42 protein-coding genes and 4 pseudogenes (2 of these 46 running past the window's edge) are annotated in these 57671 nt (G+C 63.6%); 33 read left to right on the forward strand and 13 right to left on the reverse strand.

The window, feature by feature from the left end:
• From IPF36_RS33625 to IPF36_RS33650, 6 genes are all read right to left on the reverse strand, one after another.
• Positions 1 to 55, reverse strand: partial view of an MFS transporter gene (locus IPF36_RS33625; protein ID WP_135705193.1) — the 5' portion only. 1307 nt of this gene lie to the left of the window's left edge; the window shows 55 of its 1362 coding nt (coding positions 1–55); its start codon is at positions 53 to 55; its stop codon lies off the left edge, out of view.
• Between the two features lie 134 nt (positions 56 to 189).
• Complete coding sequence (locus IPF36_RS33630; protein WP_195432263.1) at positions 190 to 1005, reverse strand: enoyl-CoA hydratase/isomerase family protein; 816 nt, start codon at positions 1003 to 1005, stop codon at positions 190 to 192.
• 4 nt (positions 1006 to 1009) lie between these two features.
• Positions 1010 to 2563: an AMP-binding protein gene (locus tag IPF36_RS33635; protein WP_195432265.1), complete on the reverse strand. Its 1554-nt coding sequence runs from the start codon at positions 2561 to 2563 to the stop codon at positions 1010 to 1012.
• Positions 2556 to 3128 carry a (2Fe-2S)-binding protein gene (locus IPF36_RS33640; protein ID WP_195432267.1) on the reverse strand — a complete coding sequence of 191 codons (573 nt, stop codon included), beginning with the start codon at positions 3126 to 3128 and terminating at the stop codon, positions 2556 to 2558. The genes IPF36_RS33635 and IPF36_RS33640 overlap by 8 nt, the downstream gene beginning before the upstream one ends.
• Entirely contained in the window at positions 3125 to 3940 is an 816-nt protein-coding gene (locus IPF36_RS33645; RefSeq protein WP_133098283.1) for a xanthine dehydrogenase family protein subunit M, read from the reverse strand. The genes IPF36_RS33640 and IPF36_RS33645 overlap by 4 nt, the downstream gene beginning before the upstream one ends.
• The gene (locus tag IPF36_RS33650) at positions 3937 to 6945 is read right to left on the reverse strand and encodes a molybdopterin cofactor-binding domain-containing protein (protein WP_255520000.1); all 3009 of its coding nucleotides are present in this window, start codon (positions 6943 to 6945) and stop codon (positions 3937 to 3939) included. Before IPF36_RS33650 ends, IPF36_RS33645 begins: the two co-directional genes overlap by 4 nt.
• 287 nt (positions 6946 to 7232) lie before the next feature.
• On the opposite strand from IPF36_RS33650, the gene IPF36_RS33655 reads away from it, so the two are divergent.
• The gene (locus tag IPF36_RS33655) at positions 7233 to 8135 is read left to right on the forward strand and encodes a LysR family transcriptional regulator (RefSeq protein ID WP_133098285.1); all 903 of its coding nucleotides are present in this window, start codon (positions 7233 to 7235) and stop codon (positions 8133 to 8135) included.
• Between the two features lie 138 nt (positions 8136 to 8273).
• Positions 8274 to 8756, forward strand: a complete 483-nt coding sequence (locus IPF36_RS33660; protein ID WP_195432270.1) for a hypothetical protein — start codon at positions 8274 to 8276, stop codon at positions 8754 to 8756.
• A gap of 5 nt (positions 8757 to 8761) precedes the next feature.
• Here IPF36_RS33660 and IPF36_RS34970 read toward each other — a convergent pair.
• A pseudogene (locus IPF36_RS34970) lies at positions 8762 to 8854 on the reverse strand (site-specific integrase); the annotation flags it as partial.
• Positions 8855 to 9388: 534 nt separating this feature from the next.
• Here IPF36_RS34970 and IPF36_RS33665 point away from each other — a divergent pair.
• The 17 genes and pseudogenes from IPF36_RS33665 (at position 9389) to IPF36_RS33735 (ending at position 33551) form a co-directional block, all read left to right on the forward strand.
• On the forward strand, positions 9389 to 10114 hold the full coding sequence (locus IPF36_RS33665) for a hypothetical protein (RefSeq protein WP_195432271.1): 726 nt from the start codon (positions 9389 to 9391) through the stop codon (positions 10112 to 10114).
• Positions 10115 to 10240: 126 nt separating this feature from the next.
• Positions 10241 to 11209, forward strand: a complete 969-nt coding sequence (locus tag IPF36_RS33670) for an IS5 family transposase (RefSeq protein ID WP_195432272.1) — start codon at positions 10241 to 10243, stop codon at positions 11207 to 11209.
• A 139-nt stretch (positions 11210 to 11348) separates the two neighbouring features.
• On the forward strand, positions 11349 to 11495 hold the full coding sequence (locus tag IPF36_RS33675) for a hypothetical protein (protein ID WP_195432273.1): 147 nt from the start codon (positions 11349 to 11351) through the stop codon (positions 11493 to 11495).
• A gap of 310 nt (positions 11496 to 11805) precedes the next feature.
• Positions 11806 to 12429 (forward strand): hypothetical protein, encoded by a 624-nt coding sequence (locus IPF36_RS33680; RefSeq protein ID WP_195432274.1) that lies wholly within the window; start codon positions 11806 to 11808, stop codon positions 12427 to 12429.
• A gap of 1030 nt (positions 12430 to 13459) precedes the next feature.
• On the forward strand, positions 13460 to 14335 hold the full coding sequence (locus tag IPF36_RS33685; RefSeq protein ID WP_195432275.1) for a hypothetical protein: 876 nt from the start codon (positions 13460 to 13462) through the stop codon (positions 14333 to 14335).
• 9 nt (positions 14336 to 14344) lie between these two features.
• Complete coding sequence (locus tag IPF36_RS34975) at positions 14345 to 15712, forward strand: hypothetical protein (protein WP_255519993.1); 1368 nt, start codon at positions 14345 to 14347, stop codon at positions 15710 to 15712.
• A 2024-nt stretch (positions 15713 to 17736) separates the two neighbouring features.
• A complete protein-coding gene (locus IPF36_RS34980) occupies positions 17737 to 21711 on the forward strand; it encodes a tandem-95 repeat protein (RefSeq protein ID WP_255520001.1) in 3975 nt (1324 codons plus the stop codon).
• A gap of 35 nt (positions 21712 to 21746) precedes the next feature.
• Entirely contained in the window at positions 21747 to 24032 is a 2286-nt protein-coding gene (locus IPF36_RS33695) for a peptidase domain-containing ABC transporter (RefSeq protein WP_135706269.1), read from the forward strand.
• Positions 24025 to 25359 carry an HlyD family type I secretion periplasmic adaptor subunit gene (locus IPF36_RS33700; protein ID WP_135705205.1) on the forward strand — a complete coding sequence of 445 codons (1335 nt, stop codon included), beginning with the start codon at positions 24025 to 24027 and terminating at the stop codon, positions 25357 to 25359. The genes IPF36_RS33695 and IPF36_RS33700 overlap by 8 nt, the downstream gene beginning before the upstream one ends.
• The gene (locus IPF36_RS33705) at positions 25359 to 26780 is read left to right on the forward strand and encodes a TolC family outer membrane protein (RefSeq protein ID WP_135705206.1); all 1422 of its coding nucleotides are present in this window, start codon (positions 25359 to 25361) and stop codon (positions 26778 to 26780) included. Before IPF36_RS33700 ends, IPF36_RS33705 begins: the two co-directional genes overlap by 1 nt.
• Positions 26777 to 27232 carry a toxin-activating lysine-acyltransferase gene (locus IPF36_RS33710; protein ID WP_135705207.1) on the forward strand — a complete coding sequence of 152 codons (456 nt, stop codon included), beginning with the start codon at positions 26777 to 26779 and terminating at the stop codon, positions 27230 to 27232. The genes IPF36_RS33705 and IPF36_RS33710 overlap by 4 nt, the downstream gene beginning before the upstream one ends.
• Positions 27233 to 27541: 309 nt before the next feature.
• Complete coding sequence (locus IPF36_RS33715; protein WP_195432277.1) at positions 27542 to 27958, forward strand: hypothetical protein; 417 nt, start codon at positions 27542 to 27544, stop codon at positions 27956 to 27958.
• A 126-nt stretch (positions 27959 to 28084) separates the two neighbouring features.
• Positions 28085 to 30631 (forward strand): annotated as a pseudogene (locus tag IPF36_RS35210) (Tn3 family transposase); the annotation flags it as partial.
• Positions 30632 to 30698: 67 nt separating this feature from the next.
• On the forward strand, positions 30699 to 31181 hold the full coding sequence (locus IPF36_RS33725; protein WP_195432279.1) for a LysR substrate-binding domain-containing protein: 483 nt from the start codon (positions 30699 to 30701) through the stop codon (positions 31179 to 31181).
• 86 nt (positions 31182 to 31267) lie between these two features.
• Positions 31268 to 31345 (forward strand): annotated as a pseudogene (locus IPF36_RS35215) (adenylate cyclase); the annotation flags it as partial.
• 167 nt (positions 31346 to 31512) lie between these two features.
• On the forward strand, positions 31513 to 32319 hold the full coding sequence (gene dkgB / locus IPF36_RS33730; RefSeq protein ID WP_135705209.1) for a 2,5-didehydrogluconate reductase DkgB: 807 nt from the start codon (positions 31513 to 31515) through the stop codon (positions 32317 to 32319).
• A gap of 116 nt (positions 32320 to 32435) precedes the next feature.
• Positions 32436 to 33551, forward strand: a complete 1116-nt coding sequence (locus IPF36_RS33735; protein ID WP_195432281.1) for an alkene reductase — start codon at positions 32436 to 32438, stop codon at positions 33549 to 33551.
• A gap of 69 nt (positions 33552 to 33620) precedes the next feature.
• Here IPF36_RS33735 and IPF36_RS33740 read toward each other — a convergent pair whose 3' ends face one another.
• Both IPF36_RS33740 and IPF36_RS33745 read right to left on the reverse strand, forming a co-directional pair.
• Positions 33621 to 35117, reverse strand: coding sequence for a CoA-acylating methylmalonate-semialdehyde dehydrogenase (locus IPF36_RS33740; protein WP_195432283.1), 1497 nt, complete (start codon positions 35115 to 35117; stop codon positions 33621 to 33623).
• 54 nt (positions 35118 to 35171) lie between these two features.
• On the reverse strand, positions 35172 to 36455 hold the full coding sequence (locus tag IPF36_RS33745; protein ID WP_135706270.1) for an aspartate aminotransferase family protein: 1284 nt from the start codon (positions 36453 to 36455) through the stop codon (positions 35172 to 35174).
• Between the two features lie 164 nt (positions 36456 to 36619).
• On the opposite strand from IPF36_RS33745, the gene IPF36_RS33750 reads away from it, so the two are divergent.
• Positions 36620 to 37534: a LysR family transcriptional regulator gene (locus tag IPF36_RS33750; RefSeq protein ID WP_135705212.1), complete on the forward strand. Its 915-nt coding sequence runs from the start codon at positions 36620 to 36622 to the stop codon at positions 37532 to 37534.
• Between the two features lie 248 nt (positions 37535 to 37782).
• Here IPF36_RS33750 and IPF36_RS33755 read toward each other — a convergent pair whose 3' ends face one another.
• Both IPF36_RS33755 and IPF36_RS33760 read right to left on the reverse strand, forming a co-directional pair.
• Positions 37783 to 39579: a sigma-54-dependent Fis family transcriptional regulator gene (locus IPF36_RS33755; protein ID WP_240745995.1), complete on the reverse strand. Its 1797-nt coding sequence runs from the start codon at positions 39577 to 39579 to the stop codon at positions 37783 to 37785.
• Positions 39580 to 40021: 442 nt separating this feature from the next.
• Positions 40022 to 40552 carry a lecithin retinol acyltransferase family protein gene (locus IPF36_RS33760; protein ID WP_255519998.1) on the reverse strand — a complete coding sequence of 177 codons (531 nt, stop codon included), beginning with the start codon at positions 40550 to 40552 and terminating at the stop codon, positions 40022 to 40024.
• 451 nt (positions 40553 to 41003) lie between these two features.
• Between IPF36_RS33760 and IPF36_RS33765 the strand changes: the two genes are divergently transcribed.
• From IPF36_RS33765 to IPF36_RS33775, 3 genes are read left to right on the forward strand one after another with little or no spacing between them, the layout of a single operon-like run.
• A complete protein-coding gene (locus IPF36_RS33765; protein ID WP_135705215.1) occupies positions 41004 to 43148 on the forward strand; it encodes a hydantoinase/oxoprolinase family protein in 2145 nt (714 codons plus the stop codon).
• A gap of 11 nt (positions 43149 to 43159) precedes the next feature.
• Entirely contained in the window at positions 43160 to 45484 is a 2325-nt protein-coding gene (locus tag IPF36_RS33770) for a hydantoinase B/oxoprolinase family protein (RefSeq protein ID WP_133097307.1), read from the forward strand.
• A 24-nt stretch (positions 45485 to 45508) separates the two neighbouring features.
• On the forward strand, positions 45509 to 46018 hold the full coding sequence (locus IPF36_RS33775) for an acetone carboxylase subunit gamma (RefSeq protein WP_133097306.1): 510 nt from the start codon (positions 45509 to 45511) through the stop codon (positions 46016 to 46018).
• 765 nt (positions 46019 to 46783) lie between these two features.
• Here the strand turns inward: IPF36_RS33775 and IPF36_RS33780 are convergent.
• Positions 46784 to 48010 (reverse strand): tyrosine-type recombinase/integrase, encoded by a 1227-nt coding sequence (locus IPF36_RS33780; protein WP_195432287.1) that lies wholly within the window; start codon positions 48008 to 48010, stop codon positions 46784 to 46786.
• Positions 48011 to 48081: 71 nt separating this feature from the next.
• Here IPF36_RS33780 and IPF36_RS33785 point away from each other — a divergent pair, with 71 nt between their 5' ends.
• The 9 genes and pseudogenes from IPF36_RS33785 to IPF36_RS33820 all read left to right on the forward strand — a co-directional run bounded on the left by IPF36_RS33785 (position 48082) and on the right by IPF36_RS33820 (position 56116).
• Positions 48082 to 48435 carry a hypothetical protein gene (locus IPF36_RS33785; RefSeq protein WP_195432322.1) on the forward strand — a complete coding sequence of 118 codons (354 nt, stop codon included), beginning with the start codon at positions 48082 to 48084 and terminating at the stop codon, positions 48433 to 48435.
• Positions 48401 to 48545: pseudogene (locus tag IPF36_RS35005) on the forward strand (DNA-binding protein H-NS); the annotation flags it as partial. The gene IPF36_RS33785 and the pseudogene IPF36_RS35005, both read left to right, overlap by 35 nt.
• A 286-nt stretch (positions 48546 to 48831) precedes the next feature.
• Positions 48832 to 49500 (forward strand): CDP-alcohol phosphatidyltransferase family protein, encoded by a 669-nt coding sequence (locus tag IPF36_RS33790; RefSeq protein ID WP_133097304.1) that lies wholly within the window; start codon positions 48832 to 48834, stop codon positions 49498 to 49500.
• A 7-nt stretch (positions 49501 to 49507) separates the two neighbouring features.
• A complete protein-coding gene (locus IPF36_RS33795) occupies positions 49508 to 50335 on the forward strand; it encodes a 2OG-Fe(II) oxygenase (RefSeq protein WP_195432289.1) in 828 nt (275 codons plus the stop codon).
• The gene (locus IPF36_RS33800; RefSeq protein ID WP_195432291.1) at positions 50332 to 51336 is read left to right on the forward strand and encodes a flippase-like domain-containing protein; all 1005 of its coding nucleotides are present in this window, start codon (positions 50332 to 50334) and stop codon (positions 51334 to 51336) included. The genes IPF36_RS33795 and IPF36_RS33800 overlap by 4 nt, the downstream gene beginning before the upstream one ends.
• A 28-nt stretch (positions 51337 to 51364) precedes the next feature.
• On the forward strand, positions 51365 to 52147 hold the full coding sequence (locus tag IPF36_RS33805; RefSeq protein WP_135705220.1) for an NTP transferase domain-containing protein: 783 nt from the start codon (positions 51365 to 51367) through the stop codon (positions 52145 to 52147).
• Complete coding sequence (gene aepX / locus IPF36_RS33810) at positions 52144 to 53859, forward strand: phosphoenolpyruvate mutase (protein ID WP_195432300.1); 1716 nt, start codon at positions 52144 to 52146, stop codon at positions 53857 to 53859. The genes IPF36_RS33805 and aepX overlap by 4 nt, the downstream gene beginning before the upstream one ends.
• Positions 53856 to 55052, forward strand: a complete 1197-nt coding sequence (aepY, locus tag IPF36_RS33815) for a phosphonopyruvate decarboxylase (RefSeq protein WP_195432304.1) — start codon at positions 53856 to 53858, stop codon at positions 55050 to 55052. Before aepX ends, aepY begins: the two co-directional genes overlap by 4 nt.
• Positions 55052 to 56116 carry a 2-aminoethylphosphonate aminotransferase gene (locus tag IPF36_RS33820; RefSeq protein ID WP_195432306.1) on the forward strand — a complete coding sequence of 355 codons (1065 nt, stop codon included), beginning with the start codon at positions 55052 to 55054 and terminating at the stop codon, positions 56114 to 56116. Before aepY ends, IPF36_RS33820 begins: the two co-directional genes overlap by 1 nt.
• A 162-nt stretch (positions 56117 to 56278) precedes the next feature.
• Here the strand turns inward: IPF36_RS33820 and IPF36_RS33825 are convergent, their stop codons facing one another.
• On the reverse strand, positions 56279 to 56719 hold the full coding sequence (locus IPF36_RS33825) for a GNAT family N-acetyltransferase (protein WP_133097299.1): 441 nt from the start codon (positions 56717 to 56719) through the stop codon (positions 56279 to 56281).
• Between the two features lie 390 nt (positions 56720 to 57109).
• On the opposite strand from IPF36_RS33825, the gene IPF36_RS33830 reads away from it, so the two are divergent.
• On the forward strand, positions 57110 to 57671 hold the beginning of the coding sequence (locus IPF36_RS33830) for a xanthine dehydrogenase family protein molybdopterin-binding subunit (protein WP_195432308.1). Its footprint extends 1763 nt past the window's final position; 562 of the gene's 2325 nt are visible here — the first part of the coding sequence; its start codon is at positions 57110 to 57112; its stop codon lies beyond the right edge, outside the window.

Here is a 57671-nt window from a genome sequence, read left to right on the forward strand (position 1 = left end):
GTGCCGCGCTCTGCGCGCCGCTGGTCGGCACCTTGTCATTTGCCAGCACTTCCATCGTTGTCTCCATATACTTTTAAATGAACGGCTCCCCGCGATGCCCACCGGGGGCATCGTCGATGCGTCCGTATGCGTCCGTATGCGTCCGTCTCTCGGGCTCGGCAGGCGGGTCAGCCCCGCCCACGTCCGCGCTCAGCTGCCGCGGAAATCGGGATTGCGCTTCGCATGGAACGCTTCCACGCCCTCGCGGAAGTCGTCCGAGCTGCGCAGGCGGCTGTAGCAGTGCCCTTCGAGTTCGATGGCGATCGACAGCGGTGCGTCCTCGGTGTCGTTGAGCAGCTTCTTGGCGGTGCGCTGGGCCAGCGGGGAGAAGGCGCGCAGCTCGTCGACCAGCGCATCGGTGGCGGCTGCCAGCTCGGCGTCAGCGACGCAGTCCACGGCGATGCCCCACTCGTAGGCCTGTCGCCCCGGGATGCGGCGCGAGCGCATGACGATGTCCTTGGTGCGGCCCACGCCCACCATCTTCTGCAGCCGCGCCGAGCCGCCGGATCCCGGAATCTGGCCAAGCTTCTGCTCGGGCAGCGCGTATTCCGTGGTGGCGGTGGCGATGCGGAAGTCGCACGCCAGCGACAGTTCGAAGCCCACGCCGAAGCAGTAGCCCTGGTTGGCCGCGATCACCGGCTTGCTGCAGCGCGCCGGCGCCGCCACGTTCCACGCGAGCTTCGACACATGCTCCGGCGACGCTTCCAGGAAGCCGCGGATGTCGCCGCCGCTGGAGAAATGCTTGCCCTGCGCGCGCAGCACGATGACGCGCACGCGATCATCGGCGTCCAGCGCCTCGAACACAGCACGCAACTGGTCGCGGGCTGCCATCGAGATCACGTTGTAGGGCGGGCGGTGCAGGATGATGTCCGCACGCTCGCGGGCCGGGTCGATCTCCACGGAAAAGCCGTCGGGGTCCTGCAGGCGCTGCTGGTCGGGATGGGTCAGTGCGAAGGCCTGGGTCATGTCGTTACTCCTTGATGGGGTCGCTGTGGGGAAGAGAGGAAAGCGCGCTGTATTCGCCCGCGGACAGCTTGCGGCGCAGGATCTTGCCGACCGGCGATTTCGGGATGTCGGCGACAAACACGTAGTCGCGCGGGCGTTTGAAGTTGACGAGGTCGGAGCCGCGGCAGTAGTCGTCGAGCGCGCCCGCGTCAACGCAGCCGCGCGGCTTGACGAAGGCCACCACCTTCTGGCCCCAGCGGGCGTCGGGCACGCCGGCAACCGCCACCTCGTCGACGGCGGGGTGCAGGGACAGCACCGATTCGATGTCGGCGGGCGAGATGTTCTCGCCGCCGCTGATGATCATGTCGTCGACCCGTCCGGTGACGAACAGGTCGCCGTCAGCGTCGAGGTAGCCGATGTCGCCGGTGAAGTACCAGCCGTCGCGCAGGGATTTGGCATTGGCGTCGTCGCGGTTCCAGTAGCCCTCGAAGGCCTCGTCGCCGCGCAGGTCGGCGATGATCTGGCCTTCCTCGCCGGGCGCGGCCAGTTCGTCGGGCGAGGCCGCGTCAAGCCGCGCCACGCGCAGCCGCGTGTTGAGGCCGGCGCGGCCCGCACTGCCGGGTTTGCGCGCCGCTTGCTGGTCGACGCTGAAGGTGTAGACCTCGGACGAGCCGTAGTGGTTGACGAACAGCTCCGGGCGGAACGCCTGCTCCAGCCGGGTCAGCAGGCCATCGTTCATGGCGGCGCCGGCGAAGCCGAGCTTGGTGACGGTGCGCACATCGTTGCTGTCGAAACCCGGCTCGGCGAGCAGGTCGTGGTAGAGCGTGGGCACGAGATAGAGGCAGCTGACGCGATGGGCGGTGATGGCCTGCAGCGCCTGCGACGCGCTCCAGCGCCGCACGCAGACGAATAGGCCGTCCACCAGCGCCATGGCCAGCAGGGACCGCACGCCCATGGTGTGGTACAGCGGCATCACTCCCAGCGTCCGCTCGCCGCGCCGGTACAGGTTCTGCGCAACATGCGCCAGCGCGGCTGCACGTTCCTGCCGGTGGCGGCGTGGAACACCTTTCGGCTTGCCGGTGGTGCCGGAGGTGTACAGCATGAGCGAGACGTCGCCGGCCTCGGCCTGCGTGCTGTCCCGGCGGGGCGTGGCACGTAGCAGAGTGTCGAACGACAGCGAGCCGCCCGGCGCGCCGTCCAGCGCGATGCAGGGGACTTCCTGCGCGGCGGCGCTGTCCAGCACCGCGTCGGCGCTGACCGGCTCGAACACCAGCGCCTTCACGCCGGCGTCGCGCACGCAGTAATCCAGCTCGTCCGGCTTGGCGCGCCAGTTCAGCGGGACGATGACCAGGCCGGCGAACTGGCAGGCCCAGTGCAGTGTCGCCATCTCCCAGCGGTTCTGCAGGATGGCGAGCACGCGGTCGCCCGGCCGCAGGCCCAGGTCGAGCAAGCCGGCGGCCACGCCGCGGATGCGCGCGAGCCATTGCTCGTAGGTCAGCACCAGGTCGCCGTCGACGATGGCGGGGGCGTGGGGACTGCGCTCCACGCTTTGCAGGAAGGTGCGGCCGAGATCAAGCATCGCAGTGCTCCCTGGCAACCGGTGCCGCAATCCGGCGCGAGCGCGCGCGGCTGGCGGCCACGTCGAGGACGGCGGCGACGATCGGCGTGTAGCCCGTGCAGCGGCACAGGTGGCCGGACAGCATGTCGCGCACCTGCGCCTCGGTCGGCTCGGGTACCCGCTCCAGGTAGTCCGCGCACGACATCAGGATGCCCGCCGTGCAGAAGCCGCACTGCAGCGCATGGTGGCGGCGGAAGGCTTCCTGCAGGTCGCCCAGGCCTTTGCGCGGAGCGAGTCCTTCGACGGTGTCGATGGCGCGGCCATCGGCCTGCACCGCCAGCATCAGGCAGGAACGCGCGGCCACGCCGTCCACCCGCACCGTGCACGCGCCGCAGACGCCGTGCTCGCAGCCGACGTGGGTGCCGGTGGCGCCGAGTTCATGGCGCAGGAAGTCGGACAGCAGCTCGCGTGGCGCGCACGAGGCGCTGCGTTCGATGCCGTTCAGGGTCAGGGTGACGCGCTGGCGCTCATTGCGCCGCATCACCGGGGGCGCACCCGAAGGTGCGCCATTAGCGGTCTTGCTCATCTTGCCTCCTCGATTGCGCGCATGCCCAGTTGCCGCACCAGGTGGCGGCGGTACTGCGCGCTGACATGGGCGTCGTCCTGCGCGCCCAGCTTCCAGCTGAAATCGTTGATTGCCTCGGCCAGTGCCTCGCCTTGCAGGCGCGGCCAGGTCTCCAGCACCGGCCGGTCGGCCACCCCGCCCACGGCCAGCGCAATGGCGTCGTCCGTGACGATGGCGGCGCAGGCCACCAGCGCGAAGTCGCCATGCCGGGCCGAGAACTCCGTAAAGCCATAGCGCGCGCCGGGCCGCCGCAGCGGGAAGTGCACCGCTTCCACCAGCTCGTCGGGCTCGCGCGCCGTCATCAGCATGCCGCGGAAGAACTCGGCGGCCGGCAGCACGCGCCGGCGGCGCAGCGAGCGCAGCACCACCTCGCCGCCGAGCGCGGTGAGCACCAGCGGCAGCTCGGCGCTCGGGTCGGCGTGGGCGATGGAGCCGCACACGGTGCCGCGGTTGCGGATCTGGAAATGCGAGATATGCGGGAAGGCGAGCGCGAGCAGCGGTACCTCGTCGGCCAATGACGGGCGCCATTCCACGCTGCCCTGCGTGGCGGCAGCGCCCACCACCAGATGGCCGCCTTCCACGCGCACGGTATCCAGGTCAGGGGTGCGCGAGATGTCGACCAGCAATTGCGGCTGCGCGAGGCGCATGTTCAGCACGGCCATCAGCGACTGGCCGCCGGCCAGCACGCGGGCACCCTCGCCGGCACGGGCCAGCGCTTCCAGCGCGTGCTGCGCGGATTCGGCACGCAGGTAATCAAAGGCTGGAGGTTTCATCGACGGACTCCAAAGAGCGCCAGCAGGCGCGCGATCCAGCCCGGCTTGCGCGCGGGCTTGCCCCCGGCCTGGCGGCCGAGCGATTCAAACAGCTGGCGCAATACCACCTTGGCCGCGCCTTCGAGCATGCGGCCGCCGACCGCGGCGACCTTGCCGGACACCTCGGCCTCGTAGTCATACGTGAGACGGGTGCCGGCACCGTGCGGGGCCAGTTCGACCAGGCCCGCGCCGCGCGCACTGCCGAGCGACGACAGGCCCGCGCCCGCGAGCCGCAGCCGGTGCGGCGGCTCCAGGTTTGACAGCGCGATCTCGGCTTCGTAGCGGGCCTTGATCATGCCCACGCCCACGGTCACGTCGGCGCGGTACCGGTTGTCGCCGATGGGCACGAGCGCGTGGCAGCCCGGCACGACCTTGGCCAGCGCCTGCGGGTCGAGCAGGACGGCGAAGACGGCCTCGGGCGTGGCGTCCAGGTCGACCGTGCCGCGCGCGCTCAGGGCCTTGCCGCCCTTGCCGCCGCTCTTGTTGTTCGCCGAGGCCTCTCTTGCCGCCTCGGCCAGTTCCGGACGCGATGGCGGCGGGTCGTCGAAGCCGATCATCGCCATCACCCTGGCGGGCGTGAGCGGCAGGCGGATGTCGCTCACGCCCAGCGCATCGGCCACCGCGTTGGCGATGCATGGCGGCGTGCTCATGTTGTTGCCCTCGCCGAGGCCCTTGGCGCCGAGCGGCGTGAACGGGCTCGGCGTCTCCAGGTGGACGATGAGCGGGTCGGGCACCTCGCACGTAGTCGGCATCAGGTAGTCCGCCAGCGTGCCGGACTGGAAGCTGCCGTCGGGGCCGTAGCGGAATTCCTCCATCAGCGCCGCGCCCAGCCCCTGCGCAAAGGCGCCGCGGATCTGGCCGTCGGCCAGCGCCGGGTTGAGCAGCTTGCCGGCGTCGTGCGCAGTCACGTAGCGGTCGATGCGCACGCGGCCGGTAGCGCGGTCGATCTCCACGCCGCACAGGTCGAAGGCAAAGCCGTAGCAGGCGGATGTGTTGACGCGGTCCTGCTCGTCCGGGGAGTCGAGGTTGGGGGGCGACCAGAACACGGTTTCGCGCAGGCCAGGCTCCTCGCCGGCCGGCAGCAGCTGCGGCGACCAATGCGGCGCGTTACTGGCCGCGCGCGCAAAGGGCAGGGCGGTATCGGGCGCGCCCCGGCGTACGATGCGGCCATCCGCGAAGACCAGTTCGGCCGGGTCGCAGTGCAGGTGCGAGGCCACAATGCGCGCCAGCTTGTCGCGCACGCGCGAGGCCGCCAGGTGCACGGTGCCGGCGACGGCGCCGGCGAAGCGGCTGGAGTAGTTGCCCGCGGCCACGGACCACGCGTCCTTGTGCGTGTCGAATTCGACGTTGACCACGACGTCAGCCGGATCGATGCCGAGCACGTCGGCCACGACCTGCGCCGACACGGTCATGTGGCCCTGTCCCGCCGGCGTCGACGCGATGGTCACCACCACGCCGCCGAGCAGGTCCACGCTGACCGTTGCGCTGGCGATGGCGCCGTTCTTCGGGCCCGCCTTGCGGCGTGCCGCGGCCGGCGTGGCGGTGGTGATGTAGCCCATGTTCGATACCGAGGGCTCGACGATGGCCGCGAAGCCGATGCCGTACAGCCTGCCCTCGGCGCGCGCGGCGTCGCGGCGGCGCTTGAGTTCACCGTAGTCGCCCGCTTCCAGCGCGCGCGACAGCGCCAGCTGGTAGTTGCCGGAATCGAGCAGCGCGCCCGCTGCCGCGCGATAGGGAAAGGCATCGGCGGGCACGAAGTTGCGGCGGTAGACGTCGAGCGGATCCAGGCCCAGCTCCACCGCGATCCGCTGCACCAGCCGCTCCAGCGCGAAGTACACCTGCGGCCCGCCGAAACCGCGCACGAGGCCGGTCGGCGTTTTGTTGGTCAGCACCACGCGGTTGCGCACCAGCAGGTTCGGGATCGAGTAGGCACCGGTCAGCAGGCCATGCATGCGGTAGAAGGTGGCGGGCTCCGGCGCACGCAGGTAACCGCCGCAATCCTCGAGCTGGTCGTACGAGAGCGCGACGATGCGGCCGTCCGCCTCGACCGCGGCTTCCAGGGTGGAAAGCCGCGCGGTAGCTGACGTGGCGGCGCTCAGGTGCTCGAGCCGGTCTTCCACCCACTTCACCGGCGCGCCCGCCTTGCGCGAGGCGAGGCACATCAGCACCACGTAGGGGAACACCGCCTGCTTGACGCCGAAGCTGCCGCCCGAGTCACGCGGCGCGACATGGCGCAGGCGGTTGGCCGGGACCTGCAGCGCCATCGCCATCACGGCGTGCAGCGAGAACGGCCCCATGAAGTTGGAAGTGACCTGGTAGCCCTCGTTGCCCGGCAAGTGCTCGGCAATCACCACGCCGCACTCGATCGGCGTGCAGGTGTTGCGCGGGTAATGGGCGGTCAGCGCCACGCGGTGCGGCGCGGCGGCAAAGGCGGCCTCGGGGTCGCCATAGCGGAAATGGCGGTCGCTGGCCACGTTGCTGCAGAGGCCGGGATGCAGCACGCTCGTGTCGTCGGCGACGGCGGCCTCGATCGACACCACCGGCGGCAACACGCGGTACTCCACCCGCATGAGGTCGAGCGCGTCTTCCGCCAGGGCACGGCTCTCGGCCACCACCACGGCCACCGGCTCGCCCACATAGCGCACGCGCTCCATGGCCAGTGCCCACTGCTCCATCGGCGCCTTCACGCCCACCACGAAGGGCTTCGACCAGGCAGGCAGGTCGGCCCCCGTCAGCACGGCACGCACGCCCGGCGCCTGCAACGCGGCGGCGCAGTCGATGGCGCCGAGTTCGGCATGCGCGTGCGGCGAGCGCAGGATGGCGGCGTGCAGGGTGCCGGGCCTGACGCCGAGGTCGTCGGCGTACCGGCCTCGCCCGGTCAGGATGGCGGCATCCTCGACACGCGGCATCGGGCGGCCGACATGCGGCGCTGGCCGGGGCTGCTGTGTCTCCACCGTGCCGGTCATTTCGCCAGCATCGAATCTTTTCATTTGCGACTCCGTTCCGTGCGACGGAACCGCGCCGGAAGGCGATGGGGCCGTGCAACGTCAAACGGAGATTAGTGACATCTCGATATAAGATCTAATATTGATTTCTGATTCGAGCCATCATTTGTGATGATTGATCAGGGTCTTCCCGGAGACAAGCGGGATGCGCAACAAGCTGGCCAATGCCGGAGTCTTCTGTATCGCATGCCGCCCTGGCTTCATCACTAAAATTGATGCCGGAATGACAGTCCCATTGATACCAACCCATGGACCTTAAGCAAATCCAGTACTTCATCGCGCTGTTCGAAGATGGCTCCGTCACGCGCGCGGCCAAGCGCCTGAATATCGTGCAGCCGGCGCTCAGCATGCAGATCGCGCGGCTGGAAGAGGAGTTCGGGCAGAAGCTGTTCGACCGCATCCCGCACGGCATGGTGCCGACTGCTGCGGGTCGCATGATGTACCGCCTGTTCCTGCCCATCGTGCGCGACATCGCCGGCGCGCGGCAGCAGATGATGCAGCGAGAGGAGCAGATGGCCGGCCGCATCACGCTTGGCATGGTGGCGTCCGAGACGGAGAGCGTGCTGGTGGGATCGCTGGCGCGCTTCAATGCGCGCTATCCAAACGTAGAGGTTTCCGTGGCGGACGGCTTCAGTGCCGCGCTGATCGATCTCGTTTCCGCCGGCCAGCTTGACGCGGCCGTGGTGCATCGCCAGCGCGGCCGGCCGGCGCTGCATGTGCAGCCGCTGCACGACGAGGAAATGGTGCTGGTGACCAGCGTCGAACACGGCCCCGAACTGCCTGAATCGGTAGAGATGGCGAAGCTGCCGGGACTGGAACTGGTGCTGCCGACCAAGCGGCATGGCCTGCGCGTGGTGCTGGACACGGCGACGCAGGCGCAGGACGTCACCCTTGCGCCGAAGTTCGAGATCGACATCCTCGGCACCATCGTCCAGTTCGTGCAGGAGACGCGCTTTGCCACCGTGCTGCCGCGCATCGTGGTGCTGCGCGCCGTGGAAGAGGGACGGCTGCGGATGCATACCATCATTGCGCCGCGCATCGTGCGGCATCTGGTTTGCGTGAGCCATCCGCAACGGCCGCTGAGCACGGCGGCCGAGGCGTTGATCGCGATCGTCGCGGAGGAAATCAGGCGGGTTTCCGGGATGGCGTAACGGGGTGGCATAACGGGGTGGCGTAACGGTGGGGTGATCGCCTGGGCACTGACGCAGCGGCCGGTGCGGCTGTCGCAACCGTTATCGGTCGTCGGCGTGGGGCCGGGATCGGGCCTGATGGTCGGATCCGCGGATATCATGCAGCGCTACGGCCTTGAAGCCGCCGGCTACCAGCTGAAGCTGGGCAAGCCCGATCCAGCTGGGGATTCCGGTCGTGACGGAGCTGGAACGGCAGATCGTCGTCGACCGGAAGCCGCCGGCGGCTGTCGCGCGCGACTGGATGAAGGCAAATCCGGAAATCGTGCGCGCATGGTTTGCCCCGTAAACGTGCGGCTTGTGCCTGGGGATGGACGGAGCGCTAGCGCGACGCTCCGCCGGCTATCTCTTTCTTCACCACATTTACCTGAGTTGGTCGAGCGGCATGGCCGCCCCGACGGCCTGGGGCGCGAATGCGCGAGAGACCTGGCAAATCAGGGCAGCGCCCAGCGTCAGACCGCCGCCGTCACGATGATTTCCACCAGCAATTCGGGACGTGCGAGGGGTCTGACCAAGATGAGGCTAAATTGCTATCATAAGCCTTGTGGTTATGAAAAACCCAATTCTTATTCCCAGGTGGAATAAGTCGGTCAGGCTGCGAAGGCCTGCCCAAACTGCCGGGCCCGCTTGACGTCGTCGCTATTCAAGTAGATCGAGGTGGTTGAAATCGATTCCTTCCGAAGCGCCCGTTTGGAAGCCGGTGGTCGATTTCACGCTTGGGCACCAGGCCCGTGGACCACGAAAGCGTCAACGATCCCGATAGCTCGGTCTGTTCAGCCGTGGTCGCAGGCAAGCCCACGGCCGGATAGTCGTGCCCAGACTTGCAGCTCGCGTTTCCGTGGATGCCACCCCTGGCGCAAGAAAAGTGAATAAACGTTAAATGTTGTGAATTCACCAAATCTCTATTGCGGCCGCAATGAGGGTCCGTTACGGTGCCGAATCGCCAAGCGGGCCGAGCGCGAATCTGAATCGTGCAAAGTCGCGCTTATATCTGGTGTTTGAATTCCTGAATATAAATTAGGAAACGTCCGATGGTTTTTTGGCGATGGCATGGATACGCTCCATCCCGACCCGGCACGCAAGGGCTTCCCAGTGGATTGTCCCGCGCCCATAGCGACACAACGATGCCGCTCAGCAAAAACAAGAATAGGGAATTAAGCAGCATGGGAGTTTTCAGCAGTGCATTCCAAGTTCATTGGCGTCGCGCTGCAATGTGTATGGCAGCCCTTGGCTTCGCGGTGACGGCCATCAGCACAAGCGTGGCGGCTCAGGATGCCGGCAAGGAGCCGTTTCAGCGTCTCAATGAAGCCGAGATCAAAGCCAAATACCAGCACTGCCCGGACGGCTACTACACCGGGCCGCGGCCTGGCAAGGGCGTCTACACCAAGGATCACTTCCTGTGGGTCGTAACGCCGGAGTTTGCTGAACGCTACTGCATACCCCAGGAGTTTGTCAGCAAGGACCTCAAGGGCGCGGAAGCCGTCGCCTTCACGGTCTCGGAGAATCGCGACGAGGAGCGCTGTAGCTACAACGGTGTTGAGGAACGGTGCGGCTTCCCGAAGTCCTTGCGCTTTGAACTCTATTTCAAGTCCGGTACACCACTGCCAATGGCGATCGATACATCCATTGCAATGGTACCATCGTTGCCCTCCGCATACATGATAGCGAGATCGTCAAAACGACTCTCGGAAGCGCTGCGTAAGGATGCACCAAAACCCAAACGCGAAATACCGGTAAAGGCTTTTGAGCTATCTCAGATCGGCATCTCTGGGATCAAGGACGGCAAGATCGTCTGGCCGATCACGACCCTGCATGAGCAGACCTACTTCGTCCGCGTCTTCGAAGGCATCGACTACCTGGCCGTCGAAGGCAGTTACCGGCATGTTCACCAATCCAAGGAGGGAAGCCCAGGATGTGCGGAAGTTTGTGATTTCCTTCGATAAGCTCGGAGACCGATCCCGGACCAATAACGGACGTCAGCTAAGGAAAGACTGATTTAATCAGCGCGGCAGTCATCTGTGAGTGGCGTGCAAGCGTTGTCATGTGCATGCCCACGATATGAGTCGGAGATGAAGCGACAGATCAGTTTTGCGGAAGCGGAAAGCCACGGCAAGAAGCGGGTGACGCGACGCGAGCGCTTCCTGACGGAGATGGAGAGTTTGGTGCCGTGGACGCGCCTGATTGCGGCGGTCGAGCCGTACTACCCCAAGGGCAAACGTGGACGGCCGCCGATCGGTCTGGAGCGGATGCTGCGCATCTACTTTTTGCAGCAGTGGTACGGATTGTCGGACGAGGCGCTGGAAGACGCGCTGTACGACAGCATGGCGATGCGGGCCTTTGCCGGGATCGACTTGGCAGTCGAAGCGGTTCCGGACGCGACCACGCTGCTGAAGTTTCGCCGCCTGCTCGTCGAGCATGAACTGACGCGAAAACTGTTCGACGAGATCGGCATTATGTTGTGCGAGCGGGGGCTGATGATGAAGGAAGGCACGATTGTGGATGCCACTATCATCGAGGCGCCGCCGTCGACCAAGAACAAGGAGAAGAGCCGCGACCCGGAGATGCACCAGACCAAGAAGGGTAATGAATGGCATTTTGGTATGAAGGCACATGTCGGCGTGGATGCGGCTTCGGGGCTGGTGCACAGCGTGGTGGGCACGGCGGCCAACGAGTCGGATGTGTCGCAGGCGCATGCCTTGCTGCATGGCCACGAGGAGCACGCGTTTGGCGACGCGGGCTACACGGGCGTGGAGAAGCGCAAGGAGATGCAAGGCAAGTCCGTGAAGTGGCAGGTGGCCGCCAAGCGCGGCAAGATCAAGGCGATGCGTGACGGTGCGTTCAAGGAGCTCCTGATCGCCGTGGAGCGGGCCAAGGCCCAGATTCGGGCGCGGGTCGAGCATCCGTTCCACGTCATCAAGAATCTCTTCGGTCATCGCAAGGTTCGCTATAAGGGCCTGGTCAAGAACACGGCGCAGTTGTTCAGCCTGTTTGGTCTGGCGAATCTGGTGCTCGCCAGGAAGCTGTTGTTGGCCTCATAGGGGAGCAATCCGTCCAGAGCGCGGAAAAGCGCGCCAGGAAAGGTGCGAAACGAGAGAAAAAATGGCTTGAATCGGCCCATCTCTCCCGCGTTGCGAAAATCGAAATCCTTGGCTTGTGAAACATCAAGCGCAAACCTCATTGATCAGCGATTCCCTAAGCGAATTTGCATACCTTGTCGAACTGCCAGAATCGTTCTCGGACAAGATCCGCGCCATCGACAAAGCGCGCGGCCTGAATTACAGGGCGATGGCGGAGGAGTTCCTGCGCCGGCAATCGCAAAAATAAGCAACAAGAAGACCGATTGCCCCGGAAGCGGAACCACGACGGCGACCAACTACGACACGATTCTCAAGTACATGCCCTTTGCCAAGGGCGTCTATGGCACCGGGCCGGGAACCGCCCCGCTGTCCGTCGGTGCTGGGGCACTGCCTGACGCCGAACACGACCACCAATAACATGGCGTGCAATTCGGTGCTTGGAATGCTGACGGGGATGGCTCATGGCATGACCTTCCAACTCCCGAACGCCACCGGGCTTATGCCGGGGGGGCTTCTGAAAGTTGTCGTCACTAAAAGAAACAGAGAGGCGATTAAGCATGTGGAGTAAAGCATCAACGAAGCGAAAGACGCCTGGACGCACGCTGTATGCCGTCCTTGCCTTGTTGCTCCTGGTAGGCGTCACGGTAGCTGTCGGCAGTCGGTCCGCCTTGTGGGCGGGGCCCTTCGATCTTCCCAAGGGAAATGATCCCATTATTGGTGACCTTGGAGGTGAAACCGTCTCAGTTCCGCTTAATTACACGCACCTTATCACTGAGTACGACGGGGACCCGAGTGTCTTTGACCCGGAGCGTCGCAAGTGGAAACCGCCGGTTCGCACCTTCACCTCAAAGATCAATTCGTTGCCGCTGATGGTGCACTTGCCAGATTTTGCGCCGAGGACTGCGGAAAACGAATCGAGCTACTTCAAAACCCCTGCCATAGACGATCCGCATGAATGGTTGCCGGTCGGTGTTACAGCAAGTAGCCAATTTTTCATTTCGGATGATGCCCTCAAAGAGGGGAGCCCATTCAATAGAGAAAAAATTATTGAAAGCCATTCTGGACCCACAAATCCAAAATTTGGAGGGCCAGCGTTCGTTCGCTACGACAAAGAGGATACGCTGCGCTATGGCCTAGCGACTCCGCCAGGGAGCTCCCATGCCAAGCGCGCTCCACCGTGAATTGAGTACGTACCTCAGGCGAGCTGGCGCTCTGGATATTCCCCCGAGCTGGCCAGCCAACCCGCGTCCAGCCAACCGCGACGGATCGGCTAACGAAGTTGACCGGGTGTCGGGCAGAACCATGGGCCTCCCAACGAATCTCCACGTAAATCGTCGCGCCCACGTTTCCGGTGAGTGGCGGGATAACAGCCACCCGCGCCATGGAAAAGTGAATAAACGTTAAATGTTGTGAACTCGCCGAAGTTCTATTGCAGGCGGAAGGCGATCTCGCTATGGTGCAGAATCGGCGAAAGTGGCCGAGTGCGAGTCCATACCGCGAATAACCATCCTTATTTCTGATATCAAAATTTCTGAATACAGATTCGGAATCGTCTGATGTCTATTTGACGATGGTATCGGTATGCTCCAGTGCGCGCATGGTGTGGAGTCGCAATGGAGCACCAATGGCCGTGGGCAACACAACGATGTTGCTTTGCGTGAAAACGAGAATATGGAGTTATGCAGTATGCGAATTTTCAGCCGGTCCATCGATATCCGGGCGAAGCCCCCGAACGCCACTGGGCATGCAGGGGTGCATGGGACCATGGAGAAGCTTGGGACTTGGCAAAGTTTTCGCCCCGGCTGCGCCGTATCCCCGGCCTTTCCTTGGGGTAACCTGCTAGGCCTTGGTCATGCGTGAGGATCAACACCGTCAGGGAGTCCGCGTAAGACGGTAGCGTTTATTGCAAGTGCGTCCATGATTGTTGGGTGCGCAAACACGCAACCGAAGCCCGCAACGGCAACTTGCGAGGGGAAGTCATTCGGGCCGGAAGTTGGTGTAACAAACAAGCAATCTGACACCTCACTTCGAGAGGTTGCTTGTCGACCTGGATTTTCCATGAGCTTGGGAGATCCTCAATATATGGCCGTTTCGAAATACGCCTCGCAAACACAAGTTAGCGAGCAACAGATTCGAAACGCTGTCGTGTGGTGTCCCTGTGCGGCATAGCAGTTGCCGTCGGCATGAAAAAAAACAATGAGGCGATGCAGCATGTGGAGTCATTCATCAACGAAGCGAGCGAGGTTCAGGCGCCCGCTGTTTGCCGCTCTTGCTGTACTGTTCGTAGTGGCTGCGACGGTAGTAGTTGGCACCCGAACGGCCTCGTGGGCCGGCCCCTTTGATCTCCCCAAGGGGGATGATCCCATTATTGGCGACCTCGGGGGTGTGCCGGTTTCTGTTCCTGTCAACTACACCCACCTCGTGACCGAATACGACGGCGATCCTAGCTTGTTCGACCCGGAACGCCGCAAGTGGAAGCCGCCAGTCCGCACCTTCGCCTCAAAGATCAACTCGTTACCGCTGATGGTGCATTTGCCGGATTTTGCGCCGAGGACTGCCGAGAATGAGGCTAGCTACTACCGAGCGCAGAAATCAATTGAAGGGCCGGAGGAGTGGCTCCCGATCGGGGTCAGAGCAAGCAGCGCCATGTATCTGACCAACCAGCAATTACTCGATGGCGATCTATTTAACCAAAAATCAAAGATCGATGGTTTGAGTAAATTCCGTAATCGACTTTACGAGCGGCAATCAGAAACATTATATGGACTGGTCGAGTATCGATCCCAGAAATTGGTTTATTACCCTGGTGGATCAGTCATGGAGAGGGAGCGTCTATTCTTCTTTACAAAGGACGGGAATAATATCACCTTCATTGAGTGCAGTGCAAACATCGAGCCCTTTGAGGAAAGCCCGCGTAATGTATGCACTCATCAATTTTCTCTTTACCCCTCACTAAAGGCCGAGGCATCTCTGCAATACGATGCTCGCACGCTTAGCCAATGGATGAAGTACGAGCAAGGGGTTCGAAAACTAATTCTTAGCTTCCAGGCACGATCTGCCGAGACGAGCGATAAATTGGGAAAATAAGAGATATTCATGCCAACACCAATATCCGCGCAGACCCTCACTCAGATTCGCTCCCAATTCGAAGCTGGAAAGCTTACGCCAGATCAAGTTTATCGCCAACTTGAAAGCTATGGCTATAAATATGCGGGATGGGCCGGCGGCGTTGCAAATGTAAATACAATTGCAGGAGCATCGGCGCTGACCTATATGAGTAACACCGCAAAAGAGTTAGGCAAACCGCTAGACGAAGCCCAAGTTAACCAAATTAAATTCGGTATGGCTCGGGGCTATCTTGATACGCTATACGAGCAGACAAAGGGGGGAACTCAACCTGTTAGTAGGGATATCAATAGTAATGAGGTTTGGGGTTTTCACAGCAAAGTTTTCGAGAAGAATGGTCTCCCTCCCGAAGCCTGGACGCTTGATGCCCCATTCCGAGTAATGGAAAAGATGGGCGGCCCGGCCAAAGTGGAGCAGTTCTGGAATATGCTGCGCGACACGGGCGGTGCCTACGGGGACGCATTAGCAGCGAACCTCTACACGCTCGGGGTCATGTATGGGGCATCAGCGTCGCCTGATCCCTCCATCCGCGCCATGGCCAAGGACTGGCTGGATAAGGCCCCCGGCGTGACATCGGGAAAAGAGCTTCAGAATCTTCTCGACGCTGTCACCCAGTTGGATAAGGTAGGCTTCCTTGATTCGATTGGGGTGGATGCAGTCAATACACTCCAGCAAATCCGCAATGAAGTCGAGGACCAGTTCAAGCAGGTCTTCGACAAGCTGTTCTCGGATGCTACCGGCACAGCCGGTGTCGGCAATGCGCTTGCGGCACTCGGCGGAGACCGTATTCCGCTAGTCGACAATGGCGGCGTTACTTCTGACGGCGCGACACCGACCGAGGAGGCAATTCTTGCCCAGAGACAGGCCTTCGCTGAACGAACAGCGAACTGGCAAAGCGCCATCGAGCGTCTCTACGGCAAGGACGTTTCCCTTTACACCCTGGATGACGGCACGCGGGTTCTGGTCGATGGACAGCAGAAGGTGCTCGCCACGGTATCCATCGATGGCAGCGATGTTCGCCTGACTGGACTCCATGGTGAGGTAGTCTCGGTTCAGGCGGATGGCCGTCTTAACGTAGCCGCCCCAACGGCAGATGGCTTGTCACCCGGTGAAATCTCCGCGACACCGGAGACGCCACCCACTGTTACCCGGCACCGGAGTCACCAGTCACCGCCACTGCGGTGCTCGGCAGCGTGCAAAGCATGCTGTCGCTGGTTCAGGCCATCGAGTCCGGCGACACGGCGGCCATTGCGGCAGCCAGCGCCGCCATGCTGGCAAATCTGGACGGGCTGCGCAGCGATGTGCATTTGCTGCCAGATGGCATTGGGGCCGGACTGAACGTACTCGCCGCCGGTCTGAACCTGTTCAACGCCATCCAGGATGGCGACGGCCTGGGTATTGCGGCATCCGGTCTGAACCTGGGTAGCCAGGCAGCGATGCTCTACGCCAACATCCTCAAGGATCAAGGGCTTACCCTGTTCCAGGAAGGGGCTGCTGGGGCGGCCAACCTCTTGGACGTCGCCGGGACAATGGGCCAGGTGGCAGGCGGTCTGGCCCTGGCTGCGAGCATCGTGTCGCTGGTGATGGCAATCGAGGGTGGCAACGGTTATCAGATTGCCAGCGCCACGCTCAGCACTGCTGCGGCAGCGAGCGCCATGGCGGGATACATGGGGTACGCAGCATACTCGTCCTACGCTCCACCGCTGGCTTTCGCCGCAATGGCGGTAGCGATGATTGGCGCGGCTTTTACCGACGACGATATCCCGACGCTCGAGGGCGAGGCGACGGCCGTGTGGAACCCGGATGGCAGCATCCATGTGCTGACCACCGTCGATACCGAGCAAGGCGGGGATACGCCGACCAAGATGCTGCAAAGCCTGGTGGATGCCCTGCAGCAGTCGCTTGCCACACAGGTCGACGCCAATGGCAACCCGCTCTACGCCATCATTCCGCAGCGCCTGCCGACGATTGGCTACGCCTACGATCCGGATAGCTACCTGGGCAATATCGCCAGCGATGGCGGTGGCGCACCCGGCCACCTGTACCTGAAATGGATTGACGAAAGCGGTCAGGCGCAGACGCGCTACTTCGATGGCGCCGGTAGCCGTGGTCAGGAAGGCCAGGCAACGCTGATGCAGGAGTTCCTGGCCCATGCGTTCGAAGCCGTGGTGCCGGCCTGGGAGGCCGAGACGGTGCTCGCCGCCATGAACGAACACGGGGCGCTGACGCCGCCGGGCACGGGCGGCATTGACGAGAACCGGGCGCGTGTCGCGCAACAGTTGCACAATCAGGATTGGCAGAGTCCCGACGCCGCGGCGGGCATGCCCGAGCAGGACGCCGACGGCATCCGCCAGCATTTCACGGCGCTGACGGTCGATCTGAAGCCGGAACTGCCCGCGAGCGTAAGCGCTAGCCGGATCGGCAAGAACGTCGATCTGGATGGCTACATCGAGCAAACCGACTGGATCAACGCCAACCAGGGCATTCTCTCCATCGATGCGAATGGCGACGGGGTTATCGGCCAGAATGAGATTCTGACCAATGACCCCGATGCGGCGGCCGCCCATGCCCGCAACAGCCTGCAGTGGCTGGACATCAACCACGACGGCAGGCTGGACGCCTCCGACCCGGCCTTTGCCGCGCTCGGTATCTGGCTGGACGTGAACCGCAATGGCCAGACGGACAAGGGCGAGTTCGCCTCGTTCCTTGACCGCGGGATCGCCAGCCTGGATTTCACCAGCACGCCACCGGTGCTGCGCGCCGCAGACGGCAGTGTCATGACGGTCACCGAGCAGCACCTGACGGCAGACGTGCGCGGCGACGCCTATCAGGCGGCGTTCGCGGACACGGATGGCGACGGCGACCTGGACGCTTTTGCCGGCATGCTGCACGCGAAGGAAGGCGGCGAGACGGTCCTGAATGCCGTCGTCACGCACGACTACACTGGCGAAGCCGGCCATACCCACGGTGGCGAGGCAGCCGCGGACGCCAGCGGCCAAATGCGCGTCGAGGCAGGCGACACCACGATCCGCAGCGCCAGCGACAAGCAGCATGAGCAGACCCTGGCCGAGGCGGTCATTGCCGCCGACGACATTCGCGTGACCGATGGCGAGGGGCTCACGTCAGGCGAGACCAAGGCCACGAACGTCGACGCCGCCGATGGCCGCCTGACCTCCAAGGGCGATGCCAACAACGGCAAGCCACCGCAACGCACCGAGTCCGTCCGGCCGAACGATGGCCGCGTCACCAGCGCGGCGCCGACGAACCCGACGGATGCCTATGCCGCGATTCGGGACGAGTGGATCAAGAGCGCGGACAGCCCGTTCGCTGGCGCCGGCGCACTGGTCGGCGTGGGCATCGGCATGGTGGCCGGCGTCACGGGAGCCGAGGCTGCGGGCGGCGCTGAGCCGGGCGCTCCGCTGGCCGTCGATGCGAGCGGCAACAACACTGTCAGCCGCGTGCCCGGCACGACCGATGCAACGGATGCATCGCCGGCCCCGGCCACGCCGCCCCTGTTCGTGGCGCCGCCGGTGGATTCACTGCCACCGAGCCGCCGCCCCGCCAGTTCCGGCCCGGCTGAAGTCCTGACGGTGGAAGTGGCGCCGAGCCGGATCGAGACGGTGGCGCACGACGACACTCAGGACGGGGCCAAGTCCGGTACGGCGAGCACCAGTCCGCTGCCGGAGCGGATCATAGCCGGCCCCAACGGCGAGGACGTGCGTCTGGCCCCGCCCGACGTGTTGGATGAGCGCGTGGGCGGGGTCGAGGACACCCGCTATGCCTTCGACGCCTTGGTACTGCTGGCGAACGACACCACCCGGAATGCCACCACCCAGCCGCTGCGCCTGGTCGAGGTATTCGGCGCCGAGCATGGCAAGGTCGCCATCGTGATCCAGGCAGACGGCAGCCAGCGCGTGGTGTTCACGCCCGACTCCGACTACTGGGGACCGACGCTGTTCCGTTACGTGGTCGAGGACCAGTACGGCCTGCAATCGCTGGGCCGCGTCTATCTGGACGTTGCCCCGGTCAATGATGTGCCGGTCACGGCGGGCGAGAACGTGGCGATGGACGAGGACGTAGGCATTCTGCTCTCGTCCGCACAACTGCTGGCCAATGATTTCGATGTGGATACGCCGACGGTCGGCGATGTGCTGAGCATCCTGCGCGTCTCGCATGCCCAGCATGGGCTGGTCAGGCTCGATGCCGATGGCAATGTGCGCTTCCTGCCAGACCGCGACTACTTCGGCCCGGCCAGCTTCGTCTATTGGGTCTCCGACGGCAATGGCGGCCTGACGCCGGCCACTGTCAACCTGGAGATTCGCCCGGTCAATGACGCCCCGGTGGTCGCCGGCGAGACCATTGCCACCGACGAGGACACAGTCCTGCTGATCGAGCAGGCAACGCTGCTGGCAAACGAGACCGACGTGGACAACCCGCACTCGGACCTGACGGTCTTCTCAGTGCGCAATGGCCAGCACGGCACGGTCGAGCTGATGCCGGACGGGCAAATACGCTTCGTCCCCGAGCAGGACTTCTACGGCACGGCCACCTTCTTCTACACGGTCTACGACGGCGCGGGTGGTTACACCGAGGCCATGGCGACGGTCGACCTGGCGCCGGTCAACGACGCGCCCATTGTGACCGGCGAACAGTTCAGCGGCAACGAAGACGAGGCGCCCACCTTCACGGCGGCCAGCCTGCTGGCCAATGACCGCGACGTGGACGATGCGCAACCCTCCCTCACGCTGGTGGCGGTCGGCAACGCCCAGCACGGCGAGGTGCGGCTGAATGCGGACGGCTCGGTCAGCTTCATCCCGGAAGCCGACTACTTCGGGCCGGCCAGCTTCAAGTACACCGTCTCGGACCCCCACGGCGCCACCACCACCGCGCGCGTCGATATCGACCTGGCGCCGGTCAACGACGCGCCGCGCCTGCGCGACGACGTGATCGCCGGCACGGAGGACATGGCGCTGACCATCGAGGCGGCGGCACTGCTGGCCAACGATTCGGACGTGGACGATCCACACGAGGCGCTGACGATCACCCGTGTCAACGGTGCCACGCATGGCACGGTATCGCTGAATTCGGACGGCACCATCCGCTTCGTGCCGGACCAAGATTTCTTTGGCGATGCGACCTTCACCTATGAGGTGAGCGATGCCGCCGGAGCGACTTCGACCGCGACCGCTACCATCCACGTGGTGCCGGTCAACGACGCCCCGATTGCCAACGACAACATTGTCGACGGCCGCAAGGGCGTGGCCATCACCATGACGGCGGCGGCGCTGCTGGCCGATGACTTCGACATCGATAACCCGCACGCGGACCTGCGTATCGTGGGCGTGTCCGATGCCGAACACGGCACGGTACGCCTGAACGCGGACGGTTCGGTCACGTTCCTGCCCGAGCCAGGCTATGGCGGCTATCCCGGCGCGCAGGGCCACTTCACCTACACGATTGCCGACGGCGCCGGCGGCTTCGCCACGGCGACCACAACGGTCAACCTGGAGAAAATCAACACCACGCCGGTCGCCGTGGATGATGGCTTCTCGGGCTACGAAGACACGCCGTTCATCATCAACACCGCACAGTTCCTCAGCAATGACTCGGACCCGGATGGTGATGCACTGACGGTCACGCAAGTGGCCAACGCCCAGCACGGTACGGTCGAGATCCAGTCCGACGGCCAGGTACGCTTCACCCCGAACACCGATTTCTATGGGCAGGCGTCGTTCCAGTACCTGGTCACCGACCCGTACGGCGGCCAGACCTGGGCGACGGCTTACCTGAATGTGGCGTCGGTCAACGATGCCCCTGTGATCGAGGCCATCGAGTACGGCCGGCCGGTTTTCGGCTATTACTACGGCCCGGCGCCGCAAATTGGCACAGAAGCCCCCGTCGACGGCGGCGGGCCAATCTGGGCTGCCTACGATGAAAACCACGAGCGGGCCACGAACTACTTCCAGCCGCTCTACGATGAGGGGCTGGCCAGGTCCCTGTCCGCGCAAGGCCAGTTGTACGACGCCGGCGGGGCGCGCTACACGCCGGCCCAGTACCAGAATGGCATGCTCAAGCCGCTCGAACTGAGTCAGGTCGACAGCGTCATGCAACTGAATTCCGGCGGGGTCGACATGCCGGTCTATGTTGGGCCTGCCGATGACCCCGCGCGGCAGATGGGCCGCATCGTCGCCTATGACCCGGACGGCAATTCGGCAGCCATCGTCATATCGATTGCTCAAGGACCGCAGCATGGGCATGCGTACGGCAATGCATACGTCGACACCTTTACGCCTGACTATCAAGGCCACCCCTGGCTGGCCCAGCATCTGATCGACAGCCCCAACTATTGGCAATACCTCAGCCATCGCGGTGACCCCTACAACGGCGCGGACAATTTCACCATCCGCATCCAGGATGCCCAGGGAGCCGTCACCGATGTGGTTGTCAACGCCACGCACAAGGGCACCAACGCCAGCGGCGGTTTCACCCCGATCGTGCTGGATCTGAATGGCAACGGGACAGAGTTGATCGCAGCCGACCAGTCCAACGTCAAGGCGGACGTCAACCACGATGGCCAGACCGAGCAGATCGGCTGGGCTGCGGCGACCGATGGCGTGCTGGGCTTCGATGCCGACGGCGACGGCAGGATTTCCGTCGAGGAGACCCGGCTGACCAATTTCGCACCTGGCGCCAAGACCGATGTGGAGGCGCTGGCTGCCTTCGACAGCAACCACGACGGCAGGATCACCAACGAGGACGCCGCCTGGAGCCAGTTCAAGGTGGTGGTGGACGCGGACGGCAATGGTGACTTCACCCAGGCCGAGCACAAATCTCTGGACGAGGCCGGCATTGCCTCGATTGGCCTGGATCGCAAGGGCGAAGCGCACCTCGACCACGGCAACGTGGTATTCGGCACCGTCGATGTGACGCACACCGACGGCAGCAAGAGCGAAGCTGCCGACGTCATGTTCGCGGGCAAGGACGTGCCGCTGCCCAGCTTCGCGCTGTACCTGGAGGAGATCCATGCAGGCATCGTGCCGGAGGCGCAGACAGATGACGCGGCGTTCACTGCCGACGTGGTGGCGCAAGCCGCGCTGGCTGAGACGCCCCTCGTGCAACCAGATTCCGAGGCATCGCCGCCACCGGGTTGGGCCAGCGAGGCTGCCTTGTGCCGGGCGCTACTGCTGTTCACGCAAGGGAGCAATACCGCACCGCCGCGCGAGGGGCAGCAGTTCGGCTATGTACCGCCGCACGAGCCCACGCCGGAGGAAATCATTGCCAGCGCCGCTCAAGCGGGCTTGAACGACCTCTCTATGGGGGCCAGCTACCAGAGCTGATCCCGCTTCATTCTCATTGCATCAACCAGGCCGGCATGGCGCATCGCGCCTATGCCGCAGGGAGCGCTTTTTTGTCCAACAATACCGTTTCCTCCTCTGCGGCCCCTCAGTCCGCCTCAACGCCAGCGCGCAACACGCGGGCCGTCGCCTTCTTCGCAAGACTGCAAGAGGTGGCCGCAGGTGCCCGGATCGAGCAGCAATGGCGTGAGTTTGGCGAGGGCGTCGAAGGCGCCGCCCAATCCATCGATCATGCGCTGCGCGAATTGCAATTCGAGACCCACACACATCGTGGTACGGTCGCGCAACTGGCGAAGACGACGCTGCCGGTGATCGCTCTGGACCGGTCCGGCCTCGCCGTGGTGGTGGGCAATGCGCAAGGGGACCACCTGATGATCCAGCGTGCGGGGGATGACAAGCCCGATCTGGTCAAGATGGGGGACTTTGCCCGCGAGTTCTCCGGCACCTGGGTCAGCGGCATCCTCAGCACCGAAGCGGTGGTGGCCAGGATTGATCCGACAAGCCATAAATTTGGCTTCGCCTGGTTCTGGCATGCCCTGTCGAAGTACAAGGCCGAGATGGCGCAGGTACTGCTGGCGACCTTCTTCGTGCAGATTTTCGCACTGATGACGCCGCTGGCCTTTCAGGTGGTGATCGACAAGGTACTCACCCATCGCAGCCAGGCCACGCTCGTCGTCATGCTGATCGCGCTGGCCGGCGTGGCCGTCTTCGAGATGGTGCTGTCTGGCGCGCGGCAATACCTGTTCTCGCATACGACCAACCGGGTGGACGTGGAACTGGGGGCACGGCTCTTCGCGCACCTGATGCGCCTGCCGATGTCGTTCTTCAACAGCCGAAATTCGGGCGAGATCATCGCCCGCGTACGCGAGCTCGAGTCGGCGCGCAACTTCCTGACCGGGCAGGCGCTGACCGCGTGGCTGGACCTGCTGTTCGCCGTGGTCTACCTGGCGGTGATGTTCTACTACAGCCCGCTGCTGACCTTCATCGTACTGGCGTTCCTGCCGATCTTCTTTGGCGCGTCGTATCTGGTCAGCCCGCTGCTGCGCAAGAAGCTGGAAGACAAGTTCGCCCTCGGTGCGGAGAACCAGAGCTTCCTGGCCGAAACCCTGGGCGCCATGGAAACCCTCAAGGGCCAGGCCGTCGAGTCAAGCTGGCGACGCCTCTGGGAAAAGCGCCTGGCCCGCTATGTGACCTCGGCCTTCGAGTCGGGGCATACCGCCAACTGGACCAACCTTGTGATCCAGACTGCCAGCAAGCTGCTGACCGTCATTCTGCTTGGCGTCGGCGCCATGCAGGTCATCGACGGCAACCTGACCGTCGGGGGGCTGATCGCCTTCAACATGCTGTCGGGCCGGGTCAACGCGCCGATTCTCAAGCTGTCGTCCTTGTGGCAGGAGTTCACGCAGATGCGTGTCTCGGTCAAGCGCCTGGCGGAGATCATGGATGCGCAGCCCGAAGCCGCCACTGCAGGCGGTGACAGGCGTGCGCCCATCGTTGGCGAAGTCACGTTTGACAACGTGAGCTTCCAGTATCACGAGAACGGTCCAACCGTCCTGTCCGATGTGAGCTTCAGGGTAAAAGCCGGCGAGATCATTGGCGTGGTGGGCATATCCGGGGCGGGCAAGACCACCCTCATGCGTCTGCTCCAGCGTCTCTATACGCCGCAGTCCGGGCGGGTGCTGGTGGATGGCATCGATCTGGCCTCGGCTGACCCGCACTGGCTGCGCTCGCAGGTTGGCGTGGTGGCGCAGGACGCGGCGCTCTTCAACCTGACGGCGCAAGAGAACATTGCGCTTGGCCAGCCCAGCCTGACTTTCGAAGAAGTGATGGCCGTTGCGCAGTTGGCCGGGGCACACGAATTCATCAACTTGCTGCCGCAAGGCTACGGCACGGTGATCGGCGAGCGCGGCTGCCTGCTGTCGGGCGGCCAGCGCTCCCGCATTGCCATTGCGCGGGCGCTTGCCACCGATCCGCGCATCCTGCTGCTGGACGAGGCCACTGCCAGCCTCGATTACGAATCCGAACAGGTGATTCACAACAACCTGCGCCAGATTTGCAAGGGCCGCACCGTGTTCATTGCGGCTCACCGCCTGACGACGCTGCGCATGGCCGACCGCATCCTGGTGCTGGAGAACGGCAAGCTGGTCGAATCCGGCCATCACACAACCCTGATCGACAAGCCTGGGCGCTACCGCTCGCTCTTTGAAGCGTCGCGGGCGCTGGAAGCGCTCAGCAAGCCATCCCCTTCCCTCAACCACAAAGCCGCGCAGGCGTTGCCCGACGCCGGAGAGTTCCATGTCTGACAACCAGCTCGCACCGAACCCGGTGCTGGACGATTTCGAGCGCGCCGCCAGCGGCGTGCGTAACCGCCGTCCGGCGGGAAAGGCCGGCAAGATTTCCCTGATGGTTTGCGGCATGGCCGCCATCGCGCTGGCCTACGCCGTGTTCGCCAGGATGGACGTGGTCGTGTCCGCACAAGGCAAGATCATCCCCTCGGGCAAGTCCAAGGTGGTACAGCCACTCGAAGCCGGCGTCGTGCGCCAGATCTATGTGCGCGATGGCCAGAAGGTCAAGGCCGGCGATGTCCTGATCGAACTGGACCCGACCACGACTGCGGCTGACCGAGATCGCCTGCAGCGCGACCACTGGGAAGCTGAGGCGGAGGTGCAGCGGCTGACAGCGCTGCTGGATGGCAAGGCCACCATGCGGCCAATAGAGGGGCTGCCGGACGATATCGCCCGCACGCAGCGGGCGCTGCTCACCAGCGCCCTGGCCGAGCACCGCGCCAAGATGGCGGCGCTTGATGCTGAGATCGCGCGCAAACGTGCCGACCGCGACGGCGCCGCCGCCAGCCTCGAGCAGATCCGGGAAAGCCTGCCGCTGGTCACGAAGAAGAATGACATGCGCGAGGAGCTGGTCAAGACCGGTCATATTGCCGAGACGGGCCTGATCGAGACGCGGCTCGAACTGATCAATCTCAAGAAGGAGCTGGCCCTGCAGACCAACCGGTTGGCGGAAGCCGGTGCAGGTCTGAACGCGGCCCATCAACAGCGGGCGCAGGCAGTGGCCGAGTTCACGGCCCGCCATTCTGCCGAGCTGGCGGAACAAAGCCGCAAGGCGGCGACCGCCGAGCTGGAACTGGTCAAGGCCCGGCAGCGCCGGGACCTGCAGATCCTTCGGGCGCCCATTGATGGCGTGGTCCAGCAGCTGGCGGTCACGACCGTCGGCGGCGTGGTCACCCAGGCGCAGCCGGTCGCCACCGTGGTGCCCGAGAATACAGCTCTGGAGGTCGATGCCCAGGTCCAAAATAAGGACATCGGCTACGTGAAGCCCGGGCAGCGGGTTATCACCAAGGTTGAAACGTTCGATTTCACCCGCTTCGGCTACATCGAGGGCCAGGTGCAGTGGGTCGGCACCGATGCCGTCAACGACCAGAAGCTCGGGCCCATCTACCCGGTGCGCATCCGGCTGGCGGAACAGGCCACGCCAAATTCGGTCAACGGCCGCAAGGGCACGCTCACGCCCGGCATGAGCGTAACGGCGGACATCCGGGTCGATGAGCGCCGCATGATCTCCTACTTCCTGTCGCCGCTGCTGCGCTACAAGGACGAGGCCCTGCGGGAGCGGTAATGGTACGAATTTCCCACATTGCCAGCGCCGCCATGGCCGTGCTGGCGGGCATGGCCATGCCGCATGGCCACGCCATCGATCTGGTGGCGGCTTACCGCCTTGCCCAAAGTGGCGATCCGACTTTTGAGGCGGCCCGCTATGCGTTGGAAGCTGGGCGCGAGAAGCTGCCGCAGGCTCGGGCCGGCGTGCTGCCGACCGTCAACCTGAATGGCAACGGCGGCCGCCAGAACGGGCAAGCGAGTTTTGCCGGCAGCCCCTATCAAGACCGGAACGTCAATAGCTGGGCGTGGAACCTGCAGCTGTCGCAGCCAGTCGTGCGCGTCGCCAGCTGGATCGGCGTCGCGCAAGCTGGCGCGCAGGTCGAACAGGCCGAGGCCCAGTTTGCGCAGGCCGAGAGCGACCTGCTCCTGCGCACGGCTCAGGCGTATTTTGACGTGCTGACCGCACGCGACAGCGTAACGGTCGCCAAGGCGCAGCTGCGTGCGGTGGAGCAGCAGCGTGTGCTGGCCAAGCGCCGCTACGACGTGGGCGAGGCAACCATCACCGACGTGTACGAGGCGCAGTCCCGGCATGATCTTGGCCGGTCTCAACTGGTGCAGGCGCTGAACGATCAGGAATCCCGGCAGGCAGAACTGGAAAAGCTGATTGGGGCACTGCCCGACCCGCTGGCTGGCCTCCGGGCCAATGTAAGCCTGCCCGCACCCGAGCCGGCAGACGTTGGCGCGTGGATGGGCAACGCGCGCGAGAACAACCCTGCGGTGCGCACGCAGTTGGCTGCGGTGGAAGTGGCCGAGAAGGAAGTGTCAAAGAACCGGGCGGCCCACCTGCCGACGCTCGATTTCACCGCCGGCTATGGCCGGAACTACACGTCGGGGTCCATGACCTCGCCGGCCGACATCGAGAATCGGGTCAAATCCGGCACCATCGGCCTGCAGCTGACCATTCCCATCTACCAGGGCGGCGCGGTCAATTCCCGGGTGTCGGAAGCCATTGCCAACCAATACAAGAGCCGCGCGGAACTGGAGGCGGCGCGGCGCCAGGCGGCCACGCTGGCGCGGCAGGCCTTCGGCGGCGTTACCAGCGGCCTGTCGCAGTTGGCGGCGCTGACCTCGGCGGTCACCTCGAGCCTGGATGCAGTGAATGCCAACAAGATCGGCTACCGAATCGGCACGCGCGTCAATATCGACGTGCTCAATGCCGAGCAGCAGCTTTTCGCCGCACAGCGCGACCTGGCCAAGGCGCGCTACGACACCATCCTGCAGGGGCTACGCCTGAAATCGGCCGCTGGCACGCTGGCAGAAGGCGACGTCATTGCCGTCAATGCCTTGCTGACCGAGGATGCCAGTCAAACCACACCCGCGGTGCCGGCCATGCCAGCCGCATCGAACGCCACCCAATCACCGCAAGTGAGAACCCAATGACAACCCCTACGAACACCGAGCAACTGGCAAAGTTCGCCGCCGAGCAGGCTCAGCGCGTCATCAAGAAGATCCCCCTGCTGGGGCCTGTCTCCTGGCTGATGATGAACAATCCATCGACTCGGCATGCCTTCTTCGCCGACCTGGAATGGCGTGTCATGCCGCCGCTCGTGCTGGAGCAGGCCAAGCTCTACATGAAGGGCGACATGCCTACCGCGTTCGTGACATGGGCTTACCTGTCCGAGACAGTGGTAGAGCGATTTGTCAGGCCGCCATTCCACCTCGCCCCCGGCGACTGGAAATCGGGCGACAAGGTGATCCTGATCGACTTGATCGCGCCCTATGGCGGTGCTGCTGAGGTGGTGGCCGATCTGAAACAGACCGCGCTGGCGGGAAAGGTGATTCATCAGGTAGCCCCAGAGACGGCTTCCTCGATGAACGTCATCACGCTGTAATTGCCTGTGTCATCCCTCCGCGCAACTATCATGCAAGAACCTGTTCTCGAAAGACGAAGCGGTCGTGCAAGAAGCACGGTATCGGCTCCGGCAGTTCCCCACCGGTTGCCGGACGCGACCGTACAAGCCCAGCCCCTTGGCGGCCCACAAGCCTCGCTGGACATCGGGACGGATACGAGCAGCGCCGTGCCGGCCCCTTGTTCCGCCTGCCTAGCACGAGCGCGGGCGAAATTGTTCTGCGGCTGGCGGGGCCAAGCCCCTTCCCAGGATGCCGCCCGCGCCGTCGTGTTCGTCGAGGCTTCTCGGTTCATGACGCTTTGGCAACAAGAGCCGGGATTCCAGTATCGGCAATTCCTGGAAGAGCCTCCATTTACTTGGCTCGCCGACCCAAAACTCACAGAAGCCGCCGCGCAATGCCGTGACTCTGCACGGATGCCGATCCCACTTCCGCAGGTTCAATGCCTGCGCCATATGGCAGAGCGCGTGCAGGATGTTCGGCGCCTGCGACGGCGCCCACAGGATCTGCAAGGGGCGCAGACCTATCGGTTTGCCGTGGTCGACAAGGGCGCCCACCACCTGATCTGGATGCTGGCGCAAGGTGTCCCGGTGTTTCCCGTCGAGTGCGATGTGACGCAAGCTTTCCGCCTCCACCAGGCCGCTGGCCTCCCGGGTACCGAACCCTCGACGATGCCGGAGTTGATGCAGCGCTATCGCTCTGCAGGCTGATTCGACGCCTTGCGCGGAGCGTACGCGGGGGCCACGTCCAAATATCCAATTGTTAAAAGAAACGGCGCCGTCTCTCGAGCGACTCTTCCGCTACAGTGGCCGGCCCATTGGAGATCTCAGTCCGGCATGGCCAACGTAGAACGCACCGCCTATCCGCGCTTTCCCAAGGTCTTTTCGACAGCGGAATTGCAGGCCTGCTATACGCCGGACGTCGAGGAACTGGTGTGGGGGCGACGCAATGCGCGGGGGGAGTCCACGCGACTCGGCCTACTGGTGCTGCTGAAGGTTTGGGATGCACCACTTCCCCAATCTTGATTCCATTCCCACGGCCATCATCGAGCACGTCCGGGTTAGCGCAGGCATCGGCACGGAGGTCGACTTTGGCTACGACAGAGCCAGATCTCCTGCATTGTTTCGGCGCTACGCCACCATTCGCGAGTTTCTTGGCATCCAGTCCTACTACGGCACCGACGCCAATGAAGTCGCCGTGCGTGCGGCACGGGAGGCGGCCGAGGTCGTGGATCAGCCGGTGGACATCATCAATGCCACCATCGACACCCTGATCCAGCAGCAGGTCGAATTGCCGTCGTTCTCGACGCTGGATTCGGAGCAAGTCCATGCGCGCACGCAAACAGCTCTGTTCCGGCGCGTCGCGCGACGCCTGACGGATGATGACAAGGCCCAGCTGGACCGCCTGCTCAATCGGGAATTCAATCAGCGCCAGACGGCATACAACACCATCAAGCGCTACGCATTGCGGCCGTCGCGCAAGCACATCTCCTTGCTGATCGAACATCTCACCTGGCTCGAAGGCTTTGGGGACTACGCCCGCGCGCTGGAAGACGTGCCGACCACGAAGCTGCGCTCCCTGTCATCGCAAGCGATGAGCCTGGACGCGGCCAACCTGAAGGAAATCCTGCCCGAGCGTCGCTATACCCTGTTCGTGGCACTGCTGCATCAAATGCGCGTACGGGCCCGCGACGATCTGGCCGAGATGTTCATCCGTCGTATGGGGGCGATCCACAAACGGGCCAAGGAAGAGCTTGCGCTCATCCAGGCGCGGCAGCGCGAGCAGATGGAAAGCCTCGTGGATCTGCTCGACGGCGTGGTCAACATTGTGGACGATCACAAGGAAGATGCCACACTGGGCGCCCGGGTACGCCAGTATCTGGCGCCGACAGGCAGTCTCGAGCCCTTGCGCGAGAGTTGTGCGGAGGTGCGAGCCTACAGCGGCAAGAACCACCTGCCGTTGCTGTGGCGGCATTTCAAGGCGCACCGGGCCGTCCTGCTGCGCCTGGCGCACGCCCTGGCATGGGGATCGACCACGCAATCGCAGACCTTGCTGACGGCGTTGGAAACGAGTGTTCGAGAACGAGTCGCTGCACCGGGAGTGGGTTGCCGTCGACGTTGACCTCAGCTTTTCCTCGGAACGCTGGCGCAAGCTGGTGCGCCGTCCGATCGAACTGGGCGCCCCGACCAATCGTCGCTATCTCGAGCTCTGCGTCCTGTCCTATATGGCCAAGGAATTGCGCAGCGGCGATCTGTGCGTGACCGGCTCCGACGCATTTGCGGACTACCGCGATCACCTGCTGCCATGGCGCGAGTGCGAACACCGCTTGCCGAGCTACTGCGAGAAGTTCGGCATGCCCGCCAGCAGCGCCGGCTTCGTGGCCCAGCTGCGTCAGAGGCTTGCGGACACGGCTCGTCAACTGGATGAGCGGTTCCCCGAGAAGTCCGAGCATGTGATCATCAACAAAGCGGGCGAGCTGGTGGTGCGCCGCACCGCGGCCACCATCGTCCCGGAAAGCGCAGTCGCGCTGCAGAAAGCGCTGATGAAGCGCATGCCGGTGCGCAACCTGCTGGACGTGCTGGCCAATATCGAACACTGGACACATTTCACGCGGCATTTCGGCCCGCTCAGTGGTAGCGACCCCAAGATTCGTAACGCTGCCGAGCGCTACTTGCTGACCATCTTCGCGATGGGCTGTAATCTCGGGCCGACCCAGGCGGCGCGCCATATGGGCGACAAAGTCACGCCACACATGATGTCGTTCGTCAACCGGCGGCACTTGAGCCTCGAGCGGCTGGAGACCGCACAGCGGGAGCTGATCGATCTCTATCTACGACTGGACCTGCCCAAGCACTGGGGCGATGGCAAGACGGTGGCGGCCGATGGCACCCAGTACGATTTCTACGACAACAATCTGCTGGCCTGGCTACCACCACCGGTACCGCAAGATGGGCGCGGTGGCCTACCGGCACGTAGCGGACAATTACATTGCGGTCTTCCGGCATTTCATCCCGCCAGGCATCTGGGAGGCGATCTACGTCATCGAGGGACTTCTCAAGGCAGGCCTGAGCGTCGAGGCGGATACCGTCCACGCCGACACCCAGGGCCAGTCGGCGGCGGTGTTTGCCTTCACCCACCTGCTGGGCATCAAGCTGATGCCGCGCATCCGGAACTGGCAGGATCTCAAGCTATACCGAGTGGATTCCGAGACGAAGTACCAGCACATCGACACGCTGTTTACCGAAACGGTCAACTGGGATCTCATCGAACGACATTGGCAGGACCTGATGCAGCTCACGCTGTCAATCCAGGCTGGCGCGCTGTCCTCGCCCTTGCTGCTGCGCCGGTTCGGCGCGGCCAGCCCGAAGAATCGCTTGTCGTTGGATTGCCCGCGGCAGGAATGACAACGCCAGCGCCGGCGCGGTGGCGATCTGCAGCGAGCCGCGCTGCATGTCGCGGATCTCCAGTGCCGTCTGCGCAATCCGGTCGATCCCCACCAGCGAGCGCTGCACCTCGTCGAACAGCGCCATCCCGGCCGGGCACCCGCTGGCCGGCAAGGAAGTGATCCGGCCCCAGGACCTGGCGGGGGAGAGCTTTGTCTCCCATCCGCGCGTGCTGGATTCCCGGCTACAGATCGATGCGCTGTTCGCTTCCTACGGCATCGAGTGCAAGGTGCAGGTGGAAACGCAGGTGTCCTGGAGCATCTGCGCATTCGTGGAGGAGGGGCTGGGCGTGGCGCTGATCGATCCGATCACCGCGCACGAGTACAAGGGCGCCGGCGTCTGCTTCCGGATGTTCGAACCGTTGCTGACGACGGACTTTTCCGTGCTGTTTTCGGCGCAGCGGTCGCCGTCGATATTGCTCAAGGCGTTCGTCACCCACACGCGCGCCTTCGCGCTGGCCCGGCTGGATCCGCGCTTTGTGGTGGCTTAGGCCGTGGGCCGCGCGGCAATCCTGAAATTCGGCAAGGTCATTGCTCCGTCCAGTTCGGCGTCCCTCGCGCGGGGCTCCCGCTGCCGAGCAGTACTTCGCGTTCGTTCTTTACCGCGCCGTCGCTGGACTTCTACCGGCTCGAAGGCAGCCTGCGCGCCCTCTGAACGGCGCCCTTGACCGGATTCGAATCCGTTCCGGGCGGCATCAATACGGGCGGCATCAATACTTGATTTGAAATCAAATATTTTTGTCCAGTAACGGCGTTTATTTCATCAGTTTCCACCGGCAGAATCTCCTCCAGATCAAACCGGTCCCTTCCAAGGAGCACACCATGCGCAATATTCCCGCTTTCGGCCTCGGCACGTTCCGCCTGCAAGGCCAGGTTGTCATCGACTCGGTCCGCAACGGCCTCGAACTCGGCTACCGCGCAATCGACACCGCCCAGATCTATGGCAACGAAGCGGACGTGGGCGAGGCGATCGCCGCCTCCGGCGTGCGCCGCGACGACCTGTTCCTGACGACGAAGATCTGGGTCGACAACTACGCACAGGACAAGCTCGTGCCCAGCCTCGAGGAAAGCCTGGCGAAGCTGCGCACGGACTACGTCGACCTGACCCTGATCCACTGGCCGGCGCCCGGCAACGGCGTGCCGCTCGAGGCCTACATGACCGCGCTCGCCGAGGCGAAGGAAAAAGGCCTGACGCGGCAGATCGGCATCTCGAACTTCAACATCGAACTGACAAAGCAGGCGATCGCCGCGGTCGGCAAGGACGCGATCGCGACCAACCAGATCGAGCTGAGCCCCTATCTGCAGGGCCGCAAGCTGGTGGACTTCCTGCAGCAAGAGGGTATCCACGTCACGTCTTACATGACGCTGGCGTACGGCAAGGTGCTTGGCGACCCGGTGATCGGCGCGATCGCGCAGCGGCACCAGGCGACGCCGGCCCAGGTCGTGCTGGCCTGGGCGCTGCAGCTCGGCTACTCGGTGATCCCGTCGTCCACCAGGCGCGAGAACCTCGCCAGCAACCTGCTCGCGCAGACGCTGCACCTGAGCGACGACGACATGGCGCAGATCGCCGCGCTCGAGCGCAACGGCCGCGAAGTCAGTCCCGACGGCCTCGCGCCGCAATGGGACTGAACGCGCAGCGACCGTTTTTCGTTCCGTCTCTCCTCGTCTCTCTTCGTCTATCTTCGTCCCGTCTTTCCTCGATCCCTCCGCGGCCCGCAGGCCGCGGATCCGATAGCACACGCACCATGACCCAGGATCCGCTGTTTCAATCGCTTCAACTCGGCGGGCTGACGCTGCCGAACCGCATCGTGATGCCGCCGATGACGCGCTCGCGCGCCAGCCAGCCCGGCGACGAGGCCAATGCGCTGATGGCCGCGTACTACGCGCAGCGCGCGGGCGCCGGCCTGATCGTCAGCGAAGGCACCTACATCGCGCCGCTCGGCAAGGGCTATGCATGGACGCCCGGCATCCACACGCCCGCGCAGGTGGCCGGATGGCGCAAGGTGACCGATGCCGTGCACGCCGCCGGCGGCCACATCTTCGCGCAGCTCTGGCATGTGGGCCGGCTGAGCCACGCGAGCCTGCTTGGCGGGCAACAGCCCGTGTCGTCGTCGCCGATCCAGGCGCAGGGCGTAAACGTGTTCATCGCCGGCGAGGACGGCAGCACGCCCGGCTTCGTCCAGGCCTCCGCGCCGCGCGCGCTGACCGTCGACGAGATCCGCGAAGTCGTGGACCAGTACCGCGCCGCCGCGCGCAACGCCATCGAGGCGGGTTTTGACGGCGTCGAGCTGCATGGCGCGAACGGTTACCTGGTGAACCAGTTCATCGACTCGAATGCCAACACGCGCACCGACGCCTACGGCGGGTCGCTGGAGAACCGCTTGCGTTTCCTTGGCGAAGTCGCGCAGGCGCTGGTCGAAGGCACGGGCGACGCGTCGCGCGTCGGTATCCGCCTCGCGCCGCTGACCACGCTGAACGGCTGCGTCGACGACGATCCGGAAACGACATACCTTGCCGCGGCCAGGCTGCTTGGTGATCTCGGTGTCGGCTACCTCCACATTGCGGAAGCGGACTGGGACGATGCGCCGCTGATGCCGGCGGCATTCAAGCGCAAGCTGCGTGAAGCGTTCCCCGGCGTGCTGATCTATGCCGGCAAGTACACCGCGGAACGCGCGCGCGAAGCGATCGCGGCGGGCTGGGCCGACCTGGTCGCCTTCGGCCGTCCGTTCGTCGCGAACCCGGACCTGCCCGAGCGCCTGCGCGTTGGCGCGCCGCTCGCGCAGCATGACCGCGGCACGCTCTTCGGTGGCGGTGCGCAAGGGCTGACCGACTACCCCACGCTGGCCGAAAACGCAGCCTGAACGAGACCCGGAGTTCGATGGTGAAGGCGAAACCTTGGCTTTCCGGCCCCGGCTCCGCCTCCTCCGAGCCTAGCCGTTGCTCGGAAAAGCGAACTGCGCCTTCTCGGTGACCTCGCGCTTTGGCCAGCGCTGGGTGATTGCCTTGCGACGGGTGTAGAAGCGCACACCATCCGGACCGTAGGCATGCAGGTCGCCAAACAGTGAACGCTTCCAGCCACCGAAGCTGTGGTAGGCCACGGGCACCGGCAGCGGTACATTGACACCAACCATGCCAACTTCGATTTCGTCGCAGAAGGTGCGAGCCGATTCGCCATCGCGCGTAAAGATGCACGTGCCATTGCCATATTCGTGAGCGTTGATGAGCTGCATCGCATCCTTCAGGCTTTTGACACGCACGATGCACAGTACCGGCCCAAAGATTTCATCCTTGTAGATGGTCATGTCTGTGCTGACGTTGTCGAACAGCGTGCCGCCCACGAAGTAGCCGTCCTCGTGGCCAGCTACCGTGAAGCCGCGACCATCGACCAGCAGCTTGGCGCCGGCGGCTTCACCCGCCGCAATGTATCCGGTCACGCGCTCGAGCGCTGCGGACGTGACTAGCGGCCCCATATCCAGTCCACACGAGGTACCCGGGCCAATTTTCAAGGCCTGGATTGCGGGAACAACCTTCTCGATGAGAGCGTCGGCAATCTTGTCGCCAACACATACGGCAACCGAAATGGCCATGCAGCGTTCGCCGCAAGAGCCGTATGCAGCGCCCATCAAGGCGTTGACGGCGCTGTCCAGGTCAGCGTCTGGCATAAAGACCGCATGGTTCTTTGCGCCGCCCAGGGCCTGTACACGCTTGCCGCGCTTCGTGCCTTCCGCATAGATGTACTCCGCAATTGGCGTGGACCCGACAAAGCTCAGCGCTTTCACGTCGGGATGTTCGATCAACGCATCGACAGCTTCCTTGTCTCCGTTAACCACATTAAGGACACCTTTGGGCAAGCCGGCTTGATAGAACAGTTCGGCAATCATGAGCGTCGAGCTGGGGTCACGCTCCGACGGCTTCAGGACAAAGGTGTTACCGCAGGCGATGGCGAGCGGGTACATCCACAGCGGCACCATCGCCGGGAAGTTGAACGGCGTGACGCCGGCGACTACGCCCAGCGGCTGGAATTCGCTCCAGGCGTCGATGTTCGGACCTACGTTGCGGGTGTACTCGCCCTTCAGTAGTTCGGGAGCGGCGCACGCGTATTCCACGTTCTCGATGCCGCGCTTCAGTTCGCCGGCGGCATCTTCGATGGTCTTGCCGTGTTCCTTGCTGATGAGTTCGACGATGGCCCTTTCATGTTCCTCCAGCAACTGTTTGAAGCGGAACAGCACCTGCGCCCGCTTGGCCGGGGGCGTATTGCGCCATGCCGGGAATGCAGCCTTGGCAGTCAGGATGGCGTGTCTCACGGTAGCGGAATCCGCCAGGACAAGCTGGCCGGTGACTTCGCCGGTGGAGGGGTTGTAGACCGGCGAGGGGCGGCCTTCGCCTACGACACGCTCGCCATTAATGAAATGCGGGATGGTGTTCATACTGAATCCAGGAAAACAAGGGTAGTTGCTGGAAGGGCAGGTGGCCGAACGGCCTTAAGCGAGCGTCCCGATGACAACGCCAACGGCGTCGAACATGGTGTCAAGCTCGCTGGTGGTGGTGTTGAAAGCCGGTCCGAACTGGAGCGTGTCGCCGCCGAAGCGTACGTAGAATCCCTTCTTCCACAGCGCGAGACCAGCCTCGAACGGGCGTATGGTTGCGTCACCGTCGCGCGGGGCCAGTTGGATGGCTCCGGCCAGGCCACAGTTGCGGATGTCCACGACATGCTTTGTGCCCCGTATGCCGTGGATGGCCTGCTCGAAATGGGGAGCCAGCTCGGCGGCTTGCTGAATCAGGTTTTCACGTTTCAGCACGTCCAGCGTCGCCAGGCCGGCGGCGCATGCTACTGGGTGGGCTGAGTACGTGTAGCCGTGCGCGAACTCGACGGCATGTTGCGGCGCCGCCTGGTTCATGAACGTCTCGTAGATTTCGCTCGACGCGATGACCGCGCCCATGGGAATTGCTCCATTGGTCAGCTGCTTTGCGACATTCATCAGGTCGGGGGTGACGCCGAAGAATTCGGCGCCAGTCGGTTCACCCATGCGGCCGAAGCCCGTGATCACTTCATCGAAGATCAACAGGATGCCGTGCTGGTCGCAGATTTCGCGCAGGCGCTGGAGGTATCCCAGGGGCGGAACAATGACGCCGGCCGAACCCGACATCGGCTCGACAATAACCGCTGCGATGTTCGACGCGTCGTGCAGTTCGATGAGTTTCAGCAGTTCATTGGCGAGCGCCACGCCGCCGGTCTCGGCCTGGCCTTTGGTGAACGTGCAATCGGGCTGCAGCGTGTGCGGGAGGTGGTCAACGTCCATCAGCTGGCCAAACGTCTTGCGGTTTCCACCGATGCCGCCCAGGCTCGTGCCGGCGACGTTCACACCGTGATAGCCGCGGGCACGACCAATGAGCTTGGTCTTTGCCGGTTGGCCTTTGAGCCTCCAGTATGCGCGGGCCATTTTTACAGCCGTATCCGCACATTCCGAGCCGGAGTTGGTGTAGAAGACGTGCTTCAGGTTGCCAGGCATCATGTCAACGATGCGCTCGGCCAGCGTGAACGACAGCGGGTGGCCAAACTGGAACGCAGGCGCGTAGTCCAGAGTTCCCAACTGGCTTGCCACCGCTTCCTGGATCTCCTTCCGGCTATGGCCGGCACCACATGTCCATAGACCCGACAATCCGTCGAAGACCTTGCGCCCATCGGCGTCAATCAGATAGCGCCCCTCAGCCGCGACAATCAGACGCGGGTCCTGACGGAAATTGCGGTTCGCGCTGAACGGCATCCAGTGAGCGCTGAGATTGAGCTCGTTCTTGTTCCTGAGGGCGTAGGCGGCGGAGGGGTTCAAGGCGGCTTCCTTTGGAGAGGGTCTACGGCCTCGAGTGTGGTACGTTATTTGGGTGAGTAAAATACAATTATTCTCACGATTACATATTGAATTACTCACCTATGAAAAGGCTGCCGCTCTCACAGGTCACGGACTTCGACCTGCGCCTGCTTCGGGTCTTCCGCACCGTTGCAGAAGTAGGAAGCTTTACTGCGGCTGAAAGTGCTCTCGGAATCACGAGATCCGCGATTAGCCTTCACATGAGTGACCTGGAGAAGCGGCTGGGTGTCAGGTTGTGCCAGCGGGGGCGAGCGGGATTCGCGCTAACGGACGAAGGACGCGAAGTACTTCGGGCGGGGGAGGCGGTGCTTTCTGCCATCGAAGGCTTCCGTACAGAGGTGAATCAGCTCCACCAAAGCCTCAGGGGTGAACTCAATATCGGGCTGATGAACAACCTGGTGACGCAGCCGAAGATGCGGATCACCGACGCCTTGAAAGGAATTCGGCGCCAGAGCGAGGGCGTGCGCATCAACATCAGCATGAGTACGCCTGGCGAGATCGAGCGGGGCTTGCTGGATGGCCGTCTCCACATCGGCGCGTTGCCGATGCTCACTACGCTCTCGACACTGGACTACATTCCGCTGTACGAAGAACGCTCACAGCTCTATTGCAGCCGAAATCATCGATTGTTTCCGTCTGGGAAGAAGTTGTCGGTGGCTGACCTGCGAGAGGTAGCTGCCGTGGCGCCGAGCTACCGTATCAGTGCTGAGGCCATGCAATTGCACCAGAAGTTGAGTTGCGCGGCGACGGCGACGGACCGCGAAGGTATAGCTTTCCTGATTCTCACCGGCGAGTACATTGGCTTTCTGCCAGACCATTTCGCGGCGACTTGGGTGGAAAAGGGCATGCTCATACCTCTGGTGACCAAAGAGATGCACTTTGAAGTGACGCTTGGCGTCGCGACGCGGAAGGGCCGAAGAAAAAATCTGATTATGGACCGATTTCTGGACATCCTGATTCAGGATAGCGCCCGCTGATCGAGAAACCTTGCAGGCTGCAGTAGTCCGAGGTCGCCGAGCGTGTAAGCGTGATCCCGATGACGACCAGGGCCCAGTTTGAGAAGGCCCAGGAAAGCTTCGACGCGGCGCGCCGCCTCGGGCTCGTTCCGGCCGTTGGGGGGCGTGTGGCACAGGGCCCGGGGATGGAGAAGGGCTGGTTCATCGAGCCGACCGGCCTGTAGCGAAGACCCGGTTCCCCGTCAGAGAGCTTGAGCTAAGCTCCAAGATCAACCTGAACTGCCGGACTGAGCCCGAATCTCGGCTAGCTTGACATACAAAGTACTTCGGGAAATGCCCAGTGTCCGCGCTGCCATAGAGATGTTTCCGTGGGCGTTCGCGAGCGCGTCGAGTATCGCTTGTCTTTCGACTTCCTCAAGTCGGCGGAATGAAACCGGCTTTGACGACGGGGCAGGTACGGAAAGGGAGGCGTTTGTCGTTTGCTGGATGTTCGGGGGAAGCAGAGAGGCATCGATGACGTCGTCGTCGCTGAGCGCGAACATCATCTCGAAGACGTTCTGCAATTCGCGTATGTTACCCGGCCAGCGATGACCAAGTAGCGCCTGGCGCACGGCCGGTTCAAGCTGCTTGGGCGCACAGCCATACTTGTGCGCGAGTTTGACGTTGAGATGCTTGATGATTGCATCGATATCCCCGGGCCTATCGCGCAGCGGGGGGAGAGCCAGGCTCACTACGCAGAGACGGTGGAACAAGTCTTCGCGGAAGCGGCCGGCGGTAATCTCCTTTTGCAGATCACGGTTCGTAGCGGCAACTATGCGGACCGAAACGCGCCGCTCGCGGGTGTCACCCAAGCGAACCACAACGCCATCCTGCAGCACGCGCAACAGGTGAGGCTGCATATCAAGTGGCAACTCGCCGACCTCGTCCAGGAAGAGGGTGCCCCCGTCAGCTTGCTCAAACTTCCCGGGAAGGCCACCTCGACGGGCACCTGTGAAAGCGCCATCGGAATAGCCAAAAAGTTCGCTGGCCAAGAGCTCACGCGTAAATGCGCCGCAATTGACAGCAATGAAAGGGCCGTCGGGATGGTTGCCAGCCCGATGCAGTGCTCGGGCAAAGAGTTCTTTCCCCGCGCCAGTTTCGCCAAGAAGCAGTACCGGCAGATCGAGCGGCGCGATCCGGCGCGCGCGCGCCTTGGTCGCCTTCAGCACCTCGCTTTCGCCTACGATGTCGCCAAACACATCGTTTCCTGCTGTCGTTGTCCCGACTGGGGCCCCGGGCAATATAGCGGCTCGATTCTGGCGAGTCACGAGGGGAAGCACCAGCACCGTACCGAGCATGCCGGCATGATCCTTCACAGGGTGCAGCCATTCAGGACGCAGCCATTCCGGACGTTGGCAGTACCGGTCGACATCCGACAGTGCGAGGTTCAGTCCTGGCACCTGGCTGCCAACTTCAGAGGGCAGCCGCACGTCATAGCTCTCGCGCGCCACCTGCGCATTTCCATTCGTACGAACAATGCGCCCACGGCTGTCGACAAGCACAACGTAGTCGCTGGCGTAACGGATGAAATAATCAATGGCTCGAGTCAGCAGCCGCTCGTGAAGAGCAACGTCTCGGCGGGCTAGTTCGCTGACGATCTGGCTGGCAGCAGTCATCACCAGGCCCAAGGTGTGGCCATGGAAGGTTTCCTTGACGCCGGAAACATCCACGACCCCTAACAGGGTGCGACTGAAGGGGTCAAGAATGGGAGCCGCAGCGCAGGTCCAACGCTTGACGTCCAGACAAAAATGCTCGTCGGCATGGATCTGGACAGGAGCCGCCGTGGCGATCGCGGTTCCGATGGCATTGGTGCCAATGACTTCCTCATTCCAGCAGCCACCGGTGGCCAGGTTGATTCCCTCGCCAACGCTGCGAGCCCTGGTTTCGCCCTTGAGATGGAGAACCGTTCCGCTCGGGTCGCAAAGCATGATGAGCGTGCCGCATTCCCGTAGGATATCCCGCAGGCTCTCAAGCGCCGGAAGCGCAGCGTCACAGAGCTCCCGGTTCTGTCGCTGCAACTGGCGCACTCGTTCGGCCGCTGCCCCCGGTGCGGAGTGCCGAGCAGGGTCGACGGCCTCCGAACGACACCGCTGCCATGAGGCGAGGACGACGCTGCGCACACCCGCCCCTTCCAGGGACTGATCCTGCACAAAACGCTCCCAGGCGGAAGCCACGACGGGCTCGTCGCCGATACGTGGGATCAGGGTGCCGCAACGAGAAAACGGCATAGGACGGTCGCTCTCAATTGACTGGGATAACCGTATCCGCGAGACACCGCCAAGTCAATAATCTCTTTTCAAATCAAATATTTGTGCTTTGCAGCATGAAAATCGCAAGGTGTCCGATTTCCGGCCATCGCAGCAATTAGTGTCCGGAAACCGGACAGCGTCGGCAGCGACAAGGCGGCAACGGCGTACACGAGGGCCTGCGCCAAGTATCTAGTTTTCTATCAATGCACCCTACGCAGGTTCAGGAAGCCGATTGCGTTGTGCTTGCGAATGTCCTGTCCTCAGGTCCGAACCGGGAAATTGCTCGCAATACCGACCCGCCCAGCAAGGTTGCGACTGTGGGCAACGTCGCACGTTTAAACCAGGCAGCGGACCCAGCCCAGAACCTCCAGACATCGATCTGCTCGCTGCGGCTCTCGCCATACAGGCACCACATGCAGAAGTGCTCGCAGTTGTTGGAAATCAGGCGATATCGATCCTCACCGATGCGTGAGTAGGCGCGCTGGACGGCCTCCACACCATCAAACCTGGCGCCAGGACTTTGGCGAACTCTGATCGGATGCCCATGCGCGAATTCCGCGAGCGTGACCTCGTGCACCGGGCCGCGACGCAGTGATCGTGACAGACCCGAGTAGTGCACGACCTTGCCGGCCCCCGCGTAGAGGCCATGATGCGTATACCAAAGCCGGTCGGTGACGAGATGGGTTCCGATCGCCAGGTCCATATCGGCAACTGATTCAAAAACCGGGTGGCTTGACGTTGAGTACTTCATGGACTTCACCATACGTCGCTGTCATTTCGCTTGAATTCAGTGCATAGCGCGTGCCAGCGCCACAAGCGCTTCGCATGGACGCCGCCTTGGAGTTTCAAGGTAGCTGGCGTCCCTCTCGGCATCGACCGCCAGACTTCGATGCCGCCACGCCTGCGGCAATTGTTGGGCGGCCCTCCAACTGCTACATGCCGCCCGGACTCGCACGGGCCAATCCCATCCTTCCTGGTCAGAAAGCGTCCGATTCCCGGACACCGCTGCACAGGACGTCGAGAATCCGGACACTGACCAAAGGCATGCCGCCATCAACGAAATAGCCGAACAACAGTGCCAACCCATTGAATTCAATAGCCTGCAGGGGCTGTTTCCGATGCCAGCCGGCTCTGGCACAAGCTTTGCCATAGATGGGTCGTGGGGGGATCCCACCATGACTACATCAATGACAGGAGGCAGTATGCAATCGCAGTCCACCGTACAGGTGATGGGCATCGATGCTGGCGGCACGATGACCGACACATTCTTTGTGCGCTCCGATGGCCGCTTCGTCGTAGGCAAGGCGCAGAGCAATCCCGGCGACGAATCGCTCGCCATCTACAACTCTTCCGAGGACGCCCTTGCTCACTGGGACCGGACAGTGGATGACGTTTACCCCGAACTGGTGACTTGCGTCTACTCAGGTACGGCGATGCTCAACCGCATCCTCATGCGCAAAGGCCTCGACGTTGGTCTCATCTGCAACCGCGGTTTCGAGCAGATCCATTCGATGGGCCGAGCACTGCAGAGCTACCTGGGCTATGCACTGGAGGACCGCATCCACCTGAACACCCACCGCTACGACGAGCCTCTTGTGCCCGTCTCGCGCACGCGCGGCGTCACCGAACGTACCGACGTGCAGGGGAAGCTGGTTATCCCACTGCGTGAAGATGAGGTCCGTCAGGCTACCCGAGAACTGGTGGAGGCTGGCTCGCAAGCCATCGTCATTTGCCTGCTGCAATCCCACAAGAACGAATCAAGCGAGCAGCGCGCCCGAGACGTCGTGCGCGAGGAGCTCAAAAAACTAAAGGCCGATATACCGGTGTTCGCCTCGGTGGACTACTACCCGTCGCGCAAGGAGAGTCACAGGATGAATACCACCATCCTGGAGGCTTACGGTGCAGAGCCTTCGCGCCAGACCTTGAAGAAGGTGAGTGACCGGTTCAAGAAGCACGGCGCCAAATTCGATCTGCGGGTGATGGCCACCCACGGCGGCACCATCAGCTGGAAGGCCAAGGAACTCGCGCGCACGATTGTTTCTGGCCCGATCGGCGGCGTCATTGGGTCCAGGCTGCTGGGCGAGTATCTGGGCGACGAGAACATCGCCTGTTCCGACATCGGCGGCACCAGCTTCGACGTGGCCCTGATCACCAAGGGCAATTTCGCCATCAAGTCCGACCCCGACATGGCCCGTCTGGTCCTCTCCTTGCCCCTGGTGGCAATGGACTCGGTTGGCGCCGGCGCCGGCAGCTTTGTGCGCCTCGACCCCTACAGCAAGTCGATCAAGCTCGGCCCCGACAGCGCAGGCTACCGCGTGGGCACCTGCTGGCCGGAAAGCGGTCTCGACACGGTGTCCGTTTCCGATTGCCACGTCGTTCTGGGCTATCTGAACCCGGACAATTTCCTGGGCGGTGCCATCAAGCTCGACGTGCAACGCGCCCGCGACCACATCAAGGCGCAGATCGCCGACCCGCTCGGCCTGTCAGTCGAAGACGCCGCGGCAGGCGTCATCGAGCTGCTTGACCTTACCCTTTCCGAGTACCTGCGCGCCAACATCAGTGCCAAAGGCTATAACCCGGCGGAATTCACCTGCTTTTCTTACGGCGGCGCCGGCCCGGTGCACACCTACGGCTACACCGGCGGCGTCGGCTTCAAGGACGTCGTCGTGCCTGCGTGGGCGGCGGGATTCTCGGCCTTCGGTTGCGCTTGCGCCGACTTTGAGTACCGCTACGACAAGTCAGTGGACCTTGGTGTTGCCCAGCTCGCGCCGGACGATGCCAAGGCGGTTGCATGCGGAATCTTGCAGGAAGCCTGGTCGGAACTGGCGGTGAAGGTCATCGACGAGTTCGTCCTCAACGGGTACAAGCCCGAAGACGTGATGCTGATTCCCGGCTACAAGATGCAGTACATGGGCCAACTGAACGATCTCGAGATTGTGTCGCCGGTGACCCGTGCCGCGACTGCCGCCGATTGGGACAAAATCGTCGACGCATTCGAAAATACCTATGGACGCGTCTACGCGAGTTCTGCCCGCTCGCCGGAACTGGGCTTTTCCATTACTGGCGCCATTCTTCGCGGGATGGTTGTAACCCAGAAACCCGTGCTGCCGGAGGACCCGGACGCCGGGCCCACGCCGCCAAAGTCGGCCTATCTCGGTACCCGACCCTTCTATCGCCACAAGAAGTGGGTCGATGCCGCGCTCTGGAAGATGGAATCCCTCAAGGCCGGCAATCACATCGTCGGTCCCGCCATCATCGAATCCGATGCCACCACGTTCGTGGTGCCCGACGGCTTCGAAACGACGATTGACAAGCACCGCCTGTTCCATCTCAAAGAAGTGAAGTAAGGAGACATGCCATGAACATGATGAGCAATAAAGAAGTCGGCTTCGCCGACCTGCTGCAAAACGGCCAGACGCTCAAGCAGCACCGTGACGGCATCATTGAGCGCACCAATGCTACGGGCCATTACAACGGCCTCGGGAAGCTGGAATTCCGGGACAGCGATCCGATTGGCTACGAAAAGCTGTTCTCCAAGCTGCGTGGCGGCCTCGTGCATGCTCGTGAAACGGCCAAGAAGATTGCTGCGAGCCCTATCGTCGAGCAAGAAGGCGAGCTTTGCTTCACGCTTTACAACGCTGTGGGCGACTGCGTGCTGACCTCGACCGGGATCATCATCCACGTCGGGACCATGGGGGCGGCAATCAAATACATGATCGAGAATAACTGGGAGGCCAACCCCGGCATTAATCCGGGGGACATGTTTACCAACAACGATTGCTCTATCGGCAACGTGCATCCCTGTGACATCGCGACTATCGTCCCGATCTTCTGGCAAGGCCGGCTTATCGGTTGGGTCGGTGGCGTCACGCACGTCATCGACACCGGCTCAGTGACGCCGGGTTCGATGTCCACCGGCCAGACCCAGCGCTTCGGCGATGGCTACATGATTACCTGCCGCAAGACGGGGGTGAATGACGTGCCGTTGCGCGACTGGCTGCACGAGTCCCAGCGTTCAGTGCGCACGCCCAAGTACTGGATCCTTGACGAAAAGACCCGCATCGCCGGCTGCCACATGATTCGCGACCTGGTCGAGGAAGTGATTCGGGCTGATGGCATCGAGGCCTATGAGAAATTTACCTACGAGGTCATCGAAGAAGGCCGCCGCGGACTGCAGAGCCGTATCAGGGCCATGACCCTGCCGGGCAAGTATCGCAAAGTCTCCTTTGTCGATGTGCCCTACAAGCATGACGACGTGCAGGTATCCAACGCCTTCGCCAAGCTCGACTCCATCATGCATTCGCCGGTGGAGATGACCATCAAGCCGGACGGAAAGTGGCGCCTGGACTTTGAAGGAGCGAGCCGCTGGGGCTGGCACACCTTCAACGCCCATCAGGTGGCATTTACTTCAGGAATCTGGGTGATGATGTGCCAGACCCTGGTGCCAACCCAGCGCATCAATGATGGCGCCTACTTCGCCACCGAGTTCCGCCTGCCAAAGGGCACTTGGTGCAATCCCGACGACCGCCGCACCGGTCACGCTTATGCCTGGCACTTCCTGGTCTCCGGCTGGGCGGCCCTGTGGCGCGGCCTATCCCAGTCCTATTTTAGCCGGGGGTATCTGGAGGAGGTGAACGCCGGTAACGCCAACACTTCAAACTGGCTGCAAGGTGGTGGCATCAATCAGGATGGCGAGATCCATGCGGTTAACAGTTTCGAGGCCAGTTCCTGCGGAACGGGCGCCTGCGCCGTCAAGGATGGCCTCAACCACGCAGCCGCCATCTGGAACCCGGAAGGGGACATGGGCGACATCGAAATCTGGGAGATGGCCGAACCGTTGCTCTATCTTGGCAGAAACGTCAAGGCCAACTCCGGCGGGTATGGCAAGTACCGCGGCGGTTGCGGCTTCGAGACGCTGCGCATGGTGTGGAACGCCCAGGATTGGACCATGTTCTTCATGGGCAATGGGTTCATGAACAGCGACTGGGGCATGATGGGTGGCTATCCCTCGGCGACCGGATACCGGTTTGAGGCACACAAGACCGGGCTGGACAAGCGCATCGCCATTGGCGATTCCCTGCCTCTGGGTGGCGACATCGATCCCGGCAAGCCAGACTACGAGCGCCACATCGATGCAACTGCGGTGGTCAAGCGTGACAAGCAGTGCATCACTACCGAGGACTGCTACGCCAACCATGACCTGTACCTCAACTACTTGCGCGGGGGGCCGGGCTTTGGCGACCCGATCGACCGCGATCCGAAGGCCGTCGAGGCGGACCTCAACCAGAAATTCCTTCTGCCGGAATATGCGCAGAAAGTCTACGGTGCCGTCTTCACCCAGGACGCCAAGGGCGTGTTCACGGTGGATGTAGAGAAAACCCAGGCCCGCCGTGCCGAGATCCGCAAGGAACGCCTGGCACGTTCCCTGCCAACCCGCGAATGGATGAAGGAAGAACGCGATCGCATCCTCAACAAGCACGCGTCCGTCCAGGTGCAACACATGTTCGCTACCAGCTTCGCCCTGTCGGAGAAGTTCACGCGGGAGTTCAAGGCATTCTGGAACCTCCCCGCCGAGTGGCAGCTGCTTGAGGATGAACTGGGCGTGCCGTCCTACGGCGCCAGGCACCGCATGGACCTTTCCCTGCTGCCCGACGTTACCACCGTCGTCCAGGTCGAAGAGTAATCACAGAATCGAGGAGTTTGAGTCATGTCCAAGTACACGAATGAACAGGTTGCCCACCTCGTTGAGGGTTCCCTGGACTGGGAAACAACTTTCCGCATGCTGTCGATGCCCAAAGATGACAGCCGCTTTGCTCAGTATTTGGCCGCTCTGCAGGCCAAGGTCAGCTTCCCGGACCGCATTGTGCTTCCGCTCGGCCCGCACATGCATATTGTGCAATCGACCAATAATAAGAAGTGGGTGGTCAAGTGCGATTGCGGCCACGAGTTCTGCGATTACCGCGAGAACTGGAAACTGCATGCATCCATCTATGTGCGCGACACAGAGGAAGCGATGGCCGAGGTGTATCCCAAGCTGATGGCCCCCGATACCCAGTGGCAGGTGTATCGAGAGTACTACTGCCCGGCATGCGGCACTATGCACGACGTCGAGGCGCCAACACCATGGTATCCAGTGATCCACGACTTCGAGCCAGACATCGAGGCATTCTATAAGGAATGGGTGCAAATGCCGGTCCCCGAGCGCGCTCCGGACTAGATTGCAACTCGAAGGTTGGGGGCAGACACAGGCCTGCTCCCCGCCTTGCGGAGACGCTGCCGGTTGCTTTGACAGCCGGCTTAAGTAGGCCGACAGAATGAACGGGCTCACGCTGGACTGCCCCTGGACCAGTCAAAGAACCAAAGGAAAAGGCGCTGCACCCAAGGCGATTCGGAGTGGCGTCCCGCCGGCAACCAAGGTCCGGTAAGCCCTGAAGCCGAGCAAGCCAGGGGCGATAGCGGGATTGTCGACGCGGCGGGTGTGTCGCAAGGAGAAACGCTTTCGAAGGCTCTCGGGCAGAACGCCAAAGTTTCGCGATAGCTTCGTCTGGCGCCATTCTAGAAAGGCCCCGCCGCGGAGCCGCTGAAACGCGGCGGGGCAAAGCGCAGTGACCCTGGGGAAGGGGGGAAAGGCCCACCACGCTTGATCCAGCTTACGGTATGTGTCGCAAACACCGTATGGGGTGCCAAACAGAACCAAGTGTCAGCGACGAAACCTTTCTGGCGGCACGGCGCCGGGACGCTTGATCCTTATCCAATCGCGCGAGCGCTCTCCATCCCGATATCCGCGCGGATGGTCTTCCGCTCGCACAGCAGCATAGGGCGAAGGTCAGCGAGCGATGGCGCATGGTAGCGCACGTCCAAATCCTGATCTGCATCGCCAGAGTCGGCCCGAATCGGCCGATTTTCTCGATGAGGTAAGCGCTCAGAATAGCGGCTTGATGCGTCCGCTGAACCGCTAGCCTAGTGGAGTATCGCCGTCCCGCTACTTCTCCGCGTCCCAGCCGATCCGATGCCGCGCCTGCGTGGCTTCATGGCGCGCATCCTCTTCACTGTGCAGATAGCCGCTCGTCGTCGACAGCGAGCTGTGCCCGAAGTTGTCGCGCACAAAGCGCAGGTCGACCTGCCGGTCGGTCATGTGCGAGCCGGCGGTGTGGCGCAGCCAGTGCGCCGAGGCGCTGGCCAGCACCGCGGCTTGTGCTTCCCATTCTGGCCCGCGCGCCCGCAGGCGCGCCGCGGCCATGCCGAACACCTCTTTCAGGATCAGGTGCAGCGCGCCGCGTGACAGCGGTTTCTCGCTGTCCGCTTTTCCGATCACCGGCAGCACCAGGGGACGCGTCTCACCGAACTGCGGAGTCGGCGGCAGTGCGTGGGCGCGACGGTAGCGCGCCAGTTCTGCAATCAGCTCGTCGGTCGCCGGCACCAGCCGGGTCTTGCTGCCTTTGCCGGTCACCTCCAGCCACCAGCGCTCAGTGCCCTGGGCATCGCGCCGACAGAAGAACGCGCCCATCGTGGTCGCTGTCAGCTCCGACGCCCGCAAGCCGCCCAGATAGAGCACGCTCAGCACCCAGCGGCAGCGTGCCGCATGCAGCCGTTCCCGCGCGGTCTCGGTCGGCATCGCTTCGACCGTCTCCTTGACGATCGCCCACAGGTCGTGGCTCAGATAACGGGTGATGCGCGCCTTGCTGGGAGCGCGCCGACGGCGGGCGAGGGCGAGCGGATTGCCGGCCAGGTAGCCGGCCTCGGTCAGCCAGGCGAACAGCGCGTTCAGGATCACCATGGCCTGGCGCACGCTGCCGGGCGACAGCGGCCCGGCAAACGGGCGCCAGTCCGGATGGCTGCGCGCGAGCTTCTTGTTGCCGGCCAGCACCCAGCGCGCGGCCGGTTGCGGATCGGCGAGGAAGCGCTCATAGGCTAGCAGGTCTTCGTGCGTCAGCGAGGACAAAGGTTTGCCCAACTGGAGCACGGCCCACAGGATCAGCCTCTCCACCTCGCGGCGGTAGGTGGCGATGGTCGCCGCACTGTCGGCATAGCGGGCCAGCCAGGCGGTCACGGCGGCCAGGTCATCGGCCGCGGCAATACGAGCGCCGGTGGCGGGCGCGCGATTAGTACCGGCGGCGCCGGACAGCGGCGATGACAGTTTCAACCGCTCCAGCGGTGTGGGAAGTGAGTCGGTAAGACTCCCAAGCGGTTTGAGGGGCAGTAGGTCCATGCGCGAGTCGAAAGAATCACACTTCACTTTGATATTATAAACATAAGCGCAGTTATGTCTAAAGTAATTCGATGATATTAAGTTTTGATACGTATTACGTAGTAATACTTGACGAGGAGCGCACCGCGCGCCAGCAGAACGAGCGCACGGCCGGAGCGTTGCGCGGGGAACTGGTGGCGGCGCGCAACGAGGCACGCGATGGTGGCGCAGGCGCGAAGCGCGGGCCCGGCTCGAAGCCCAGGCCGCCGCGCTCGCCGATCGGCTCGCCAGCGCCGAGCTGGTGGCGGCGGGCGGCGGCGCAAGGCCAACGGCCCGGGCCAGCCAAGAAACAAGCACAGACCGGACAGCAGGACAAAAAGCAGGGTGCGCCAACTACAACCCTGAATCCGGATGACGGCAACGACGGTAACGACAGCCAAGAATGAGCGGGCGAAGGCGATCCGCCGGATTCTGGACCGGATGGCCGACTATGGGCTGACGATGGAAAGAGCTGGAAGCGGCGCGGTGTTTCGATCCGCCGCGCCCGCCATTACCGGCCTGCTACCGGCAACGCCCAGGGGTTGCTGCCTCGACAGCTCGTCGGAATCACGTCTATTATTGACGCCAATGAAGGCCTGAGTGCCTGAGTGCAGTTGTCTTGCGCACGCAAGGGACGGTAGCTGCCCGGGCGTGCGGTCTCAGTGCCTGGACGCGACTGCGGCGCGGAATCCGGCGCGCGGCCGGCCTTGGTCCTTCAGATTGAAATACTGCCAAGCAAAGCACGCGAACTTGCCCTGCAGTCCTGGCCATGTCGCATTTCCTGCCGCGGGGGTATTTGCAAGATGAGCAGCAATCCAATGGACCCGCCTGCGCCGCCGCCATCTCCGCGCACATGGGACGCACGCCTGGCGCGGCGGCTTGTCGAGCCGCTCAAGGATTCCCGGGTTACGCCCAACCATCTGACCACGCTCCGGCTTTTGACCGGCCTGGCCGGCGCGGCGTGCCTCGCGCAGGGCGGCTTCGGCTGGGCGAATGGCGGTGCGCTGCTGGTCGTGTTTTCCAATTTTATTGACCATACTGACGGAGAACTGGCGAGGATCAGCGGGAAATCCAGCAAGTTAGGCCATTTCTACGATCTTTTCAGCGACTCGCTGGTCACTATCCTGCTCTTCGTCAGCATGGGGATCGGCGTCTCGGGCCAGTTTCAGGATGCCGCGGTGCCGGCAGTCGTGCGCGGCAGCGTGGCGGGCGTGGCCGTGGCGCTGATCTTCTTCTTGCGCATGCGCATCGAAGCGCTCGCTGGCAAGACCGCCACGAAACAGGCCTCGGTCGGTGGCTTCGAGACGGAGGATGTGCTCTACCTCCTGCCGCTTGTGACCCTGAGCAGTGCCATCAGCCCGTTCCTGACGGCGGCCTCGATCGGCGCGCCCTTGTTCGCGGCATGGGTGGTCTTCGACTACTGGCGCGCCGTGCGGCGCGCTCGCCCCGTTACAGCGGCTACCAGACCATGAGGCGCCGATGAGCGAATCAGCCGAAGCGGACCGGGATCTTCTCACCCTGCCTGGCGAGCGGCAGCAGCCGTTCGCCGACCCCGCGGGCGCGCGTGCCGATCCCGATGCAGGTGTGGCCGCACGTGTTGGCGCCCTGGGGCACAGCGCGCTGCGCGCGGAATTCGAGCGCCAGGGAGCGTTCCTGCAAGTGCGCGAGTTTTTGCCGGATGAAGTCACGGAAGGCCTGGTTGCCAGCGCCCTGGCCTTGCAAGACCAAATCAATCGCAATTATCTCCCGGGCCACAAGCAGGGCGGCAGCGTCAGCCGCCATACGATCGACCAGCACGCGCCTTTTATCGCGCAACTCTATCGGTCCAAGGCGCTGATCGGCTGGCTCGAACAGATCTGCGGCGAGCAGCTGCTGCCTTCGCCCGAGCAGGATCCGCATGCCTACGCGCTCTATTACTACACGCGCGAGGGCGATCATATCGGCTGGCATTACGATACCTCTTACTACAACGGCAGGCGCTATACCTTGCTGTTCGGCGTGATCGACGAATCGTCGTGCCGTCTCGACTACGAATTGCACACGCGCGAGCCCGATGTGCCTGTGCAAGCGGGCTCGGTACAGATTCCCCCCGGTGGCCTCGTTTTCTTCGATGGCGACAAGCTGCGCCACCGCATCACGCCACTCGGGGCGAACCAGATACGGGTGTCGCTGACTTTCGAATACGTCACCGACCCGGGCATGCGGCCCTGGCTGCGTTTCGTCTCCAACATGAAGGACGCCCTCGCTTATTTCGGCTTCCGGCAAGTATTCAAACGGCTGGCCAAGGGCCAGCAGCCCCGGGCATGACGCGTGCGGCGATGATTTCGCTGTCGGTCGGTGCGGCGCTCTTTGTCGCCCTGATTGCCTTTACCGGCTTCGGCTCGGTGGCGTCGACGCTGATGTCGGCGGGCTGGTTGAGCCTGTTGGTGGTGATGTTTCACCTGCTGCCGCTGGCGCTGGATGCTGGTGCCATTTTCGTGCTGTTCGATCGCCACGCCAGCCATCGCGCCATGCGCGACGCGCTGTTTGCGCGCTGGGTGGGCGAGTCCGTGAACAGCCTGCTGCCCGCCGGACAGCTGGGTGGACCGGTGCTGATGGTGCGCCATCTCGCGCAACGCGGTGCACGCATGCGCGACGCTGCCGCAGCGATCACCGTCAGCACGACGATGCAAGCGATCGCGCAGCTGGTGTTCGCGGTGCTCGGACTCGTGCTGTTCGGCGCGTCAACGGCGAGCGAGGCGGGCGAGGATGTGCGCTTGCCGGTCATTGCCGTCACCGCGCTGCTGGCGCTGTGCCTGTTCGGGTTCTATGTGGCGCAGCGGCGCGGCCTGTTTGGGCGCGTGCTGCGCTTGCTGTCGAAATTGCGGGGAAAGCGCGACTGGGCGGCGCTGACGATGCGTGCCGATGCGGTGGACGCAGCCGTATGGCGGATCTATCGCGCGCCCGGCAAGGTCGCCGCGACCTTCGCGCTGAGCCTGGCGGGCTGGCTGGTCGGCACCGGGGAGGTGTGGCTGGCCCTGCGGTTTCTCGGCCATCCCGTCAGCTGGCTCGACGCCTTGCTGCTGGAGAGCGCCGGGCAGGCGATCCGCGGCGCCGCGTTTGCGATTCCCGGCTCGCTGGGTGTGCAGGAGGCTGGCTACCTGCTGCTCGCGCCATTGGTGGGACTGCCTGCCGACGCGGCGCTGGCGCTGTCGCTGATCAAGCGCGCGCGGGAAATCGTGCTTGGCGCGCCCGGCCTTCTGTATTTGTACTGGAGTGAACGAAGACACCGGCGGCGAAGCATGGGGGGTGTGCCGGCTACCGATTGATGGCGGTTGCATGAGAGCGGAGAAAAATATGCGAGCGATTATTCTTGCCGCAGGCCTTGGCCTGCGTTTGCAGCAACCGCCCGAAGCACAATTCCCGAAGTGCCTGTTGCGCTTCGATGGCATCACCCTGCTGGAACGGCATCTACGCATGCTGGACGCGGCGGGCGTCACGGAGGTCGTGCTTGCCCTCGGTTTCCAGCCGGAACAGGTCAAGGCCGAACTCGACCGGCTCGGACGTTCGCCCCATCCCGAAATCGTTCTGAACCCGCGCTACGAACTCGGCAGCGTCCTGACCGTGCACACCGTCGCCGACGCGCTCACGCGCGGCGGCGACGTACTGCTGATGGACGCCGACGTGCTCTACGACGAGCGCATTCTCGCCGCGCTGGTTGCCGGCGACAGCGCCAACCGCCTGCTGATCGACCGCGACTTCGAAACCGGCGACGAGCCAGTCAAGCTTTGCCTGCGGGACGGCGTTCCAGTCGAGCTGCGCAAGCAGGTGGCGGTGGGCCTGGCATATGACACGATTGGCGAGTCGGTCGGGTTCTTCCGCTTCAGCGAGCAGACCGCACGCCGCCTGGCGCAGATCGTCGCGGGGTATGTCGAGCGCAACCAGGAGAAGATGCCGCACGAGGAAGCCGTGCGCGACCTGCTGCTGGAGGGCGGCCATGCATTCGAGATCGCAGACGTCACCGGTGCGCCCTGGCTCGAGATCGACTTCCCGGGCGACGTCGTGCGCGCCCGCGATGAAGTGTTGCCGCAACTCCGACGCGGTGTTACCTCGGGAGTTGCCTCGGGAGTCACGCCATGAACGCACGCGATCCGGCTTTGCCCGCTGCGTCGCGCAGCGCCGCGCTGCGCCAGTTGCTGGTGGGCAGCGAACTTGAATTCATGATGGAAGCCCACAACGGGCTCTCGGCCCGGATTGTGCGCGAAGCAGGCTTCAAGGCTATCTGGGCCTCCGGCCTGGCGATCTCGGCGCAATTCGGCGTGCGCGACAACAACGAGGCAAGCTGGACACAGGTGGTCGACACGCTCGAATTCATGGCCGACTCCAGCGGCTTGCCGATCCTGGTCGACGGCGATACCGGCTACGGCAACTTCAACAATGTGCGGCGCCTGGTGAGGAAGCTCGAACAGCGCGGCATCGCGGGTTTGTGCATCGAGGACAAGCAGTTCCCCAAGACCAACAGCTTTATCGACGGCGAACGCCAGCCGCTGGCCACGATCGACGAATTCTGCGGCAAGATCAAGGCCGGCAAGGATACGCAGACGGATGCCGATTTCTCGATTGTCGCGCGCGTAGAAGCACTGATCGCGGGCTGGGGCATGGACGAGGCCTTGCGCCGGGCCGAAGCCTATCGGCAGGCCGGTGCCGACGCGATCCTCATCCACAGCAAGCTGTCGCGGCCGGACGAGATCCTCGAGTTCGCACGCGAGTGGGCCGGCCGCGCTCCGCTGGTGATCGTGCCGACCAAGTACTACAGCACTCCCACCGACGTATTCCGCCAGGCCGGCATCAGCCTCGTGATCTGGGCCAACCATCTGATCCGCGCGGCGGCATCGTCGATGCAGGCGGTGGCCAGGGAGATCCATGACACCCAGACGCTGGTTCATGTGGAGGACCGCATCGCGCCGATGAGCGAGATCTTCCGCCTGCAGGATGCCGACGAGTATGCCGCCGCCGAACGGCTGTACCTGTCTGGCGCCGAGGCGCCCGGCGCGGCGGTTGTGCTGGCGGCGAGCCGCGGCGAAGGGCTTGACGCCCTGACCGCCGAGCGCCCCAAGGTCATGCTGCCGGTCGCGGGCAAGCCGCTGCTGCGCTGGCTGGTGGACGCCTTCAAGATGCAGGGCATCCACGACATCACCGTGGTCGGCGGCTATCGCGCCGATGCGATCCAGAGCACGGGTATCAAGCTCGTGCGCAACGAGCGCTACGCGAGTACCGGCGAACTGGCGTCGCTGGCGTGCGCGGCCGACGGCCTGCATACGGATACCGTGATCGCCTACGGTGACCTGCTCTTTCGCAGCTACTTCCTGCGCGACCTGTTCGAGAGCGAGTCTCGCTTCAGCGTGGTGGTCGACTCGTCGCAGACGCAACCGTCGAACCAGAGCGTACGCGATTTCGCCTACTGCTCCGCGCCCGACGACCGCGCCCTGTTCGGCCAGAAGGTCCTGCTGCGGCATGTTTCGAACCAGGGGAAGGAAGCGGCCGTCACCGGCGGGCAGGCGCCGCAGGGACGCTGGATCGGCCTGCTGTGCGTGCGCGGCGCCGGGCGTGAGGCCCTGCAGCAGGCACTTGCCGGCCTGCGTGCGCGGGCGGACTTCGACACGCTGGACATGCCTGACCTGCTCAACGCCCTGATCGGGGCTGGCGAGGAGATCGACGTGAAGTATGTGCATGGCCACTGGCGCAGCGTGAACGACCTGGAGGACTACCAGCGCGCGGGCGAGTTCGCGCATGCCCGGCTGCCGTTTGCCCAGGGCGCACCCGGCACACCCGGCACCGAGAAACGCCGATGATCGAAGCGGCTCAGTTTATCGAGGCGGCGCTGGCGCGTGGCTTCTCCTGGTATGCGGGGGTACCGTGCTCGTATCTCACCCCGTTTATCAATTGCGTGCTGCAGGATCCTTCGTTGCACTACGTCTCGTCGGCGAACGAGGGTGACGCGGTAGCGCTGATCGCGGGCGTGACGCTCGGGGCCAGAGGGGGCCAGCGCGGCATCACGATGATGCAGAACTCCGGCCTTGGCAATGCGGTAAGCCCGCTCACTTCGCTGACCTGGACGTTCCGCCTGCCGCAATTGCTGATCGTGACGTGGCGAGGGCAACCGGGCACCGCGGACGAGCCGCAGCACGCGTTGATGGGCCCGGTCACGCCTGCGATGCTCGACACCATGGAGATACCGTGGGAGCTGTTCCCGACTGACGCGGCCGCCATCGGCCCGGCGCTCGATCGCGCGCTGGCGCATATGGACGCGACCGGACGCCCTTACGCTTTGGTCATGCAAAAGGGCAGTGTCGCGCCCTATGCGCTCAAGCCGCAGGATCGATCCGCGCCGCGTGCGCGATGTGCGGTGCGCACGCAATGGCGGGGAGGGGCGCCGGATGCGCTGCCTTCGCGGCGCGAGGCCTTGCAGCGCGTGATTGCACATACGCCGGCCGCTGCGACGGTGGTGCTGGCATCGACCGGTTTCTGCGGCCGCGAATTGTATGCGCTCGATGACCGGCCAAACCAGCTCTATATGGTGGGCTCGATGGGTTGCGTGACGCCGTTGGCGCTTGGCCTCGCGCTGGTGCGCCCGGACCTGCATGTGGTCGCCATCGATGGCGACGGCGCTGCCCTGATGCGCATGGGAAACTTCGCCACGCTGGGCGCATACGGCCCGTCGAACCTCACGCACGTGCTGCTCGACAACGGCGCACACGACTCGACCGGCGCACAGGCCACGGTGTCGCCCAATGTGTCATTCGCCGGCGTGGCGGCGGCTTGCGGCTATGCCTCGGCGGCCGAAGGCGACTGCCTCGAACTGCTTGACGAGGTGCTCGCGGCGGCTGTGCCTGCCGAGCCGGGCGCATCCGCGGCCGGCTCGCGCTTCGTGCGGCTGGTGATACGCGCCGGCACGCCGGACGGCCTGCCCCGGCCCACCATCACCCCCGCGGAAGTGAAGTCCCGCCTCGCGCGCCACATCGGCGCTGATCACGGAGAGAACTGATGCTATTGCTCAACCCCGGCCCGGTGACCTTGTCCGAGCGCGTCCGCCGCAGCCTGCTGCAGCCCGACCTGTGCCATCGCGAAAGCGAATTCTTCGATTTGCAGGACGAGGCGCGCACGCGGCTGCTCGGCGTCTACCGGCTGGACCCCACCGAGTGGGCCGCGATCTTGATGACCGGGTCAGGCACGGCAGCAGTAGAAAGCATGATTGCCGCGCTGGTGCCCGCGCGCGGCAAGCTGCTCATTGTCGAAAACGGCGTGTACGGCGAGCGCATTACGCAGATTGCGAGTCAATACCACATCGACCACGAGGTGATCAAGCATGACTGGATGCAGGCGCCCGACCTTGACCGGCTAGCCGCCATGCTCGACGCGGACCGGACCATCGGCCATGTGGCGGTGATCCACCATGAAACGACCACCGGGCGCTTGAACGACCTGCACGCGCTCGACGCCGTTTGCCGCCAGCGCGGCGTTCACCTGCTGGTTGACGCCGTCAGCAGCTTCGGGGCCGAGACCATCGACTTCAGCGGCAGCATTGCCGCCGTGGCCGCCACTGCCAACAAGTGCCTGCACGGCGTGCCGGGGGCCGCCTTCGTGATCGCGCGGCGTGACGCGCTGGCCCAGGCGGCAAGCCGGACCTACTACCTGGATCTTGGCCGGCTGGCACGCCTGCAGGATCAGCGCAACACCCCTTTCACGCCGTCCGTGCACGCCTACTACGCGCTCGTGGAAGCGCTGCGCGAACTCGACGACAGCGGCGGCCAGCACGCCAGGCACGCGCGCTATGCGGCCCTGGCCGAGCAAGTGCGCGCGGGACTTGCATTGCGCGGCATCGCGAGTGCGTTGCCGGCGGACCAGTCCTCCGTCGTCCTGCGCGCCTACCGTTTGCCGGCAAGCTTGTCGTACACGCAGCTGCACGACGGCCTGAAAGCGCTCGGCTTCGTGATCTATGCAGGGCAAGGGCAGCTGTCGGATGAACTGTTCCGGATCTCCACGATGGGAGATATTCACGCACACGACATCGAGCGCCTGCTGCAGGGGTTTGCGGCATTGATGACTTGATGACACTTCGGCTTGGCTGCCGGGGCCGCACGATTACCTCGACCGCAGGATTTGGCGCCGAACTGGAATGGCGCCCGCTGCTGGCCATGACGGCAATGTCGGGCATATCTGCATTATCACCTCGGCGCAAGCCGCAGCCGGCAGGCGGCCGCGCAACAGAGCCTAAAGTTGTCGGCACATATAGTGCGAGCGGGCGCCGAATCGACGGAGAAAATCCATTGACAACTGCATCTCCCGAACAACGGTGTCGGTAGGGGTCAGCGAGAAGCCGTATCGAGCGAAGAAGCCTGGATTCTCGTTGGTTAAAACGGTGGCCTTCGTACAGCCATTGGCCCGCGCTCTCGTCAGGAGCACGCTCACGAGATGGGTGGCGAGTCGGTGCCCGCGATAGCCGGGCAACACTGCAACCGTGTGAACGACGATGGTTTGAGAGCGCTGCTCGCCACAGGCGCAGCCGACAATACTGTCCTCGACGATTGCGACATGGTAAAGCGGAGTCGCATCCCTCGGCTCTGGAAGCGGCAGTCCACACGCTGCCAGCACTTGTCCAACTGCCTCCAGGTCCTCTGCATTCGCAGCACGGAGTCTGGCATTTCTTATCATTCTCGCTTCTCACGTCATGGCACCTCGCCACAACCATAGCCGCCCCTTCGCGACTCTCCGTGAGCAAGTACCCCGAAAACGGAGGACTATGCACGAAAGGGATTCATGGCGCCATCCCCCAAGTGAGCTAAGTCTCAGAGCCAAAGAAGCCATTGCGTGCATTCTCATTCACTCGGAAGTGATTTGATACAACAAAGTCGCGCGACATATCACATCGGACCAGACCCGGTGCCGGCCCCGCGGCGGCGCCACCGGACAGAAGGGCAGGTGTTGCGCGCTAGCGCCACCCACGTGTTCGTATTCGCACTGAAGCACTTCCCGACCTAATATAGGCCATGCCATCGGCGGTACGGGGGGCTTACCGATGATGATCGATCCGCCAGTCTTGCCATGTTGACGCGCAGAGCTTTCCTGCTCGGGGGGGCAGGCGCTGCCGGTGCGCTGGTGATCGGATGGGCCTTGCTGCCGCCGCGCCAGCGCGTGGTGGGTGGCGAGCCGCTGGCGGTGCGCGACGGGCAGTTCGCGCTGAACGGCTGGGTCAAGGTGGCGTCCGACAACACCGTCACGGTGGTGATGAACAAGGCCGAGATGGGGCAGGGCGTGCATACCGGCGCGGCGATGCTGCTGGCCGAGGAGATGGAGGCAGACTGGTCGCAGATCCGCGTCGGGCCGTCGCCCATCGACAACCTGTACAACAACATCGAGGGCGTGGTCGCCAACCTGCCGTTCCGCCCCGACAACAATGGCTGGCCCAGGCGCGCCGCGGCATGGTTTACGCGCAAGGGCGTGCGCGAGGTGGGCATGATGTTCACCGGCGGCTCGACGAGCATCCGGGACCTGTGGAATCCGATGCGCGAGGCCGGCGCCGCCGCCCGCATGATGCTGTGCGCGGCAGCGGCGAAGCAGTGGAACGTCAAGGTCGAAGAGTGCCGCGCGCAGGCCGGCAAGGTGG

It is taken from the genome of Cupriavidus sp. IK-TO18 (genome assembly GCF_015549295.1).
Taxonomy (GTDB): Bacteria; Pseudomonadota; Gammaproteobacteria; order Burkholderiales; family Burkholderiaceae; genus Cupriavidus; species Cupriavidus oxalaticus_A.

Coding starts and splice junctions, on each gene's coding strand:
- IPF36_RS33760 (WP_255519998.1), bottom strand. CDS start 40,552: ATGAAGTACTCAACGTCAAGCCACCCGGTTTTTGAATCAGTTGCCGAT.
- IPF36_RS33695 (WP_135706269.1), top strand. CDS start 21,747: ATGGCGCATCGCGCCTATGCCGCAGGGAGCGCTTTTTTGTCCAACAAT.
- IPF36_RS33640 (WP_195432267.1), bottom strand. CDS start 3,128: ATGAGCAAGACCGCTAATGGCGCACCTTCGGGTGCGCCCCCGGTGATG.
- IPF36_RS34980 (WP_255520001.1), top strand. CDS start 17,737: ATGGTGGCCGGCGTCACGGGAGCCGAGGCTGCGGGCGGCGCTGAGCCG.
- IPF36_RS33805 (WP_135705220.1), top strand. CDS start 51,365: ATGCGAGCGATTATTCTTGCCGCAGGCCTTGGCCTGCGTTTGCAGCAA.
- IPF36_RS33825 (WP_133097299.1), bottom strand. CDS start 56,719: ATGATAAGAAATGCCAGACTCCGTGCTGCGAATGCAGAGGACCTGGAG.
- IPF36_RS33795 (WP_195432289.1), top strand. CDS start 49,508: ATGAGCGAATCAGCCGAAGCGGACCGGGATCTTCTCACCCTGCCTGGC.
- IPF36_RS33680 (WP_195432274.1), top strand. CDS start 11,806: ATGTGGAGTAAAGCATCAACGAAGCGAAAGACGCCTGGACGCACGCTG.
- IPF36_RS33650 (WP_255520000.1), bottom strand. CDS start 6,945: ATGACCGGCACGGTGGAGACACAGCAGCCCCGGCCAGCGCCGCATGTC.
- IPF36_RS33655 (WP_133098285.1), top strand. CDS start 7,233: ATGGACCTTAAGCAAATCCAGTACTTCATCGCGCTGTTCGAAGATGGC.
- IPF36_RS33800 (WP_195432291.1), top strand. CDS start 50,332: ATGACGCGTGCGGCGATGATTTCGCTGTCGGTCGGTGCGGCGCTCTTT.
- IPF36_RS33715 (WP_195432277.1), top strand. CDS start 27,542: ATGACGCTTTGGCAACAAGAGCCGGGATTCCAGTATCGGCAATTCCTG.
- IPF36_RS33685 (WP_195432275.1), top strand. CDS start 13,460: ATGTGGAGTCATTCATCAACGAAGCGAGCGAGGTTCAGGCGCCCGCTG.
- aepX (WP_195432300.1), top strand. CDS start 52,144: ATGAACGCACGCGATCCGGCTTTGCCCGCTGCGTCGCGCAGCGCCGCG.
- IPF36_RS34975 (WP_255519993.1), top strand. CDS start 14,345: ATGCCAACACCAATATCCGCGCAGACCCTCACTCAGATTCGCTCCCAA.
- IPF36_RS33660 (WP_195432270.1), top strand. CDS start 8,274: ATGCAGCGCTACGGCCTTGAAGCCGCCGGCTACCAGCTGAAGCTGGGC.
- IPF36_RS33740 (WP_195432283.1), bottom strand. CDS start 35,117: ATGAACACCATCCCGCATTTCATTAATGGCGAGCGTGTCGTAGGCGAA.
- IPF36_RS33645 (WP_133098283.1), bottom strand. CDS start 3,940: ATGAAACCTCCAGCCTTTGATTACCTGCGTGCCGAATCCGCGCAGCAC.
- dkgB (WP_135705209.1), top strand. CDS start 31,513: ATGCGCAATATTCCCGCTTTCGGCCTCGGCACGTTCCGCCTGCAAGGC.
- IPF36_RS33785 (WP_195432322.1), top strand. CDS start 48,082: ATGATATTAAGTTTTGATACGTATTACGTAGTAATACTTGACGAGGAG.
- IPF36_RS33700 (WP_135705205.1), top strand. CDS start 24,025: ATGTCTGACAACCAGCTCGCACCGAACCCGGTGCTGGACGATTTCGAG.
- IPF36_RS33635 (WP_195432265.1), bottom strand. CDS start 2,563: ATGCTTGATCTCGGCCGCACCTTCCTGCAAAGCGTGGAGCGCAGTCCC.
- IPF36_RS33630 (WP_195432263.1), bottom strand. CDS start 1,005: ATGACCCAGGCCTTCGCACTGACCCATCCCGACCAGCAGCGCCTGCAG.
- IPF36_RS33790 (WP_133097304.1), top strand. CDS start 48,832: ATGAGCAGCAATCCAATGGACCCGCCTGCGCCGCCGCCATCTCCGCGC.
- IPF36_RS33775 (WP_133097306.1), top strand. CDS start 45,509: ATGTCCAAGTACACGAATGAACAGGTTGCCCACCTCGTTGAGGGTTCC.
- aepY (WP_195432304.1), top strand. CDS start 53,856: ATGATCGAAGCGGCTCAGTTTATCGAGGCGGCGCTGGCGCGTGGCTTC.
- IPF36_RS33750 (WP_135705212.1), top strand. CDS start 36,620: ATGAAAAGGCTGCCGCTCTCACAGGTCACGGACTTCGACCTGCGCCTG.
- IPF36_RS33735 (WP_195432281.1), top strand. CDS start 32,436: ATGACCCAGGATCCGCTGTTTCAATCGCTTCAACTCGGCGGGCTGACG.
- IPF36_RS33725 (WP_195432279.1), top strand. CDS start 30,699: ATGTCGCGGATCTCCAGTGCCGTCTGCGCAATCCGGTCGATCCCCACC.
- IPF36_RS33820 (WP_195432306.1), top strand. CDS start 55,052: ATGCTATTGCTCAACCCCGGCCCGGTGACCTTGTCCGAGCGCGTCCGC.
- IPF36_RS33670 (WP_195432272.1), top strand. CDS start 10,241: ATGAAGCGACAGATCAGTTTTGCGGAAGCGGAAAGCCACGGCAAGAAG.
- IPF36_RS33665 (WP_195432271.1), top strand. CDS start 9,389: ATGGCAGCCCTTGGCTTCGCGGTGACGGCCATCAGCACAAGCGTGGCG.
- IPF36_RS33780 (WP_195432287.1), bottom strand. CDS start 48,010: ATGGACCTACTGCCCCTCAAACCGCTTGGGAGTCTTACCGACTCACTT.
- IPF36_RS33770 (WP_133097307.1), top strand. CDS start 43,160: ATGAACATGATGAGCAATAAAGAAGTCGGCTTCGCCGACCTGCTGCAA.
- IPF36_RS33765 (WP_135705215.1), top strand. CDS start 41,004: ATGCAATCGCAGTCCACCGTACAGGTGATGGGCATCGATGCTGGCGGC.
- IPF36_RS33710 (WP_135705207.1), top strand. CDS start 26,777: ATGACAACCCCTACGAACACCGAGCAACTGGCAAAGTTCGCCGCCGAG.
- IPF36_RS33705 (WP_135705206.1), top strand. CDS start 25,359: ATGGTACGAATTTCCCACATTGCCAGCGCCGCCATGGCCGTGCTGGCG.
- IPF36_RS33745 (WP_135706270.1), bottom strand. CDS start 36,455: ATGCCGTTCAGCGCGAACCGCAATTTCCGTCAGGACCCGCGTCTGATT.